Source organism: Streptomyces sp. NPDC088915 (assembly GCF_044749825.1).
In the GTDB taxonomy this organism is placed as follows: domain Bacteria; phylum Actinomycetota; class Actinomycetes; order Streptomycetales; family Streptomycetaceae; genus Streptomyces.
Window position 1 is genome coordinate 110,381 of record NZ_JBIVIR010000015.1, and the last position, 57,671, is coordinate 168,051.

The 57,671-nt window shown below is 75.8% G+C and carries 34 protein-coding genes (2 of these 34 running past the window's edge); 17 read left to right on the forward strand and 17 right to left on the reverse strand.

Annotated elements, in window-relative coordinates; genetic code table 11:
- Positions 1–90 carry the 3' end of a DUF5701 family protein gene (locus tag ACIP5O_RS25995; protein WP_401297158.1) on the forward strand. It extends 585 nt beyond the left edge of the window, so 90 of the gene's 675 nt are visible here — the last part of the coding sequence; its start codon lies off the left edge, out of view; its stop codon occupies positions 88–90.
- Between the two features lie 45 nt (positions 91–135).
- Here ACIP5O_RS25995 and ACIP5O_RS26000 read toward each other — a convergent pair whose 3' ends face one another.
- On the reverse strand, positions 136–717 hold the full coding sequence (locus ACIP5O_RS26000; protein WP_401297160.1) for a snapalysin family zinc-dependent metalloprotease: 582 nt from the start codon (positions 715–717) through the stop codon (positions 136–138).
- Between the two features lie 279 nt (positions 718–996).
- On the opposite strand from ACIP5O_RS26000, the gene ACIP5O_RS26005 reads away from it, so the two are divergent.
- Positions 997–1,914, forward strand: a complete 918-nt coding sequence (locus ACIP5O_RS26005) for an NADP-dependent oxidoreductase (RefSeq protein WP_401297372.1) — start codon at positions 997–999, stop codon at positions 1,912–1,914.
- A gap of 48 nt (positions 1,915–1,962) precedes the next feature.
- On the opposite strand, the gene ACIP5O_RS26010 is transcribed toward ACIP5O_RS26005, so the two are convergent.
- Genes ACIP5O_RS26010 through ACIP5O_RS26020 form a run of 3 tightly spaced genes read right to left on the reverse strand, consistent with a single transcriptional unit; the run spans position 1,963 to position 4,667 of the window.
- Positions 1,963–2,994 carry an NAD(P)/FAD-dependent oxidoreductase gene (locus tag ACIP5O_RS26010; protein ID WP_401297162.1) on the reverse strand — a complete coding sequence of 344 codons (1,032 nt, stop codon included), beginning with the start codon at positions 2,992–2,994 and terminating at the stop codon, positions 1,963–1,965.
- Positions 2,991–3,506, reverse strand: coding sequence for an isoprenylcysteine carboxyl methyltransferase family protein (locus tag ACIP5O_RS26015; protein ID WP_401297164.1), 516 nt, complete (start codon positions 3,504–3,506; stop codon positions 2,991–2,993). Before ACIP5O_RS26015 ends, ACIP5O_RS26010 begins: the two co-directional genes overlap by 4 nt.
- A 9-nt stretch (positions 3,507–3,515) precedes the next feature.
- The gene (locus tag ACIP5O_RS26020) at positions 3,516–4,667 is read right to left on the reverse strand and encodes a type III polyketide synthase (RefSeq protein ID WP_401297165.1); all 1,152 of its coding nucleotides are present in this window, start codon (positions 4,665–4,667) and stop codon (positions 3,516–3,518) included.
- A gap of 37 nt (positions 4,668–4,704) precedes the next feature.
- Between ACIP5O_RS26020 and ACIP5O_RS26025 the strand changes: the two genes are divergently transcribed.
- Positions 4,705–5,565 (forward strand): UbiA family prenyltransferase, encoded by an 861-nt coding sequence (locus ACIP5O_RS26025; protein WP_401297167.1) that lies wholly within the window; start codon positions 4,705–4,707, stop codon positions 5,563–5,565.
- A 68-nt stretch (positions 5,566–5,633) separates the two neighbouring features.
- Here the strand turns inward: ACIP5O_RS26025 and ACIP5O_RS26030 are convergent, their stop codons facing one another.
- The 3 genes from ACIP5O_RS26030 to ACIP5O_RS26040 all read right to left on the reverse strand — a co-directional run bounded on the left by ACIP5O_RS26030 (position 5,634) and on the right by ACIP5O_RS26040 (position 9,310).
- Positions 5,634–6,623 (reverse strand): SDR family NAD(P)-dependent oxidoreductase, encoded by a 990-nt coding sequence (locus ACIP5O_RS26030; RefSeq protein WP_401297169.1) that lies wholly within the window; start codon positions 6,621–6,623, stop codon positions 5,634–5,636.
- A gap of 59 nt (positions 6,624–6,682) precedes the next feature.
- Positions 6,683–7,279 carry a hypothetical protein gene (locus tag ACIP5O_RS26035; protein ID WP_401297171.1) on the reverse strand — a complete coding sequence of 199 codons (597 nt, stop codon included), beginning with the start codon at positions 7,277–7,279 and terminating at the stop codon, positions 6,683–6,685.
- Positions 7,280–7,615: 336 nt separating this feature from the next.
- The gene (locus ACIP5O_RS26040; protein ID WP_401297172.1) at positions 7,616–9,310 is read right to left on the reverse strand and encodes an alkaline phosphatase D family protein; all 1,695 of its coding nucleotides are present in this window, start codon (positions 9,308–9,310) and stop codon (positions 7,616–7,618) included.
- 680 nt (positions 9,311–9,990) lie between these two features.
- Here ACIP5O_RS26040 and ACIP5O_RS26045 point away from each other — a divergent pair.
- Positions 9,991–11,037, forward strand: coding sequence for a fatty acid desaturase family protein (locus ACIP5O_RS26045; RefSeq protein ID WP_401297174.1), 1,047 nt, complete (start codon positions 9,991–9,993; stop codon positions 11,035–11,037).
- Here the strand turns inward: ACIP5O_RS26045 and ACIP5O_RS26050 are convergent.
- The 3 genes from ACIP5O_RS26050 to ACIP5O_RS26060 form a co-directional block, all read right to left on the reverse strand.
- Positions 11,015–11,467: a hypothetical protein gene (locus ACIP5O_RS26050; RefSeq protein WP_401297175.1), complete on the reverse strand. Its 453-nt coding sequence runs from the start codon at positions 11,465–11,467 to the stop codon at positions 11,015–11,017. The genes ACIP5O_RS26045 and ACIP5O_RS26050 overlap by 23 nt on opposite strands.
- 150 nt (positions 11,468–11,617) lie before the next feature.
- Positions 11,618–12,511 carry a YihY/virulence factor BrkB family protein gene (locus tag ACIP5O_RS26055; RefSeq protein ID WP_401297177.1) on the reverse strand — a complete coding sequence of 298 codons (894 nt, stop codon included), beginning with the start codon at positions 12,509–12,511 and terminating at the stop codon, positions 11,618–11,620.
- Between the two features lie 122 nt (positions 12,512–12,633).
- Positions 12,634–13,032, reverse strand: a complete 399-nt coding sequence (locus ACIP5O_RS26060; RefSeq protein ID WP_401297374.1) for a MarR family winged helix-turn-helix transcriptional regulator — start codon at positions 13,030–13,032, stop codon at positions 12,634–12,636.
- 169 nt (positions 13,033–13,201) lie between these two features.
- Here ACIP5O_RS26060 and ACIP5O_RS26065 point away from each other — a divergent pair, with 169 nt between their 5' ends.
- The gene (locus tag ACIP5O_RS26065; RefSeq protein ID WP_401297179.1) at positions 13,202–14,329 is read left to right on the forward strand and encodes an NADH:flavin oxidoreductase; all 1,128 of its coding nucleotides are present in this window, start codon (positions 13,202–13,204) and stop codon (positions 14,327–14,329) included.
- Positions 14,330–14,536: 207 nt separating this feature from the next.
- Here ACIP5O_RS26065 and ACIP5O_RS26070 read toward each other — a convergent pair whose 3' ends face one another.
- On the reverse strand, positions 14,537–16,063 hold the full coding sequence (locus ACIP5O_RS26070; RefSeq protein WP_401297181.1) for a hypothetical protein: 1,527 nt from the start codon (positions 16,061–16,063) through the stop codon (positions 14,537–14,539).
- On the opposite strand from ACIP5O_RS26070, the gene ACIP5O_RS26075 reads away from it, so the two are divergent.
- The 10 genes from ACIP5O_RS26075 (at position 15,975) to ACIP5O_RS26120 (ending at position 40,463) form a co-directional block, all read left to right on the forward strand.
- Complete coding sequence (locus ACIP5O_RS26075) at positions 15,975–23,678, forward strand: amino acid adenylation domain-containing protein (RefSeq protein WP_401297183.1); 7,704 nt, start codon at positions 15,975–15,977, stop codon at positions 23,676–23,678. The two genes, ACIP5O_RS26070 and ACIP5O_RS26075, sit on opposite strands and share 89 nt — an antisense overlap.
- A gap of 70 nt (positions 23,679–23,748) precedes the next feature.
- Positions 23,749–25,296 (forward strand): argininosuccinate lyase, encoded by a 1,548-nt coding sequence (locus ACIP5O_RS26080; RefSeq protein ID WP_401297185.1) that lies wholly within the window; start codon positions 23,749–23,751, stop codon positions 25,294–25,296.
- Positions 25,296–26,345, forward strand: coding sequence for a kinase (locus tag ACIP5O_RS26085; protein ID WP_401297187.1), 1,050 nt, complete (start codon positions 25,296–25,298; stop codon positions 26,343–26,345). The genes ACIP5O_RS26080 and ACIP5O_RS26085 overlap by 1 nt, the downstream gene beginning before the upstream one ends.
- A gap of 2 nt (positions 26,346–26,347) precedes the next feature.
- A complete protein-coding gene (locus ACIP5O_RS26090; RefSeq protein ID WP_401297189.1) occupies positions 26,348–28,621 on the forward strand; it encodes a pyridoxal-phosphate dependent enzyme in 2,274 nt (757 codons plus the stop codon).
- 241 nt (positions 28,622–28,862) lie between these two features.
- Positions 28,863–29,087 carry an MbtH family protein gene (locus tag ACIP5O_RS26095; protein ID WP_401297190.1) on the forward strand — a complete coding sequence of 75 codons (225 nt, stop codon included), beginning with the start codon at positions 28,863–28,865 and terminating at the stop codon, positions 29,085–29,087.
- A complete protein-coding gene (locus ACIP5O_RS26100; RefSeq protein ID WP_401297192.1) occupies positions 29,080–30,936 on the forward strand; it encodes a condensation domain-containing protein in 1,857 nt (618 codons plus the stop codon). Before ACIP5O_RS26095 ends, ACIP5O_RS26100 begins: the two co-directional genes overlap by 8 nt.
- A complete protein-coding gene (locus ACIP5O_RS26105) occupies positions 30,933–34,124 on the forward strand; it encodes an amino acid adenylation domain-containing protein (protein WP_401297194.1) in 3,192 nt (1,063 codons plus the stop codon). Before ACIP5O_RS26100 ends, ACIP5O_RS26105 begins: the two co-directional genes overlap by 4 nt.
- Positions 34,125–34,169: 45 nt before the next feature.
- Positions 34,170–37,442, forward strand: a complete 3,273-nt coding sequence (locus tag ACIP5O_RS26110; RefSeq protein ID WP_401297196.1) for an amino acid adenylation domain-containing protein — start codon at positions 34,170–34,172, stop codon at positions 37,440–37,442.
- A gap of 37 nt (positions 37,443–37,479) precedes the next feature.
- Entirely contained in the window at positions 37,480–39,078 is a 1,599-nt protein-coding gene (locus tag ACIP5O_RS26115) for an amino acid adenylation domain-containing protein (protein ID WP_401297197.1), read from the forward strand.
- A 53-nt stretch (positions 39,079–39,131) separates the two neighbouring features.
- A complete protein-coding gene (locus ACIP5O_RS26120) occupies positions 39,132–40,463 on the forward strand; it encodes an MFS transporter (RefSeq protein ID WP_401297198.1) in 1,332 nt (443 codons plus the stop codon).
- Here ACIP5O_RS26120 and ACIP5O_RS26125 read toward each other — a convergent pair.
- Entirely contained in the window at positions 40,457–40,681 is a 225-nt protein-coding gene (locus ACIP5O_RS26125; RefSeq protein WP_356540039.1) for a helix-turn-helix transcriptional regulator, read from the reverse strand. The two genes, ACIP5O_RS26120 and ACIP5O_RS26125, sit on opposite strands and share 7 nt — an antisense overlap.
- A 275-nt stretch (positions 40,682–40,956) precedes the next feature.
- Between ACIP5O_RS26125 and ACIP5O_RS26130 the strand changes: the two genes are divergently transcribed.
- Both ACIP5O_RS26130 and ACIP5O_RS26135 read left to right on the forward strand, forming a co-directional pair.
- Positions 40,957–41,970, forward strand: coding sequence for a LuxR C-terminal-related transcriptional regulator (locus tag ACIP5O_RS26130; protein ID WP_401297200.1), 1,014 nt, complete (start codon positions 40,957–40,959; stop codon positions 41,968–41,970).
- Positions 41,971–42,189: 219 nt separating this feature from the next.
- The gene (locus ACIP5O_RS26135; RefSeq protein ID WP_401297202.1) at positions 42,190–42,726 is read left to right on the forward strand and encodes a hypothetical protein; all 537 of its coding nucleotides are present in this window, start codon (positions 42,190–42,192) and stop codon (positions 42,724–42,726) included.
- 133 nt (positions 42,727–42,859) lie between these two features.
- On the opposite strand, the gene ACIP5O_RS26140 is transcribed toward ACIP5O_RS26135, so the two are convergent.
- The 5 genes from ACIP5O_RS26140 to ACIP5O_RS26160 form a co-directional block, all read right to left on the reverse strand.
- Positions 42,860–43,096, reverse strand: coding sequence for a hypothetical protein (locus ACIP5O_RS26140; protein WP_401297203.1), 237 nt, complete (start codon positions 43,094–43,096; stop codon positions 42,860–42,862).
- Positions 43,097–43,234: 138 nt separating this feature from the next.
- The gene (locus tag ACIP5O_RS26145; protein ID WP_401297205.1) at positions 43,235–44,563 is read right to left on the reverse strand and encodes an MFS transporter; all 1,329 of its coding nucleotides are present in this window, start codon (positions 44,561–44,563) and stop codon (positions 43,235–43,237) included.
- Between the two features lie 97 nt (positions 44,564–44,660).
- Entirely contained in the window at positions 44,661–44,861 is a 201-nt protein-coding gene (locus tag ACIP5O_RS26150; protein ID WP_125662063.1) for an MbtH family NRPS accessory protein, read from the reverse strand.
- Between the two features lie 189 nt (positions 44,862–45,050).
- Entirely contained in the window at positions 45,051–55,583 is a 10,533-nt protein-coding gene (locus tag ACIP5O_RS26155) for an amino acid adenylation domain-containing protein (RefSeq protein ID WP_401297208.1), read from the reverse strand.
- Positions 55,580–57,671, reverse strand: the 3' portion of a protein-coding gene (locus tag ACIP5O_RS26160; protein ID WP_401297210.1) for an amino acid adenylation domain-containing protein. It continues 5,792 nt past the right edge of the window; the window shows 2,092 of its 7,884 coding nt (coding positions 5,793–7,884); its start codon lies beyond the right edge, outside the window — the gene reads right to left on this strand; the stop codon is at positions 55,580–55,582. Before ACIP5O_RS26160 ends, ACIP5O_RS26155 begins: the two co-directional genes overlap by 4 nt.

A 57,671-nucleotide genomic window follows, 5' to 3' on the forward strand; every position in this document is an offset into this window, starting at 1 on the left:
GACGCCCCCAAGGTCGGCTGGTGCTGGTGGAACAACCGCCACACCTGGCTGGGCTTCGCCTCCACCACCGGCCGCCGCCCCGCCGTGTGACCCCCACGGGTGACCCGGGGGTCCGGGTCACCCGTGGGGACGCGGTCAGGGCGCGTCGACGAGGGTCCGGCCGTCGGCGGGTACGAGTGCGGCGAGGCCGCCGGCGTAGGCGGACTGCACGCGGGACCGCTCGGTCGCGTTCGGGACGGCGTTGGTGCAGGCCGTCCCGGCGCTCGACCCCGACATGAGCTGTGAACACGGGCCGGGCTTGGTGTCCGGCAGGCCGAGGCTGTGGCCCAGTTCGTGAGCGGCGATCCGGGTCTTGTCGTAGCCCTGGCTCACGGCCTGGCTGCCGAGTTCGACGCGGACCTGACGGCCCGGACGGACGGGGCCGAGCGTGGCCTGGGGCCAGCCCGTGGTGGCGACGATCACGATCTCGGCCCCGGTGCCGGGGGCCGCCTCCACCAGTTTGACGTTGCTCACGTTCGCGTTCCACGAGGCGACCCCGGCCGCGATCGCCGCCTCCCAGCCTCCGGCGCGGCTGTCGTCGTAGCGGAGGGTCACCACCGCCGCCTGCGCGGCGGGGGATTCGGGTGCGGGGGCGGGCGCGGCGGCTGCGGCGCCCGCCACGGCGAGGACGAGCGCGGCGGCGGAGGTGCCCGCCCTGAGCCATGTGCCGAGGGGCATTGCTGCTCCTTCGTCTGTGGGGGGACCCGGCCCCGGTGGGGACGGGGTGTGAAGGGGTGGCACGGGCGTCCGGTGGGGCCGGACATGACCGTCGATCACCCCTCCGAGCCTTGCGATGGTACGCCCCGGGAGCACTCAATGTCATGCACCCGTCATCCCTGGTTCTGTCGTCGCCCGCTCCCCGGGCGAGTCTCCCGCCGTGTCCGGGTCGTGCCGTGCTCAGATGGAGGGAACGCAGCCGACGGCACAGGAAGGGTCGCAGGGATGTCCGAGGCCACCATGAGGGCGATGACGTACGAGACCTACGGCGGGACGGAGGTGCTCCGCGAGACCCGGCTGCCGCTGCCGAAGGTCGCTCCCGGCGAGGTCCTCGTCAAGGTCCGGTGCGCCTCGGTCAACCCGGTCGACTGGAAGATCATGGCGGGCGGGCTCGACGGCCTGATGGACGTCGTCCATCCGGTGGTCCCGGGGTGGGACGTCAGCGGCACCGTCGAGCGGGTCGGCATCGACGTGCCCGAGTTCGCGGTCGGTGACGAGGTGATGGCCTACGCCCGCAAGGACTACGTGCACGGCGGCACCTTCGCGGAGTACGTCAGCGTGCCCGTGCGCGTCCTCGCGGCCAAGCCCGCCTCGCTGAACTGGGCACAGGCCGCCGGACTGCCGCTGGCCGGCCTGACCGCCTATCAGCTCCTCACCCGGCTGGGAACGGGCGCCGACGACACCGTCCTCGTGCACGGCGCGTCCGGTGGCGTCGGGTCCTTCGGCGTCCAGCTCGCCCGGGCGCTCGGCGCGCGGGTCATCGGCACCGCCTCCCCGCGCAACCACGACCGGTTGCGCGGATTCGGCTGCGAGCCCGTTTCGTACGGCGACGGTCTGGCCGATCGCGTCCGCGCCCTGGCCCCGGACGGGGTCACCGTCGTCGCCGACTTCGTGGGCGGGGTGCTCGACACCACCCTGGCCGTCCTGGCCGAGGGCGGGCGGCACGCCTCCATCGCCGACGACGCCGTCCTCGGCGCGGGCGGCCAGTGGATGTGGGTCCGGCCGAGCGGCGAGGACCTCGGGGCCCTGGGGCAGCTCGTGGACGGGGGAAAGATCACGGTCGACGTCGCCGCGACCTTCCCGCTCTCCGAGCTCGGAGCGGCCTTCGACCTCAGCCGGGAAGGCCACACCTCCGGGAAGATCGTCGTCGAGATCTGAGGCGCCCCACCGACGCCGTCGGACCGCTCCCCGCGCGGCGGTGAAACCTCACGCCAGGGCGTTCACCGCCGCCGCGAAGACACGCGGCAGGCGCTCGGCCGCGGGCACGACGAGCGGCGCGAGCGCCCGCTGCTGCCGCACCCGCACCAGGAGTTCCGTCAGGAGCCGGTGGCCGCGGGTCGCGCGGTTCCAGTCGCCCTCGTAGCGCTCCGGAGTGCCGCGGCGCACGTTGCCGACCAGGGCCCCGGCACCCGCGAGGGCCAGGGAGACGCCCTCGCCGGTCAGCGCGTCGACGTATCCGGCGGCGTCGCCCACGAGGAGCACCCGCCCGTGGAGCCGGGTGCGCGCCTTCTGGCGCAGGGGTCCCGCGCCCCGCACCGCGGTGACGGCCCTCCCCGCGGGGAGACGGGCGGCCAGTTCGGGGAACCGTTCCAGTTGGGCGCCGAAAGGGGCCCGCCGGTCCGTCAGCAGGGCGACGCCGACGAGCCGGGGTCCGAGCGGGGTCACGTACGCCTCGCCGTCCCGTCCGCAGTGCACCTCGACGTACGGGGACCACGGGGGCACGGCGTAATGACGCCGCAACCCGTACCGGGGTCTTCGGCGGGAACCGGCGCAGAGTCCGAGGGAGCGGCGCACCGGTGAGTGCAGGCCGTCGGCGGCGACCAGCCACTTGGCGCGCAGACCGGCACCGGGCAGGGACACGCCGGTGGCGTCCTGCCGCACTTCTCCGATCCGCAGGGGCAGTACGGGAACGCCCGCGGCGAGGACGGCCCCGTGGAGGACGTCGTGCAGGGCGGTACGCCGTACGCCCAGGCCGGGGCCGTTCCGGAACGCGGCCTGGACCCGGCGGGGCCCCTGCACGTAGCGGATGCCCGTGATCGGATGGCCCGGGACCTCCAGACCGAGCGAGGCGAGGGCCCGGACGGCACCGGGCATCAGGCCCTCGCCGCACGCCTTGTCGACCGGTGCGCGGCGCGGCTCGGCCACGACGGCGTCGAAACCGGCGCGCGCGGCGTACAGGGCCGTCGCCAGGCCGGCGGGACCGCCTCCGACGATGACCAGGTCGTGTTCGCGGCTCACGCGGGCACCGCCCGGGCGAGGGCCGCGTTCTCGCACCGGAGGCGGACCGTGAGCAGTGCCGCGTTGGCCGTGCTGAACACCGCCGCGGTCAGCCACGAGGAGTGCACCAGGGGCAGGGCGGCGACCTCCACCACGACGGCGGCGTAGTTGGGGTGACGTGCGAAGCGGTAGGGGCCGGTGCGGATCGGGCGCGTCCCGGGGACGACGATGACGCGCGTGTTCCAGTACGGCCCGAGTGCGGTGACGCACCACCAGCGCAGCACCTGGGCCAGGAGGACCAGCGACAGCATTGGCCAGGCCAGGGCGGGCAGGAACGGCCGGCGGGCCAGGACGGGTTCGAGGAGACAGCAGACCAGCAGGGCCGTGTGCAGGACGACCATGACCGGGTAGTGGCCGCGACCGTGCTCGACACCGGTCCGGGCGAGGACCCGGGCCGTGTTGCGCCGGGCCACGACCAGCTCGACGACGCGTTCGGCGGCCACGCCGAGGACGAGGAGCGCGTACCAGAACATGAAGACCCCTCACCAGCGCAGCAGGACGAACTCGGAGCAGAAGCCGGGACCCATCGCCATCAGCAGCCCCCACGTACCGGGCTCGGGCCGCTCGGGGCCGCGGTGGCTCTGCAGGACGTGCAGCACGGAGACCGAGGACATGTTCCCCAGGGCCGCCAGCGACCGCCGCGCGCCGTCCAGGGCGTCATCGGGCAGGCCGAGGGCGTCGGTCACGGCGGACATCACCTTGGGGCCGCCCGGATGGCACACCCAGGTTCCGATGTCGTCGGTGGTGAGGCCGTGGTCCGCCAGGAAGGCCCGCAGGGGCTGTCCGAGGTGGTCCCGTACGACACGGGGGATGCCCGCGTCGATCACGACGCGGAACCCTCCGGCCCCGATGTCCCAGCCCATGAGGTGCTCGGTCCCCGGGTAGAGATGGCTGCGCGTGGCGACCACCGTCGGTCCGCCTCCGTCTCCGTCCCGTTCCGCGGCCGCGCCGCCGCGCGCGACGACCGCCGCCGCGCCGTCGCCGAACAGGGCGCCGGCGACGAGGTTGGCGCGGGAGTCGTCGCGCCGCTGCAGCGTCAGCGAGCACAGTTCGACGGTGAGCAGCACGGCGGTGTCGTCCGGATGCCCGCGCAGGTAGTCGTGCACCCGGGCGAGACCGGCGGCGCCCGCCACGCATCCCAGGCCGAAGACCGGAAGCCGCTTGACGTCGGGCCGCAACCCCAGGCGGCCGACCAGCCGGGCGTCGAGCGAAGGGGTGGCCACGCCGGTGACGGAGTTGCACACCAGCAGGTCGACGTCGGCCGGTTCGAGCCCCGCTTCCCGCAGCGCGCCGGTGACGGCTTCCTCACCCAGGTCGAGTCCGGACGCGATCCAGGCGTCGTTGGACCGTCCGAAGTCGTCGAGGCCGGCGTACTGGTCGATCGGCAGGGCCAGATGACGCGTACGCACGCCGGTGGACCCGTGCAGGCGGCGCAGCAGGGCCCGGTCGGCTCCCGGAGCCAGGCACAGGTCGCCGATCGGCTCGGTCAGGTCGTCCTGGGCGTAACGGTGCGGCGGCAGCGCGGTGTGGACGGCGGCGATCGTGGTCGCCGCGGCGTGTGCGGTCGGCCGGCGCGGGGCGCCGGAGGGGGAGGTGACGTCATCGGTGAGCACGGAGACACGCATGGCGGTCATGCCTACCTCGTTCCGGACACCTGATTAGCTTGCGCACGTGTCTTTGCACCCGTCCGGCGTTTCTCCGCGCCCGCCGCTCCGCGTCCCGGCGCTGCTGCGCTCCTGCCATCTGGAGCCGGCGCTCGCCGTGACCGTGTTCGTGACCGCGCTGGCCGTGGCGGGGGGCCGGGGCGCGGCGGGGGCGGCGCTGGTGGCCGGGGCGGTACTGGCCGGTCAGCTCTCGGTCGGCTGGTGCAACGACGCGGCCGACGCGCGGCGTGACACGGCCTGCGGGCGCCGCGACAAGCCGGTGGTCACGGGCGAGCTTCCCCCCGGGGCCGTGGCCGTGGCGGCCGGGGCGGCCCTGGGGCTGTGCGTGCCGCTGTCGCTGCTGAGCGGGACGGCCGCGGGAGCGGTGCACCTGGGAGGCGTGGCGGCGGGCTGGGCCTACAACCTGGGACTCAAACGCACGGTGCTCTCACCGCTGCCCTACGCCGTGGGGTTCGGCTCGCTGCCCGCCTTCGTCACCCTCGGTCCGCCGTCGCAGTCCTGGCCCGCCTGGTGGGCCGTGACGGCGGGGACGTTGCTGGGCGTGGGGGCGCACGTGGTCAACGTCCTGCCGGACATCGAGGACGACCTCGCGACCGGCGTGAGCGGGCTGCCGCAACGGCTCGGCCGCGCGGCCTGCCGGTGGACGGCACCGTTCGTGATGCTGGCGGCCGTGGCGGTGGTCGTCGTGGGACCCCCCGGAGCGGTGGGCGCCTCGGGCTGGATCCTGGCGGTGACGGCCGGGGCGGTCGCGGTCGCGGGCACGGCGCTGCCGTCGGCGGCCGGTGGCCGATGGCCGTTCCGGGCGGCAATCGTGGTGGCGGGCACGGCCGTGACGCAGCTCCTGCTGAGGGGCTCCGACATGGCCTGACCTCCGGGGGCCCCGGTCCTGCTCGGGAAGCGGGCCCGCGTGTCCGCAGGGGGAGGGCGGGCCGTTCGTCACCGTCGCCGGCCGAGGGCCCTCACCGCGATCGCGAGTGCCGCCAGGCCCGCGGTCGCCGTCAGGGTCCCGCCGGCGAGGCGGTGGTCGTGCCGGCGCCATCCGTCGTCGACGGTGCCCGGCAGGGGATCGGGGACGAACACGGTGCCGTCGTGCGGGGGTGCGGGGGCGCCCCGTACGGCGAACGTGTTCACCACGGGGCCGATGAGTCGGTCGTACAGGCCGGGCGCGAGACGGTCCACCCAGACGCCGACGCGCTGTGTTCGTCCGACGACGATCTCGCGCCGGGGACGGTCGACGGCGCGCACCACCGCGGCCACCACCCGTTCCGGGGACGTCACGGGGGGCAGCGGCCGGATCCGACGGCCGGTGTAGTTCGCGGCGTGACGGTAGATCGGCGTGTCGACCGCGCCCGGCAGAACGGTGCACACGGCGATGCCGGGGGCGTCGCGCAGTTCCTGGCGCAGCACCTCGGAGAAGCCGAGCAGGCCCCATTTCGCGGTGGCGTACGGTGCGACGTAGGGGGACGAGAGCCGTCCGTACAGGGAACCGACGTTGATGAGCACCCCACGGCCCTGGGACCTGAACTGCGGCAGCACAGCCCGGGCCGCGTGGACCTGGCCGAACAGCGTGGTGTCCACGATCCGCCGGAACACGGGGCCGGGAGTGTCCTCGAACAGGCCGTAGCTCCACACGGCCGCGGCGTTCACCCAGGCGTCGATGCGCCCGAACCTTCCGACGGCGCGTCGGACCAGGGCCTGGACGGCCGCTTCGTCGCCGACGTCGGTCGGGACGACCAGCGCCCTTCCCCCTCGCCGCTCGCACTCCCGGGCGACCGCGGTGAGGGTCCGCTCGGTGCGGGCCGCCAGCACGACGTCGGCCCCGCGGGCGGCGAGGGCACACGCCACCCCGCGGCCGATGCCGCTGGACGCCCCGGTGACGACCACCACCGGCCGGGCCGGCCGGTTCGATACGGTCAGGTGCTCCACGTGCGTGATCGCTTTCCGTCCGACCCCTACGGGTGTGGTGGTCCGGATGCCGACCGGAGTCAGTGCGACAGGTGGCGGCCGACGCCGGAGGGCAGGTGCTGGGAGAGGGACGCGGCGCGCTGCCACATGCCGTACGCCTGTTCGGAGGGTCGCTGCTGCTCGCCGTGCAGCGCGTTGAGCACCACCAGGCACCCCGTGAGCGCCGGCACCGCCCACTGGGCACAGGCCAACTGACGCCGGGCCTTGTCCAGGTCGACGGGGTGCTTCCTCGCCTTCTCGGCGTCCTCCGGGTCGGAGGAGGAGGCCAGCTCGACCTTCTTGCCCAGTACGCGGGCGTAGGCGGTGGCGGCCAGGGCCGCCGCGGTGACGACGGTCTTCGCCGCGGTGGAGGCGGCGACGCCCTGCTGGGTGGCGACGCGGTGGGCGTTCACGACCAGCAGCCCTCCGCTGCCGAACAGGTGCGCCCCGATGGCGGCGGCACTGACCGGCGTCCACTTCGCCCAGCCGGCGGAGGCGATCCGGTCCGTGGCCACCTGTGTGCCGCCCTCGTCCACGGCCGCGCCGTTGAGGCCGACCGCACCCATCAGCGAGCCGCCGAACCAGGCGGCCAGACCCACGTCGTGCAGGCTGCGAATCAGCGTGTGGCGTTCGGACATGATGGTGCTCCTTCTGAGCGGTGGGGAGGCAGGACCGACGCGGACGTCGCACTCCACCCTCACCCGGTCCCGATCACCCCGCCATCACAGTGGGCCGGACGGGTGCGCACGGCGGGGCGGCCGTCGGGCAGGTCCGGGTCGCGCCGGACGCGCGGGGCGGCCTTGCTTCCCGGCGACCCTTCCGGACCGCTGCCGCTCCGTCCCCGGACCGCCCCCACCCGATTTCGCGAACCGGACCGCCCGCGAGCCCACAGACGTCCCGTCCGGAAGTCCGCCGTGCCCTTCTCGGCCCGGGCGTCGATGGCGCGGCCAGGGGCGGACCGCCCGACGCGGGCCTCAACTCCCGTCCGTCAGAATCCGGTCGAGGACGCCCGTGAGCCGCGCCCCCGCGCGGTCCGTCCCCCGGCGTCCCCGTTCCGCGTCCGCCGAGGCCTTCTCCAGCCGCAGCCGCGCCGTACGTCCGCGCAGGGTCAGCGTCATCAACTGGTTGCCGAACCACGGTCCGTCGGTGTGCTCCCAGCTGACCGTCGGTCTCGCGATCCGTCCGTGGCGGGCCAGGAGGTGCCCGATTCCCCTGGCGAACCGGCTCCAGCCGAAACGGAACCCGACCCGCATGGCCACGGGGACCGAGTTGTGCAGCGGTGAGCAGGTGAACTGGAAGACGCGGGAACGCGGCTGCCGCCCGGTGGCCCAGACGGGCTCCGCCACGTACCCGTGGTGCACGTCTCCCGAGAGCACGCACACCGTCGCCGGGGCGGCGTCGCCCCTCCCCACCTCGGCGACCGTCTCCGTCAGCTCCTCGAACGACGAGGCGAACGCCGCCCAGTGCTCCAGGTCCGCCCGCCGGCGCAGCCACTCGCCGAAGCGCGCCCAGCGCGGGCCGCGTTCGCCCCGGCAGAGCGCCGCGTGCCAGCCCTCCGCGAAGTGGACCATCGGGGGCAGCAGCCACGGGAGCGAGGTCCCGATCAGCAGGTGGTCGACGCCGCCCGGGTCGTCGAACGCCTGCTTCCGCAGCCAGGCCTCCTCCTCGGCGTCCAGCATCGCCCGCCGCTGCTCCTCGAGCACCCGCGCGGCACGGGTGTCGACCATCAGCAGCCGGGTGCGGCCGAAGTCCCTGCGGTAGCTCCAGCGCACCGCCGTCGGGTCGGCGTCGGCGCGTTCGGCGAACGCGCGCAGCACCTCCGTGCCGTCGTCGGCCGCCAGCACCGCCGCGTACAGCTCGTCCTCGGCGAGCTCGGCGGGGGAGAGGTTCCCGAGGTGCTGGTAGACCCAGTACGTCATCAGACCGCCGGTGATCCGCTCGTGCCACCAGGGCGTCGCCCGCATGTCGGCCACCCAGGCGGCGCTGGTGTTCCAGTCGTCGATGACGTCGTGGTCGTCGAAGATCATGCAGCTGGGCACGGTCGACAGCAGCCAGCGCAGTTCGGGGTCGCCCCAGGATTCGTCGTAGAGGTGGGTGTACTCCTCGTAGTCGGCGACCTGGTCCGGCGGGGCGGCGGAACCGGTGCCGGCGGCCCGCCGGTGCCGGGCGATCCAGTCGCGGGTGTCGGCGGACGTCTCGTCCGCGTACACCTGGTCGCCGAGGAGGAGGAGGACGTCCGGGCGTTCGGCCTCCGGGTCGGCGGCGAGCCGGGCGGAGAGGGTGTCGAGGACGTCGGGGCCCACCGGATCGTGCTCGTCCACGGCGGGCGCCGCCCACCGGCACGAACCGAAGGCGACCACCGCGCCCGTCGCCGGGACCGGGGGCGTGCGGATGGTGCTGGGCGGCCGGGACGAGTCCGCGAGGGGCCACACCCGCTCGCCGTCGAGCAGCACCTCGTACGCCGTGGTGGAGCCGGGGGCGAGCCCGGTCACCACCACGAGGGCGTAGTGGTGGCCGGCGACGCGGAACGTCGGGGCCGAACCCCCGGCGCCGCCCTCGCACCGGACCTCCGCCGTGCACGCCCGGTCGGTCTCGACCCATACCGTCGCGCTCGTGCCCGTCTCCCAGTCCACGTGCCGCAGGAGCGGTCCCAGTCTCAGGTCGGCCATCGCGAGTCCCCCTTCCGGCGCTCCGCACGGTACGGAGACGGTCGCTCCGTACGGTACTGAACGACGGGGAGACGGCGTCGTCGTACCCCTCCGGCAGCCCCGGGCGCGACGCCCGCTCGCCTCCGGCGTCACGCGTCGAAGCGCACCCGGACCGTCGGGCCGCCCTCCGCGTTCGCCGTCGCGCCGTGGGCGCGCGACGGAGCCGACGATCGACAGGACCGGGCCGACGCCCTCTTCCGGGGCGTGGGTGCGCTCGGTCGGGCGCCGGGAGGGCGCGCGGAGGCCGCTCGGCTTCGACGGGCATCCGACGGCGGTGTACGAGCGGTCCACGGACGCGTCCGTACACACCGTGCGGAAGCTGTTCGCCTCGACGATCGGCCCGCGGAACGTACCGGTCGGGAGCCTGTCCTCGGCCCCGGGGGCGTCTTCGGCCGCGTTCCGACCGCCGGCCCGACCCGCCCCCGGCCCTCCGGCATCCCGGCAGGAGGAGCCGCGGCGAATGCCTTCGTGGGTGCGCCGCCCCGGCGGAACGCCTTCGATGCGAAAGGGCCGGGCCGTGGGGCACGTGAAGTCCGGCATCCCGGGTACACGCAATACGGGAACTCCACCCGCATCGGGTGGAGCGCGAATCCGGTTCGGCGCGCCCACCGTTCCGCGATCACGGAAAGTAACTTCTGGTCATGAACCCCTCACAGACGGTCCGCCCCCCTCCTGTACGGAAGGACGCGGGAAGCGATTTCGCCCGGCTCTCCCGCAGGATCCAGGAGGCCGGGCTCATGGCCCGGCGCCCCGGGTACTACGCACTGCGCATCACGGTCGTGACAACCCTGTACGCCGCCGGGTGGACGGCCTTCGTCCTGGTCGGCGACAGTTGGTGGACGCTCCTGACGGCCGGCTTCCTCGCCTTCGTGTTCGGCCAGGTGGCGCTGCTCGCGCACGACCTCGCCCATCGGCAGGTCTTCCGGCTGCGCAAGGCCAGCGAGGCGTCCGGGCGCATCGCCGGGAACCTCGCCATCGGCATGGGGTACGGCTGGTGGCAGGACAAACACACCCGGCACCACGCCAACCCCAACCACGAGGACCTCGACCCCGATCTCGACCCGGACGTCTTCGTCTGGACGCAGGATCAGGCCCGTGCGGCCAGGGGACTGCCCCGGCTGCTCGGCCGCTCGCAGGCGTTGCTGTTCTTCCCCCTGCTCACGCTGGAGGGGTTCAACCTGCACGTGTCCGGAGTGAGGTCGCTGTTCGACCGTTCGCTCAAGCACCGCGTGTGGGAAGGCGCCCTGATCGCCGCGCACTTCGCCGTCTACCTCGGCGCGCTGTTCCTGGTGCTCCCGCCCGGCAAGGCGGTCGTGTTCCTGCTCGTGCACCAGTGTCTCTTCGGCGTCTACCTCGGCTCGATCTTCGCCCCGAACCACAAGGGCATGCCGATCCTGAGCGGCGCCGACCGGCCCGACTTCCTGAGGCGCCAGGTCCTGACCTCCCGCAACGTGCGCGGAGGCCGCCTCACCGACGTCGTTCTGGGCGGTCTCAACTACCAGATCGAGCACCACCTCTTCCCGAGCATGCCCAGCCCGCACCTGTCCAGGGCCCAGACCATCGTCCGCGGGTACTGCCAGGAGGTCGGGGTCGGCTACCTGGAGACCAGCCTGGTCGAGTCCTACCGGCAGACCCTCGCCAGCCTCCACGCGGCGGGAGCTCCCCTCAGGAAGCCGCGCCCCGCCTGACGCCGCGGCCGGCACGGGAGCGGCCTCGCGTTCGTACGGCCGCCGCGCCCCCCTCCGGTTCCGGCTCCTGAACGAGGAGACGGTCCTCCTGGCGGGCCGCGTTCAGCAGGGGCCCGTGGACCGGGCAGGACGGGCGCAGGGCCGGGGCCGGAATCCGGTAGTGGGCGCGGTCGCGCAGCCGGCCCGTCCACCGTTCCGCCGGGGAGGCGCGCCTGATGAGCAGGTGACGGCTGCTGCCGTGCGCGAGGTGGGCGCGGTACTCGTGCACCAGCGGGTCCTCCGGGCCGAGGAAGTCCCTCACCTGCTCCTCCACCAGGCAGAACGGGCAGTGGGCACCCGGCGGCAGGTGGAACTGGCGGCCTTCCGGCCGCGTGTCGTCACCGAAGGCGGTGAGCACCAGGGCGCCCCGGGGCGACACGCAGACGCCCATGACCTGCGCACGACGCGGTACGAGAACGCCAGGAAGGCGCCTACGAGGACCGGCATGATCCAGTCGGGCGCCGTCATCCGCGCAATCCGTCGTGTCGCATCCCAACTCACCCTCGGTCATTCGGTGTTGGGTGTCCGGGGGTAGCGTCTCTCATGGTGTGTCGCGGTGTCGACCCTCCGTGCGTGCGAGCACCGCGTTGAACTGGGCGCCGGTGAGCAGGGCGAGGTTGGTGAACCACAGCCAGACGAGGAAGACGACGATCCCCGCCAGCGATCCGTAGAGGCGGTTGTAGGTTCCGAACTGCGTGTAGAGGGTGAAGGCGACCGAGGCGCCGAGCCAGAGGACCGCGGCCAGGACACCGCCCGAGAACCCCCGGCGCCTTCCGCGGACCCAGGCGGGGCCGGTGCGGTAGAGGATGAGGATGAGGGCCGTGACGATCGTCAGGAGCACCGGCCACCGCAGGACGGCCACGACGTCCGTGTCCGGATGGCCGGCGGCCGCCGCGAGCCGGCGGGCCACGGGTCCGGTCGCGACGAGGCTCGCGGCACCCGCGACGAGCAGGGCCAACAACGCACAAGCGGTGAGGACGAGGATGTGCGCCGCGCGCAGGGGCGGCCGGGTGTCGGGCATCCGGTACATCGTGTGCAGGGCGCGCCGGAAGACCGCCAGGTAGCTGGAGGCCGACCACAGGGCGCTCAGGATCCCGCTGACGAGCAGTGCCCACAGGGAGGAGGGCGTCGAGGTGAGGCCCTCCAGCGCCTCGCGGAGCACCTGGGCCGATTGGGGAGGGGCGTAGGAGGTCAGGTCGAGGATCAGGCGCTCACGGGTGTCGCCCCCGGCCAGCCCCACCAGGGAGACCGAGACGAGCAGGGCGGGCACGAGGGCCAGCACCGCGTAGTACGTGAGAGCCGCCGCGTAGTCGGCGATGTTGTCGTGCCAGAGGCGCACGGCGGTGCCGCGCAGCGCCGAGCCCACCGTCCTCAGCGACTCGGCGGCACGATGGCCCGGGGTGCTCCGGCGCGTCCGGAGGGTGTTCGCTACCACGGTGTCCTCTTGCCCTGCGTCACCGTTCTCATCCTGCTCGGGGACGCACGCGCAAGGCTCTCGGTCTCCCCGCGGGACCGGTCTCCGCACGCCGTGCGGTGCGCCGCCGCGGGCCGCCCCGGTCAGCCGGCGGGCTCGGACACGAAGACTCGCTCCAGCAGGGCGCACAGGCGGTCCCGGTCCTGGTCTCCGAGCCTGTCCAGGCCGTCCCGCGTGGTGCGCATCCTCGCGCGGATCGCGTCGGTGACCCGCTCGCCCTCGGCCGTGAGGACGACGTTCTTGACGCGCCGGTCGGACGCGTCGGGCTCGCGGCGCACCAGGCCGCGCTTCTCCAGGCGGTCGATGATCCCGGTGATGTTGGAGGCGTCGCAGGTCATGGTCTCGGCCAGGGCGCGCATCGCGGCCGGTCCCCGGCGCAGCACGGCCAGCGTCCTGCCCTGGCTCGCGGTGAGGTTCTCGCTCGCCGCCGCGAGGGTGAAGTCGCCGTAGTAGACGCCGAGCGACACCGAGAGCAGCTCCATGAGCCGGTCGGTGCCGACGCCGGGTGCCTCCGTGCGGGGAGCTTCTGCCATGGGGCCACCCTATCCGGAGAAACTTGACGATCTCAAATATCGGGTTCTACCGTCCTCCTGTTGCATGAGGTTCTCAAACATCAAGCTTGTCAAGCAGTAGTCATTGAGGAGCGTTCCCGTGACCGTCACCGCGTCCCCCGCCTCCCGCGCGGCCGAGATCCTGTCCCGGCCCGTCGCGCTGAACGGCCTGACCGTCCCGAACCGCATCGTGATGGCGCCGATGACCCGCATGTTCTCCCCCGGCGGCGTTCCCGGTGAGGACGTGCGCTCGTACTACGCCCGCCGCGCCGCCGCCGGCGTGGGCCTGATCGTCACCGAGGGGACCTACGTCGGCCACGAGTCGGCGGGGCAGAGCGACCGCGTGCCGCGGTTCCACGGCGAGGAGCAGCTGGCCGGGTGGGCGAAGGCAGCCGAGGACGTGCACGCGGCGGGCGGGACGATCGTGCCGCAGCTCTGGCACATCGGCATGGTGCGCGAGCAGGGGCAGGCGCCCTACCCCGACGCCCCCGCCGTGGGTCCTTCCGGCATCCGCGTCGACGGCACCGAGGGCACGGGCAGGGTGATGACCCGGAGCGACCTGGACGACGTCGTCGGCGCCTTCGCTGAGGCCGCCGCGGCCGCCGAGCGCATCGGATTCGACGGCGTCGAACTGCACGGCGCCCACGGCTACCTCGTCGACCAGTTCCTGTGGGAGCGGACGAACCGCCGTACCGACGCCTACGGCGGCGACCCCGTGTCCCGTACGAGGTTCGCGGCCGAGATCGTGGCCGCGGTCCGCGCCGCCGTCTCACCCGGCTTCCCGGTGATCTTCCGCTACTCGCAGTGGAAGCAGGAGGCCTACGACGCGCGCCTCGCCGAGACCCCGCAGGAGCTGGAGGCGATCCTGGCCCCGCTCGCCTCGGCCGGTGTCGACGCCTTCCACGCCTCCACCCGCCGCTACTGGCTCCCGGAGTTCGAGGGCTCGGACCTGAACCTGGCCGGGTGGACCAAGAAGCTCACCGGCCGGCCCACGATCACCGTCGGCTCGGTCGGCCTCGACGGCGACTTCCTCCACGCCTTCGCGGGCAAGGGCGCCGGACTCGGCAACCTCGACAACCTCCTCGACCGCCTGGAGCGCGACGAGTTCGACCTCGTCGCCGTCGGCCGCGCCCTGCTCCAGGACCCGCAGTGGGCCGCCAAGGTCCTGGCGGGGAGGACCGACGAACTGAAGCCGTACGACGCGGCCGCGCTGAAGACGCTGAGCTGAAGCCGGGACGCCGAGCCGAAGCGTGTCGGCTCGGGTCGGTGCCTCTCCTGCCGGGGCGGGGCGGGGCGGGGCGCCGGAGCCGGCCGGTCGGCGGCCGGTGTCCTCTCCCCCGCTCGGCGGGCGACGGCGGGGGAGCCGGAAGCGGTCCGGCGGCGGGTGGGCCCGGGGGAAGACGCCGAACCACCGGCGCCGACGGGCCGAGTGCCGTCAGGACGGTCCCGGCCGACGCAGCAGGTCCGCCATCACGGCGGTCGGCAGCGACGGGTTGGCGGCCGCGGCCTCTCCCACCTGCCGGTCGGCGTCGGTGAGCAGGTCCGCGACGACGTGCGGGGGAAGGGCCGGATGGCCGGCGGCCAGGGGCCGTGCCCGCGGGTCCGTCAGGCAGCCGAGCAGCGCCGTGCCCGTCGCGTTGCGGTGACGGGCGATCGCGCGCAACGCCTTCCGTGCGGGGGGTTCGTGCCGGGACAGGTCTTCCAGCAGCGCCGGAGGCGCGTCCGGGTTGGCCGCCACCTCGGCGGCGACACGGACTCCGTGCCGGTCGACCAGGGAACGCAACCGGGCTTCGGAGAGGCCCGGGTGCGAGGCGACGGACGCCAGCACCTTCGCGTCGGGGTCGGCGGCGAGCGCGTCGCGGACGCCCGCCGGCAGATCGCGCCGCCGGGCCACGAGCACCCGTACGGCCGGGTCCTTCGACCGGGCCAGCTCCGCCGCTTCGGCCGGACCGGCGGTGGCGACACGCGGCGGCAGGGCGGCGCCGAGCTTGGTCGTGGCCGCCAGGCGGACGAGCAGGTCGAGCGGGACGCGCGGGTTGTGGGCGAGCCCGCGCCGCACGCCGTGGTCGCGGTCGTCCGCCAGCGCGCGCATCAGGACCGTGTCGATCGCGGGATTCCCGGCGAGGTCGGCGCGGATGCCGGGAACGGGGTCCGCGGCGAGCCGCCCGTACACCTCCGCGGGCAGACCGGGACGGGCGGCGAGTGACCGGCGCAGCAGGACGGAGGGGTGGTCGGCGAAGCGGACGACGGCGTCGGCGGGAGTGGCCGGGTTCTCCAGGGCCGTCCGCCGGATCTCGTGCACGGTGGACTCGTGGGAGCCGTCGCACGAGGCGCCGGGCAGGAGATCGCAGTCGGGCCGCGGACACTGCGGCTCGTGGACGAACGGTGTCTCCTCGCGCTCGCAGACCGGGCACCACCGCGCGGGAGGCAGGCCCTCACCGGTGAGCAGCGCCGCCAGCACGGCGGGTGGCGTCCTCTCGTTGGCCGCCACCGCTCGACGGACCTCGGCGTGCGGATGCGCCGCGAGTGCGGCGGCGACCGACGGCGCGGCCCGCGAAGCGAGTTCGGCCACGACCCGCACGTCCCCGTCGGCGGCGAGCGTCTCCACCACCTCCGGGGGGAGGCCGGGACAGGCGGCGAGCTTCTCCCGCCGCTCGACCAGGGGATCCGTCACGAGGAGGAACGCCCACTCCGGGGCGCCGGCGCCCTCGTCGAGCAGGGCCAGGGCGGCGTCCGGCCGTACGCGGGGATCGACGTCGGCCGCGGTCAGGCGGCCCGCGTACGCGAGCCGTACGGCGCTCTCCTCGACGCGCGAGGCCAGCGCGTTCGCCCGGGCACGCCCGAGATCCGTACGACCGGCGAGACCCGCGGCGATGTCGTCGTCCGCGACCGCGACCAGCCGGTCGAGGAGTTCGGGCGGTAGAGCGGCGTTCGTGGCCAGCCCGTACAGGAGGTGGTTCATACGGGGCATCCTGCCGGGGCCGGGGCCGGAAGGCCCGTGGTTTTCGACGCCGCGGGAGGCGTTCGGCGCGGGGCGCGAAACCGTGTCACGGCTCGGGGGGACCGGCAGGTCGGGACTGTTTACGGAATACGGCGCGCACCTAGCGTGGCATTCGCCCAGTCGGGAAAAGGTGCCGCGCGTCAGAAAAGGCGTGACGGTCGAGGGAGTTGTCTTGACCACCCACGTTCCGGTCGCCCCGGTCGTTCCGGGAGAACCGTCCGCCGCGTCGTCCGCGGAGCCGTCCACCGTATTGTCCGCGGAGCCGTCCGTCGCCGTTTTCCGGGCCTCCCGGGCGCAACAGCGCATGTATTTCCTCCAGGAGTTGGAGGGGAACAGGCCCACCTATCACATGCCGGTCTTCTGCGCGTTCGACGCCGGCGCGGACGTGGATCCCGACCTCCTGCGGGCCTGTGTCCACCGGCTGGTCGACCGGCACGAGGCACTGCGCACCCGGTTCGTACTGGCGGACGGCGAGCTGACGCAGCGCGTCGACGCCTCCGCGCGGCTCGACTGGGCGGTGGAGACGGCCGACGGCGACGGCGACGGGGCCGTGCGGCACTGGATGGAGGACCAGTACCGGAGGCCCTTCGACCTGGCCGCGGGACCGCTGTTCCGGGCCGCCCTGCTGCGCCGCCCGGAAGGCGCCGTACTGGCACTCGGAATGCACCACATCGTCGGTGACGGATGGTCCGCGGGAATTCTGCTGCGGGAAATCCTGGAGGACTACGCCGCCGCCACGGACGGACGCGAGACGCCCGTCCGGATCGGCGAGCCGGAATTCCAGTACGCCGACTTCTCCGAATGGCAGGAGGAATGGCTGCGCGGTCCCGCCGCCGAGCGCCAGCTCGCCTACTGGGCGGAACGGCTGGGCGGCGAGCTGCCCTCCTGCGCGATCCCCGCCGACCACCGGCCGACGGCCGTGCCCGGCCCCGGGGCTCCCGCGCCCCGCGCCGCCGCCGCGCACGAGGTCCCGCTCCCCGACGCCGTGCTCGAACGGGTCGACCGGGTCTGCCGGGACACCGGAAGCACCCGCTTCATGACGCTGCTCGCCGCCCTCCAGGTCGTCCTCGGCCGTTGGTCCGGCAGCGAGGACGTCCTCGTCGGCACCCCCGTCGCCAACCGCAACCGCAAGGAGTTCGCGGACACGGCCGGCCTGTTCGTCAACACCCTCGTGATCCGCTCGGACCTCTCCGCCGACCCCCGCTTCCTCGACCACGTGACCGCCGTGCGGGACACCGTCGCGGACGCCCAGGACCACCAGGACCTGCCCTTCGAGCGGATCGTCGAACACCTCAACCCCGGACGCGCCACGGAGCGCGCCCCGTTCTTCGACGTGCTCTTCGGCCTCCACGACGAGGACGACACCACGGCCGGGCTGCCCGGCCCCCGCGTCCGCCTGCTCGAAGGACCCTCCGACACCGCCAAGTTCGACCTGACCTTCGACGTCGTGCGGTCGGGCGGCGGCCTGCGCCTGCGCCTCGAATACCGGGCCGACCTCTACGAGGCCGCCACGATCGAACGGTTCGCCGGACACTACCTGCGGCTCCTGGACGCCGCCGTCGGCGAGCCGCACCGGCCGCTGTCCGCGCTCCCGATGCTCGCCGACGACGAACACCTGCCCCTGACGTCCCCGCTGCCCGCCGCGGCCGCGCGGACTCCGGAGCGCTGCGCCCACGAGCTCTTCGCCGAGCACGCCGCCCGCACGCCCGGGGCCGTGGCGGTGACCGACGGCGCGCGCCGCCTGCGCTACGCCGACCTCGACCGCCGCGCCAACCGGGTGGCCCACCGCCTGCGCGCCCTCGGCGTCGGCCCCGGCACCCTCGTCGGCCTGTGCGTCCCCCGGTCCGCCGAACTCGTCGTCGGCCTCCTCGGCATCCTCAAGGCCGGCGGCGCCTACCTGCCCCTCGACCCCGACAACCCGCCGGAGCGGCTGCGCCACATCGTCGGCGACGCCGGCCTCGGGCACGTCGTCGGCACCACCGGCACCCGCCCGCTGTGGGACGCCCCCGGCCTGCGCGCCGTCGACCTGGAGGCCGACGCGGCCGAGCTGGACCGACTGCCCGCGACCGCCCCCGACAGCGGGGTCACCCCCGACGACCTCGCCTACGCCATCTACACCTCCGGCTCCACCGGGCACCCCAAGGGCACCCTGGTGCCGCACCGCAACATCACCCGGCTGTTCTCCGCCACGGACCACTGGTTCGGCTTCGGCGCCGACGACGTGTGGACCCTCTTCCACTCCATCGCCTTCGACTTCTCCGTCTGGGAGCTGTGGGGCGCCCTGGCGCACGGCGGCCGGCTCGTCGTCGTGCCGTACGCCACCAGCCGCTCCCCGGAGGAGTTCCGCCGACTGCTCCGCGACGAGCGGGTGACCGTCCTCAACCAGACGCCGTCCGCCTTCCACCAGCTCGACCGCGTCGACGCGGACGCCCCCCGGGAGGACCGGCTCGCGCTGCGGCAGGTGGTGTTCGGCGGCGAGGCGCTGGACGTCGGCGCGCTGCGCGGCTGGTTCCGGCGGCACGGCGACACCGCGCCCCGCCTGGTGAACATGTACGGCATCACCGAGACCACCGTGCACGTCACCTACCGCCCCCTGACCGCCCGGGACGCCGAGGAGGGACGCGGCAGCGTCATCGGCGTGCCCATCCCCGACCTGCGCCTGCACCTCCTGGACGGCCGGGGCGGGGCGGTGCCGCGCGGCGCCGTGGGCGAGCTGTACGTCGCCGGGGCGGGCCTCGCCCTGGGCTACCTCAACCGCCCCCGGCTGACCGCCGAACGCTTCCCCACCGCCGCCTCGGGGGAGCGGCTGTACCGCACCGGAGACCTCGCCCGGCTCCGCGCGGACGGCGAACTGGAGTACCTGGGACGGATCGACGACCAGGTCAAGCTGCGCGGCTTCCGCATCGAGCTGGGCGAGGTCGAGGCGGCCCTCACCGCCCACGCCGGGGTCGCCGCCGCCGTCGCCCGCGTCGCCCCGGACGCCACCGGCAGCCCGGTCCTGACCGCGTACGTCGTACCGGCCCCCCACGCCGGGCCCGACGGCACCGACCCGCTCGGCGTCGACGCGCTGCGCGCCCACCTCGCCGAACGGCTGCCCGGCTACATGGTCCCCGGCGCCTTCCTCACCCTCCCCGCCCTCCCGCTCACCGCCAACGGCAAGGCCGACCGGCGCGCCCTGCCGGCACCGGGCAGCGAGGAGGCGGTCGTCCTCGGGCCCGCCGGAGCGCACGAACCGGTGAGCGGACCGGTCGAGACGGCCCTCGCCGAGATCTGGCGGGAGGTCCTCGGACACGAACGGATCGGCGCGCTCGACAACTACTTCGCCCTCGGCGGCGACTCCATCCGCTCGCTCCGGGTGCTGGCACTGGCCCGCGACCGCGGACTGCGCTTCGCCGTGGCCGACCTGATGCGGCACCAGACCGTCCGCGGGCTCGCCGGAGCCGTCACCGCGGCCCCGGACGCACCGGCCGACGCGGCGCCCCACCGGCCCTTCTCGCTGCTGAGCGACGCGGACCGGGCCGCCCTGCCCCCGGGGCTCGAGGACGCCTACCCGATGACCCGGCTCCAGGCCGGGATGCTCTTCCACAGTGACCTGCCCGCCGGAACCGGCCGCGTCTACCACAACGTCGGCTCCTACCACGTCGAGGCGCCCTGGTCCGAGGACGCCTGGCGGCGCACGGTCGCCGAGGCGGGCGCCCGCCACGAGATGCTGCGCACCTCCTTCGACCCCCACGGCTTCGGCGAACCCCTCCAGCTCGTCCACCCCGGCGCCCGCCCCCGCATCACCTTCGAGGACCTGCGCGGCCTGGACGCGCCCGCGCGGGAGGCGGCCGTCGCCGCCCGCTACGAGGCCGAACGCGCCCGCCCGTTCGCCTGGGACGAGGCTCCGCTCGTCCGCTTCCACGTGCAGCGCCGCACCGACACGACCTTCCAGCTCTTCGTCGCCGAGCACCACGCCGTCATGGACGGCTGGAGCGAGCGCTCCCTGCTCACCGAACTCGCCTCCCGTTACGTACGGCTCTGCGCGGCCGGGGAGGCCGGGGACGTCGTCGAGCCGCCGGCCCCCGCACCGCGCTCCCGTTTCGCGTCCTTCGTCGCCCTGGAGCGCGACGCGCTCGCCGACCCGGCCCAGCGCGCCTTCTGGGACGAGGTCACCGAGGACGCCCCCCTGACCCGTCTGCCGCGCGGCGCCACCGCCGGCGGAGCCCCCCGGACGACCTGGTACCGCGCACCGCTGCCCGACGGGCTCCACGAGCGCCTTTCCGCGCTCGCCGCCGGACTCGGCGTGCCGCTGCGCACCGTCCTGCTCGCCGCCCACGTGCGGGTCATGGCCCTGATGGGCGGCGCCGACGAGATCACCACCGGCGTCGTGGTCAACGGCCGTACGGAGGAGACCGACGGCGACAAGGTCGTCGGCGCCTTCCTCAACACCCTGCCCTTCCGCCTCGCCCTCGCCCGGGAGAGCTGGCGCGACCTCGTGCGCCGCGTCGCCGACCAGGACCTGCGCGTGCACGAGCACCGGCGCTACCCGCTCGCGGAGATCGTGCGCCGCAACGGCGGGACGACGCCCTTCGAGACCTTCTTCAACTACACCCACTTCCACGTCGAGCGGGACGGGCCCCCGGCCGGGACGTTCACCGTCCTGGAGGAGACCGGGGAGGCCGCCACGGACGTCGCGTTCGGCGCGGAGTTCTCCCGCACTCCCGACGGGCGCCTCCTCGAACTGGGCCTGCGCTACGACGAGGCGCGCTTCACCGCCGAGCGGACGGCCGCGCTGCACGCCACCTACGCGGCGGCCCTGCGGGCGCTGGCCGACGCCCCCGAGGAGGACTGCCACGCGGCCGACCTGGTCCCGCCGCGGGACCGCCGCCGGCACGCCGAGTGGAACGCCACCGAGCGGCACTACGACGCCCCGCACACGCTGACCGGGCTGATCGACCGGCAGGTCCGGCGGACGCCCGACGCACCGGCCCTCCGCTTCGAGGGCGCCGCGCTCGGCTACCGGCAGCTCGACGAGGCCGCCGAGCGCCTCGCCGCGCGACTGCGGGCCCTCGGCGCCCGGCCCGGCACCTTCGTCGGCCTGCTGATGGACCGCTCCCTCACGCTGCCGGTCGCGCTGCTCGCGGTGCTCAAGTCCGGTGCCGCGTACGTGCCGCTGGACCCCGAGCACCCCGAGGCGCGCGTCCGGGCGCTGCTCGCGCAGGCCGGCGTCGGCCTGGTCGTCGCGGACGGCCACCGCGCGGAAGCACTGCGGACGGGCGGCTCCGCCGACGCCCCGGCGGTGACCGTCGTCGTCCCGGACGAGCCGTGGAACGACCCGGAACCCGGTTCCGTCCCCACGACCGCCGCCGGTCCGTCCCCCGCCGGTCCGGACGACCCCGCCTACATGATCTTCACCTCGGGTTCGACGGGCACGCCGAAGGGCGTGGTGGTCTCCCACCGGGCCATCGCCAACCGCCTGCTGTGGATGCAGGAGGCCTACGGGCTCACCCCCGGCGAGCGCGTCCTGCAGAAGACGCCCCACACCTTCGACGTGTCGGTGTGGGAGTTCTTCTGGCCCCTGTTCACCGGTGCCGTGCTCGTCCTCGCCCGCCCCGGCGGCCAGCGCGATCCCGCCTATCTGGCCGACCTCGTCGCGGACGAGGGCGTCAGCACCGTGCACTTCGTGCCGTCGATGCTCGACGTCTTCCTCGACGACCCGCTCGCGGTCCGCCGCGCCGCCGGTCTCACCCGCGTCCTGTGCAGCGGCGAGGCGCTGCCCCCCGAGCTGCGGACCCGTTTCCTCGACCTGCTCCCGCACGTCGAGCTGCACAACCTGTACGGCCCCACGGAGGCCGCCGTCGACGTCACCGCGTGGCGCTGCCTGCCCGACGCCGGGACCACCGTGCCGATCGGCCGGCCCATCGCCAACATGCGCACCCACGTGCTGGACGCGCACCTCCGCGAGGTGCCCACGGGCGTCACCGGCGAGCTGTTCCTCGAAGGCGTCGGCCTGGCCCTCGGCTACCACGGGCGCCCGGACCTGACCGCCGAACGGTTCCCGGAGCACACCGGACCCGACGGCGTCACCCGGCGCCTGTACCGCACCGGCGACCTCGCCCGGTACCGGGCGGACGGCGCCCTGGAGTACGCCGGGCGCACCGACCACCAGATGAAGATCCGCGGCTTCCGCGTCGAACCCGGCGAGATCGAGGCCGTCCTCGCCGAGCACCCCTCGGTCCGCGCCTGCGCCGTCCTCCTCCACGGCGAACGCCTGACCGGCTACGTCGTCGCCGGCGGCGGCACCGCGGCGGACGGGGCCGCGACCGGAGCGGAACTAGACGCGTACGCCCGCACCCGGCTCCCCGCCCACATGGTGCCCTCGGCGTGGGTGCTGCTCGACGCGCTGCCCCTGACCCGCAACGGCAAGCTCGACCGGGCGGCGCTGCCCGCCCCGGACCCGGCGCACGCGGTCCGCCGCGCCCCGTCCCGCCCGCCCCGCGGCGCCGTCGAGACCCGGCTCGCCCGGCTGTGGGAACAGGTCCTCGGCACCGGACCGATCGGCGCCGACGACGACTTCTTCGCCGCCGGCGGCCACTCGATCGACGCCCTGCGCCTCATCGGCCGGATCAACGCGGCCTTCGGCGAACGCCTGTCGGTGGCCGCCGTGATGGAGCACCCCACCGTGGCCGCGCAGGCGCGGGCCCTGCGCGCCCGCCGCCCGGACGGCCGTACCGACACCGTCGTGCGCATCCGGCCGGACGGCGACCTGCCCCCGCTCTTCCTCGTCCACCCCGTCGGCGGCAACGTCCTGTGCTACCGCCCCCTCGCGGCGGCACTGCGACCGGGCCGGCCGGTGTACGGCCTGACGGCGCCCGGTCTGACGGCCGCGACCCCGGGCGACACCGGGGACGACGGCGTACCGGAACTCGCCGCCGCCCACGTCGCCGCCCTGCGCACCGTCCGGCCCCACGGCCCGTACCACCTGGCCGGCTGGTCCCTCGGCGGACTGCTCGCCTACGAGATGGCCCACCAGCTCCGCGCCGACGGCGAGGAGGTGGCGACCCTCACCCTGCTCGACACCGCGTACCCCGGGACCACGGACGTGCCCGCCGACGGGACCGCGCTCCTCGAATGGTTCCACGACGACCTCGCCCGGTCCGCGGGCTCCGACCCCGACGCCGCCGCGCGGGCCGCCCTGCGCGCCGCCCTGGAGGCGGCCGCCGACGCCCCCGCCCGGCTGCGGGCCGTCGCCGAGGCCCTCGCGGCCGACGGCCGCGCACCGGCCCTCGACGCGGACCAGCTGGCGCGCCACCACGCCGTCTTCCGCACCGGACTGCTGGCCGCCGCCCGCTACCGGCCGCCCGTGGCGACCGGCCCCGTCCACTTCCACGGGAGCACGACCGGCGCCGCGCCGCACTCCGCCGACCGGTGGGCCGAACGGGCGCCGGACGGTCTCGTACGGCACGACAGCGACGCCGACCACTACGCCCTGGTCCGGCCTCCGCACGTGCGGGCCGTCGCCGCGGCCCTCGACACCGCTTTCGACGCCGCCCTCGACCCGGCCGCCCGGTCGGCCGGGCACCGCGTCCGCTGACCCCGGACGCCGCACCGGCCGCCCCGCACCGCGCACCACCATCCCACCGCACAGAACGGACACCGTCACCGTGACGAGTCAGCCCCCGGCGCCCGCCGCCGAACTCAGCGGCCGCATCCGCGGCGGGCCGAGCGACCTGCTGCACGACGAGGTGCTCGCCCCCCAGTTCCGGTTCGAGGCCCGCCACCTCCTCGACCACTACGTCGCCGTCGAGAAGGTCCTGGCGGCCGAGTACGCCCGCATGGACCTGCTCACCGCCGCCGAGGCCCGCGCCGTCGCCGCCCTCCTCGACGAGGCCGGGCCCGACACCCTCGCCGCACGGCCCGACGCCAACATGTCGGACATCGCCTTCGCCCTCGAACGCCACGTCACGGCCGGACTGCCGGCCCCCGTGCCCCGCTGGCACGTCGACCGCAGCCGCAACGACCTCCAGGCCTGCGCGCAGACGATGTTCGGCCGCGAGCAGGTCGCGCGGTTCGCCACCGCCCTGCTCGACCTGTGCGCCGTCGTCCTCGCCCGCGCCGAGGAGACCCGCGAACTCCCCATGCCCGGTTACACGCACTTCCAGGCCGCGCAGATCATCACCCCCGGCTTCCACCTCTCCGCCCTCGCCGAACACCTGCTGCACACCCAGCGACGGCTGCTGCACACCTACGACGGCATGAACGCCTGCCCGCTCGGCGCCGGGGCGATGGCCGGACAGGAACTGCCCTGGGACCGCGCGCGGATGGCCCGCCTCCTCGGCTTCGACCGCCCGCAGCCCAACGCCCTCACCGCGGTGGCGTCCCGCCGCTGGAGCGCCGAGGCCACCGCCGAACTCGGCCTGCTCGGCGCCGCCCTGAGCCGCTTCACCACCGACCTGCTCACCTGGGGCGGCAGCGAGTACGGCTTCCTCGAACTGCCCGACGAACTGTCCGGCATCTCCTCGGCCATGCCGCAGAAGAAGAACTACCCCGTCCTGGAACGCATCCGGGGCCGCACCGCCCACCTGGCCGCCTTCCACACCGACGTCCTCCTCGGCCAGCGCAACACCCCCTTCTGCAACCTGGTGGAGGTCTCCAAGGAGGCCGGCACCCACGTCCTGGCCGCGTTCGACTCGGCCCACGGCACGGTCCGGCTGCTCACCGAGGTGGTCCGCCGCCTCGACTTCCGGGCCGACCGCATGCGCGCGGTGTGCGCACGCGAGTACCTGGGCGGCTTCAGCCTCGCCAACGCCCTCGCCCTCACCGAAGGCGTGCCGTGGCGGACCGCGCAGGTCGTCGCCGGGAAGTACATCGTGAGCGCGGCCACCGCCGGGATCCCGCCCCACCCCGGCGCGCCCGACCTGCTGACCCGGGCCGCCGCCGAGCACGCGCTGACCCTCGCCGACCCGGCCGGGCTGCTCGCCGACGCCTTCGACGTCGACCGCGGCCTCGCCCGCCTGGCTTCCGAGGGCTCCGCCCACCCCGAGGCCGTCGCGAAGACCCTGCACGCCCAGCGGGACGCCCACGACGCACTGCGCGCCGCCTGGGACCTGCGGGCCGGGGCCGTACGCGCCGGCGCCGCCGAGACGGCCCGCGCGCTCGGCCCGGCCGACGGCACGGAGCCCGGCCACCGGCCGGGGACGGGAGCGCACTGATGCCCCCGGCCCCGCCGGGCGGCCCGGCGCCCGCCTCCGCCCCCACCGTCTTGGCCTCCGCCCCCACCGTCTTGGCCCCCGCCCCCACCGTCTTGGCCCCCGCCACCGCCGTGGCACCCGTCCCCGGCACCGGACACGCCTTCGGCACCTTCGGGGAGCTCCTCCAGGGCGCCCTGCCCGGCCCCGACGGCGACTTCCTCGTCACCTTCCCGCTGGCCCGCTGGGCCACCGCCGTCTTCCACCCGGCCCCCGCCGGCCGGAACGTCCACGTCGTGCCCGCCCACAAGGGCAAGTCCCGGCGGGTGGCCGAGGCCGTCCTGGCCGCGCTCGGCGAGAGCGGCGGCGGACTCCTGGAGCTGGGCGGCGACCTGCCCGAGGGCAAGGGCATGGCCAGCTCCTCGGCCGACCTGGTCGCCACCGTGCGGGCCGTCGGCGCCGCGTACGGGCGGACGTTCGGCCCCGCGCGGACCGAGGCCTTCCTGCGCGGCGTCGAACCGGCCGACGGCGTGATGTACGACGAGGTCGTCTGCTTCCACCACCGGACCGTGCGGCTCGGCCGCCGGCTCGGCACGCTGCCCCCGCTCGCGGTCGTCGCCCACGACGAGGGCGGACAGGTCGACACCGTCGCCCACAACCGGACCGCCGGGACCATCGGCACGGCCGAACGCCACGAGTACGCCCGGCTCCTGGACCGGCTCGCCGGCGCCGTCGCCACCGGCGACCTGCCCGCCGTCGGCGAGGTCGCCACCCGCAGCGCCGAACTCAACGGCCGCCGCCGCGCCCGCGCGGGACTCGCCGAACTGCGCGCCCTGTGCCGGGAGGTCGACGGCCACGGCCTGGTCCTCGCCCACAGCGGCACCCTCCTCGGCGTCCTCCTCGACGCCCACGACCCCGAACTCGACGCCAAGACGCGGCACGTCCGCGCCGGCTGTGCCCCGCTGGGCGGCGAGGTCTCCGTCCACCGCGCCCTGGGCGCCGGGGACGACTGGGCCCCCGGCCCGCGACCGGCCGTCCCGGCCGGCACCACCCTCCACCGACGGGAGACCTGACCATGCTGTTCGACACGCTGACGGACGCGATCGGCCGCACGCCGCTCGTCCGGCTGCGCCTCGGCGAGGAACGCGGGGTGGAGGTCTACGCCAAGCTGGAGCTCCAGAACCTCTTCGCGATGAAGGACCGGGTCGCCCGCAACATCGTCCTGGAGGCCAGGGCGCTCGGCACGCTGCGCCCCGGCGCCCCCGTGGTCGAGAGCTCCTCCGGCACCATGGCGCTCGGCGTCGCCCTCGTCGGCCGCTCCCTCGGCCACGAGGTGCACATCGTCACCGACCCCCGCATCGACCCCGTCACGCTGGCGAAACTGCGCGCCCTCGGATGCCGCGTGCACGTCGTCGAGGCGATGACCAGCCACGGCTGGCAGTCCGCGCGCCTGGAGCGGCTCGCGGAGCTGATGGCCGACCTGCCCGGCGCCTTCTGGCCCCAGCAGTACACCAACCCCGACAACCCCGGCGCCTACCGCGACCTGGCGCGCGAACTCCTCGACGACCTCGGCCACGTCGACGCCCTGGTCGGCGCGGTGGGCAGCGGCGGCTCGCTGTGCGGGACGGGCCGCGCGCTCCGCGCGACCCTGCCCGACGTCCGGATCATCGGCGTCGACTGCGTCGGCAGCGCCCTCTTCGGACAGCCCGACGTCCCGCAGCGGCTGCAGAGCGGCCTCGGCAACAGCCTGCTGCCGAAGAACCTCGACCGCTCCCTCGTCGACGAGGTCCACTGGCTCAACGACCACGAGGCGTTCGCCGCCACCCGCGACCTCGCCCGCGAGCAGCAGATCTTCGGCGGCAACACCTCCGGCTCCGTCTACCGCGTCCTCGGCGACCTCGCCCGGCGCGCCGCACCCGGCTCCCGCGTCGTCGGCATCCTGCCCGACCGCGGCGACCGCTACGCCGACACCGTCTACAGCGACGAGCACTGGGACGCGCACGCCCTGCGCACCCTGCCGGCGCCGGACCGGCCCGCCGTCGTCGCCCCCGGGACCGCCGTCACCAGCTGGTCCCGGCAGACCCACCGCGCCCCCGAGGACCTGCGCCGCCACCTCGTCTTCGTCGAGTCCAACACCACCGGCACCGGCATGCTCGCCCTCGGCCTCGCCCGGGACCGGCTCGGAACCGCGCCCGTGCTGCTGACCGGCGACCCCGACCGCTACCGGGGGCTCGACGCCACCGGCGCCGAGGTGATCCGCTGCGACACCCACTCCGACGCCGCGCTGCGGGCCGCGCTCCAGGAGCGCTTCCGCCGCGAGGAGATCGCCGGCGTCACCACCACCAGCGACTTCTACGTCCCCGCCGCCGCGCGCCTGGCCCGCTGGCTGGGCCTGCCCGGCAACCCGCCCGAGGCGGTGGCCGCCTGCCGCGACAAGTCCGCCCTGCGCGCCCTCCTCGACCGGGCCGGAGTGCGCCAGCCCCGGTACGCGGTGGTGCGCGAGCCCGGCGAGGTCGCCGCGGCCGTCGTCCGGACCGGGCTGCCGTGCGTGGTCAAGCCCGCCGACGACTCCGGCTCGGTCAACGTCCTGCTCTGTACGGACGAGGCGCAGGCCCTCGCCCAGACCCGGCGGATCCTCGCCGTCACCACCAACGCCCGGGGCATGCCGACCGCACGGACCGTCCTCGTCGAGGAGTACCTGGACGGCCCCGAGTACAGCGTGGAGATGTTCGGCGAGGACGGTGGGACGGAGTGCGTCGGCATCACCGCCAAGTCCGTGACCGGGAGCCCCCACTTCGTTGAGCACCGGCACCTCTTCCCCGCCCCGCTGCCGGCCGGCACCGCCCAGCGGATCACCGAGACGGTGGCGGCCGCCCTGGACGCGGCCGGCATCCGCCTCGGCGCCACCCACACCGAGGTCAAGCTGACCGGGGACGGCCCGGCCGTGATCGAGATCAACCCGCGTCCCGCGGGCGGCATGATCCCCGAACTCGTCCGGCTGGCCGGCGGCGTCGACCTGCTCGAACAGCAGCTCAGGGCCGCGATCGGGCTGGCCCCCGACCTCAAGCCCGTCCACGACGTCCACGCGGGCATCCAGTTCCTGCTCGCCGACGCCGACGGGGTCCTCGACGCCGTCGACGGCGTGGCGCGGGCGCGGGCCGTGGACGGCGTCGAGGCGGTGGCCGTCACCGCCGCGCCCGGCGCCACGGTCCGCCGCGCACGCAGCGCGGGCGACCGCCTCGGGCACGTCATCGCGTGCCGCCCGGACCCCGAGCGGGTGACGGCGGCGCTGGACGAGGCGCGGTCCCTGATCCGGCTCACGGTCGACGCCCGTGCCGGTACGCGCTGACCGAGCCGGTACGCGCTGACGGGGCCCGCACCGACCGCCGCGACCACTCGATCCGACTGACCCACCGGCCCGACCACCCGGCCCGACCCCCCAACCCAGCCGGCCGGTCCGACCAACTGGCCAGCCCGACCAGCCCGACCAGCCCGACCAGCCCGACCGGCCCGGCCGACCCCGGGCCCCTTCCTCCGTGCGCCGTACGGACCCGTCCGGCGCCCCCTTCCACCCCACCGGGAGAATCCTCATGAGCAACCCCTTCGAGAACGACGACGCCGCCTACCTGGTCGTCCGCAACGACGAGCTCCAGCACTCGCTGTGGCCCGCCGACCTGACCGTCCCCGCCGGCTGGACCACAGTCCACGGTCCGGAGGGCCGCCAGGACTGCCTCGACTTCGTCGAGCGGAACTGGACCGACATGCGGCCCGCGTCCCTGGTCGCGGCCCTCGCCGAGGACCCGGCCCGTGCCTGAGCCCGTACGCCTGCTGCCCGGCCCCGGCGCGTCACCCGCGCCGGCGGCCGGGGCGGCCCTCGCGGACCGTGCTCCGGCCGGGGGAGGGGCCCCGGACGCCACCGTGGACACCCTCCGGCACCTGATCGCCCAGGTCCTGGGCCTGCCCGTCGACGCCGTCGGGGCGGGGCACGGCTTCACCGAACTCGGCGGCGACAGCATCCAGGCCATCCAGGTCGTCAGCCGGGCCCGGACCGCCGGGCTGCTGCTCACCACCCGCGACGTCCTGCGCGGCGAGAGCATCGCCGGACTCGCCACCACCGCCCGCCCCGCGGACGGCCCCGGCACCGACGAGGGCCCGGCGGAACCTCCCCGCCGCACCGGCCCGCTGACCGCGACCCCGATCATGGCCTGGCTCGGCGAGCTCGACGGGCCCGTCGACACCTACCACCAGTCGCTCGTCGTCCGCACCCCCGCCGGGTTCCGCGCCGAGCACGCCGTCCGCGTCGTACGGGCCCTCCTCGACACGCACGACATGCTGCGGCTCACGGTGCCCGGCGGGGCGGGCGCGGCCGCCGCCGGATGCCTCGTCCCGCCGCCGGGCGGCACCGACGCGCACGACCTCGTCGAGCACGTCCACGCGCCCGGCGCCACCGACGCCGACCTGCCGGCCCTCACCACCGGCCGGATCGCGGCCGCCCGCCGGTCGCTGTCCCCGGCGGACGGCGTCATGCTGCGCGCCGTGCACGTCGACCGCGGCCCGGACCGGCAGGGCCGGCTGGCCCTCGTCGTGCACCACCTCGTGGTCGACGGCGTGTCCTGGCGCATCCTCCAGGACGACCTGCGCGCGTGCTGGGCACGGCTCGCCGCGGGGGAGGACCCCGTCCTCGAACCCGCGCCGACGCCGTTCGCGCACTGGGCCGACCTGCTCGCCGCCGACGCCGCCTCCGGCCGCCGGATGGCGGAGGCGGCCGGGTGGGCCGAGGCCCTGCGCCCCGCCCCCGAACCCCTCGGCGGGGTCTGCCCGCAGGACCGGCTCGACCCCGAGAGCGCGGACCGCCGCCTCACCCTCACCCTGCCCCCGGAGGTCGCCGGGCCCCTGCTCACCGTCGTACCGGGCGTCGTCAACGGCACGGTCAACGACGTCCTGCTCACCGGGCTCGCCCTCGCGGTCCTCGCCTGGCGGCGCCCGCTGACCGGCCCGGCGGACGGCGGCACCGTCCTGGTCGACGTCGAGGGCCACGGCCGCGAGGACGTCGCGGGCGCCCCCGACCTGTCCCGGACCGTCGGCTGGTTCACCACCGTCCACCCCGTCCGCCTCGACCTCGGCCGGCCCGACCTCGACGACGCCCGGTCGGGCGGCCCCGCCGCCGGGGAGGTGCTGCGCACGGTCAAGGAGACCCTGCGGGCGGTCCCGGACCACGGCATCGGCCACGGACTGCTGCGCCACGGCAACAGCCGCACCCGCCCCGCCCTCGCGGCCCTCGGCGTCCCCGAGATCGGCTTCAACTACCTCGGCCGCTTCCCGACGGGCGACGGCGCCGACTGGGCCGCCGCGCCCGGACACGACCTCGCCCTGGACGAGTCCGACGACGGCCTGGCCATGGCCCACGCGATCGAGGTCAACGCCGCCGCCCACGACGGCCCCGACGGCCCCGCCCTCAGCGCCACCTGGACCTGGGCGGGCAACGCCTGCCCCGACGACCGCGCCCACGCCCTGGCCCACGAGTGGTTCGCCGCGCTGCGCGCCCTCGTGCGGTACGCGGCGCTGCCCGGCGCCGCCGGACTCACCCCGTCCGACGTGTCCCTGCCCGGTCTCGGCCAGGCCGACCTCGACGCCTTCGAAGCACAGTTCGGAGAACTGCCGTGATCCCCCTGTCCCACGCCCAGCGCCGCCTGTGGTTCCTCTGCCGCGACGGCGACCCCGGCGGCCTGCACAACATCCCGGTCGGCCTGCGCCTGCGCGGCGACCTCGACCGCGCGGCCCTCACCGCCGCCCTCGCGGACGTGACCGACCGGCACGAGGCCCTGCGCACCGTCTTCCCCCACGAGGACGGCGTCCCCCGCCAACACGTCCTCGGCCCCGGCGCCGCCCCGGGCCCGGCCGTCACCACCGCCCCCGCCGGCGAGCACCCGCACCGCGCCCGGGAGGCCGCGGCGCGGCCCTTCGACCCGGCGACCGAACCGCCGCTGCGCGCCCACCTGTTCACCGACGGCGACCAGGACCACCACCTGCTGCTCGTCCTGCACCACATCGCGGGCGACGGCGCCTCCCTGGACGTCCTCCTGCGCGACCTGTCCGCCGCCTACACCGCCCGGCTCACCGGCCGCGAACCGGTCTGGCCCGAACTGCCCGTCCAGTACCCCGACTACGCCCTGTGGCGGCACGACGTCCTCGGCGACCCCGACGACCCGGACTCCGCGCACGCCCGGCAGCTCGACCACCGGGCCCGCGCCCTGGCCGGCCTGCCCGAGGAACACACCCTCCCCACCGACCGGCCCCGGCCCGCCACGGCCACCCACCGCGGCGCGGTCGTCACCGCCGAGGCCGGCGCCCTCGCGCACACCCGCCTCGCCGGCCTCGCCCGCGACCGGCGCGCCACCGTCTTCATGACCGTCCAGGCCGCGTTCGCCGCCCTGCTCACCCGCCTGGGCGCGGGCACGGACCTCGCCCTCGGCTGCCCGGTCGACGGCCGCGACGACGAGGCCCTCGAACACCTCGTGGGCCTCTTCGTCGACACCGTCGTGGTACGGGCCGACACCTCGGGCGACCCCGCGTTCACCGGCCTGCTCGACCGGGTCCGCGACGCCGCCCTGGACGCCCACGCCCACCGGGACGTGCCCTTCGATGCCCTGGTGGAACGGCTCAACCCGCCCCGCGCGCCCGGCCGCCATCCCCTCTTCCAGATCGCGGTCGCCGGCCGCCGGGACACGGGCGGCGAGCCCGTCCTGCCGGGTCTGCGGACGCGGACGGACGCCGTGCGCACCCCCACGGCCAAGTTCGACCTCACCCTCGAAGTCGACGAACGCTCCGACGCCACCGGCCGGCCGGCCGGCATCGGGCTCACCCTCGAATACGCCACCGACCTGTTCGACGACGACACCGCCCGACGGCTCCTGGACCGCCTCGTCCTCCTCCTCGACGCGGTCGCCGCCGACCCCGTCGCCCCGGTCGCCGCGCACGACCTGCTGACGCCCGACGAGCGCGCCGCCGTCACCGAGGACTGGCAGGGCGCGCCGGCCGCGCCCCACGACACCACCGTGCACGCCCTGTTCGCGCGGCGGGCCGCCGCCCACCCCGAGCGCACCGCGGCCGTCTGCGGCGACCGGGAGGCGCGCTACGGCGAACTCGACGCTCTCGCCGACCGGACGGCCGCCCGCCTCGCCGCCGCGGGGGTGCGGCCCGGCGACACGGTCGCCCTCCTCATGGACCGCTCCGTCGAACTGATCGCCGCCTGCCTCGGCGTACTGAAGGCCGGGGCGGCCTACCTGCCGCTCGACGCCCGCGCACCGCGCGCCCGCTCGGCGGCGGTCGTGTCCGGCGCGGGGGCGGCGGTCCTCGTCACCGACCCGGGCACGGACACCGACGGCCTCGGCGTCCGCCACGTCCTCCACGTCGATGCGGAGGGAACCGCCGGCACCCCCGCCCAGGACGGGACCGCGCCCGTCGCCCCCGGACACCCCGACGACCTCGCCTACGTGATGTACACCTCCGGCTCCACCGGCACGCCCAAGGGCGTCGCCGTGGCCCACCGCGAGGTCGTCGCCCTCGCCCTGGACGGGCACTGGCGCGGCGGGGCCCACGACCGCGTCCTGTTCCGCTCCCCGCACGCCTTCGACGCCTCCACCTACGAGCTGTGGGTACCCCTGCTCACCGGCGGCCTCGTGGTCGTGGCCCCGCCCGGCGACCTGGACGTCCCCGGCCTCGCCCGGCTCATCGGCGACCAGCGGGTCACCGGCACCTTCCTCACGGCCACGCTCTTCAACGAACTGGCCGACCGCTGCCCGGAACGGCTCGGCACCCTGCGCGAGGTGATGACCGGCGGCGAGGCCGCCTCCCCGGCCGCCGTCCGCCGGGTCCGCGCGCACTGCCCCGACACCACCGTGACCAACGCGTACGGCCCGACGGAGACCACCACCTTCGCCGCCCTCTTCCCGCTGGCACCCGGGGACGACGACCCGGCCGGACAGGTGCCGGTCGGACGCCCCCTGGACGGCACCCGGCTGCACGTCCTCGACGACCGCCTCGCCCCCGTCCCGCCCGGCGTCACCGGCGAGCTGTACGTCGCCGGTGCCGGACTGGCCCGGGGCTACCTGGGGCGGCCCGGACTCACCGCCGAACGCTTCACCGCCTGCCCGTACGGACCGCCGGGCACCCGGATGTACCGCACCGGCGACCTCGCCCGCTGGACGCGGGACGGCCGCGTCGCGTACCTGGGGCGCGCCGACCGGCAGATCAAGATCCGCGGGATGCGCATCGAACCGGGCGAGATCGAGAACGTCCTGGCGGGCCACCCGGACGTCGGCCGGGCCGCGGTCACCGTCGTGCCGACCCCCGCGGGACCCGTGCTCGCCGGCTACGCGGTGCCCGCCGAGGGCGGGCGCCCCGACCCCGTCGCCCTGCGCGCCCACCTGCGGGCCGAACTGCCCGACTGGACGGTCCCCCTGACGGTCACCGTGCTCGACCGCTTCCCGGTCACCCCCAACGGCAAGATCGACACGGCCGCCCTGCCCGCCCCCGGCCCCGCCGCCGGAGAACGGTCCCACCAGGCGCCGCGCGACGACACCGAACGCGCGCTCGCCGCCCTGTGGGAGCGACTGCTCGGCGTGGAACGCGTCGGCGTCCACGACGACTTCTTCGCCCTCGGCGGGCACTCCCTGCTCGCCACCCGCCTCCTCGCGGAGGTGCGGTCCCTGCTCGGCGCCGCCGTCACCGTCCGGGCGTTCTTCGCGGGACCCACGGTGGCCGGACTCGCCGAGGCCGTGGCGGCCGCCGGGACCGCTCCCGCCGACGAGCCCCCGGTCGTACGCCGGGCCCGCCGCGCCGCCCGCGCCTGACCGGACCGCCACCACCACCCGCCCCACCGACCCCAGGGAAACACCGTGAGCCGTACCCCGTCCGCCCCGTCGCCCGTCCACCCCGCCCCGGCCGTTCCTCCGTCCTCCGGACCCGCGACCGCCTCCAAGGTCGAGGACGTCCTGCCGCTCTCGCCCCTCCAGGAGGGCATCCTCTTCCACGCCCTGTTCGACGAGCGCGAGCGCGACGTCTACGTGGCGCAGCTCCTGCTCGACCTGTCCGGCCCGCTGGACGCCGAACGGCTGCGCGCGGCCGCCGACGCCGTACTGGCGCGCCACGCCGTCCTGCGCGCCGGGTTCCTGCGCCGTGCCTCCGGCGAGCCCGCCCAGGTCGTCCGGCGCGACGCGCGGGTGCCGTGGGAGGAGCGGGACCTGTCCGCACTGGACGAGGAAGGACGGGCCGACGCCGTACGGGCGCTCCTCGCCGAGGACCGGGCCCGGCGCTTCGACCTGGCGCGACCGCCGCTGCTCCGCCTCACCCTGCTGCGCACCGGACCGCTCAGCCACCGGCTGCTCCTGACGTACCACCACATCGTGTTCGACGGCTGGTCCTGGCCCGTGCTCGTACGGGAGCTGCTCGCCCTGCACGACGCCGGACCCGAGGGCGCCGCGCTGCCCCCGGTCACCCCGTACACCTCGTTCCTCGACTGGCTCGGCGCCCGTGACGCGGACGCGGCCCGCGACGCCTGGGGACAGGCCCTGGCGGGGCTGGCCGGCGGCAGCCGCACCGCACCAGTCTCCGGCCCCTCCGCGCTGCTGCCCCACCGCGTGGAGACCGTCCTCACCTCCGACCTCACCGACCGGCTGACCGCCCTCGCCCGCGCCCACCGGATCACCCCGGGCACCCTCCTCCAGGGCTCGTGGGCGCTGCTGCTCGCCCACCGGCTCCGCTCCGACGACGTGGTCTTCGGCGCCGTCGTCAGCGGACGCCCCGCCGAACTGCCGGGCGTCGCCGACATCGTGGGCCTGTGCATCAACACCGTGCCGGTACGCGTCCGCATCGACCGCACCGAGCCCCTGGCCGAGCTGTTCACCCGGCTCCAGGACGAGCAGGCCCGGCTGATCGAGCACCACCACCTCGGACTGACCGAGATCCAGCGCACCGCCGGCGCCGGTGAACTGTTCGACTCCTGCGTGGCCTTCCAGAACTACCCCGTGGACGCCGCCGGCCTCGCCGCCCTGTCGGCCGGCGACCTGCGCGTCACCGCCGTCGACCCGCACGACGCCGCCCACTACCCCCTCACCCTGACGGCGATCCCCGGCGACCGGTTGCGCCTGCAGATCGACCACCGCCCGGACGCCTTCGACACCGCCGACGCCCGGGCCCTGCTCGACCGCCTCGTCCGCCTCCTCGAAGCCGTCGCCGACGACCCGTCCCGCCCGGCCGGGGCCGTGGACCTGCTGTCACCGGCCGAACGGCGCCGCGTCCTGGTGGAGTTCAACGACACCGCCCGCGACGAGGAGTACGCCGAGGTCGTGGACCGCGTGCGGCACCGGGCCGCACTGCGGCCGGACGCCGTCGCGGTGACCGACGAGGAGGGACGTGAACTCACCTACGCCGCCCTCGTCGCCCGCGCCGACGCCCTGGCCGGACGGCTGCGGACGGAGGGCGTGACGGACGGCGACCTCGTCGCGGTCCTCGGCGAGCCGACGGCCCGCACCCCGGTCGCGTTCCTCGCCGCCCTCGGCGCCGGAGCCGCCTACGTACCGCTCGACCCCGACGGACCGGTCCCGCGCACCGCCGCGCTGCTCACCGCCGGGGGAGTGCCGTGGCTCCTGACCGCACCCGAACAGCGCGAGCGCGCCGAGGAGATCGCCGAGGCCACCGGGCACCCCGTGCGCGTCCTGGTGCTCGACGACGACGGCGCGGACCGCCTGTCCGGGCCACAGTCCCGTAATGGCGGCGGACGCGACGCCCTGGCCTACGTGTGCTTCACCTCCGGCTCCACCGGCCGCCCCAAGGGCGCCATGGTCCACCGGCGCGGCATGAACAACCACCTGCTCGCCAAGATCGAGGACCTGAGGCTCACCGCCGACGACCGCGTGGTGATGAACGCACCGCTCACCTTCGACATCTCCGTGTGGCAGATGCTCGCCCCGCTGATCACCGGCGGCCGCGTCCACCTGGTCTCCCGCGACACCTCCCGCGACCCCGACGCCCTCTTCGCCGCCGTCGCCCGGCACGGCACCACCGTCATGGAGACCGTCCCCTCCTTCGTGCGCGCCGCCCTCGACCTGTGGGACTCCGGCGCGCGGCAGCCCGCGCTCCCGGCGCTGCGCCGGTTCGTCGTCAACGGCGAGGTCCTGCCGCCGGACCTGTGCGTCCGCTGGTACGACCGCCACCCGGAGGCGGCGATCGTCAACGCCTACGGACTCACCGAGTGCTCGGACGACAGCACCCACGCCGCCATCGGCCGGGACGTGCACGGCCTCCTGGAACAGGGCCGCCTGCCGGTCGGCCGGCCGCTGCGCAACAACCGGCTCTACGTCCTCGACCCCTCCCTGGCGCCCGTACCGCCCGGCGTGCCCGGTGAACTCTTCATCGCCGGCACCGGCGTGGGGCCCGGCTACCTCAACGAGCCCCGCCGCAGCAGCGAGCGCTACGTCCCCGACCCGTTCGCGGGCGAGCCCGGCGCCCGGATGTACCGCACCGGCGACCTGGCCCGGCTGCGGGCGGACGGCCAGCTGGACTTCCTCGGACGCCAGGACCACCAGGTCAAGGTCCGCGGCAACCGCATCGAACTCGGCGAGGTCGAGACCGCGCTGAGGGCCGTGCCGGGCGTCGGGGACGCGGTGGTCACCGTGGACCGCGACGGCGCCGGACAGCAGCGGCTCGTCGGCTGGTTCACCGGCGGGACCGGCGCCGACGCCGTCCGCGCCGCGCTCGCCCGGGCCCTGCCGAACCACATGGTGCCCTCGCTGCTGTTCGCACTGCCCGCCCTGCCGCTGACCACCAACGGCAAGATCGACCGCAAGGCGCTGCCCGACCCCGCCGACCTCGCGCGCCCCGCCGGGCGCCCCGCGGCGAACGCCACCGAGGAGGCGGTCTGCGCCGTCTTCGCCGCGGTCCTCGGCATCGCCGCCGCCGGACCCGACGACGACTTCTTCGCCCACGGCGGCCACTCCCTCCTCGCCACCCGGCTGACCGGACGGCTGCGCGCCGAACTCGGCGCCCACCTGACCATCCGCGACCTCTTCGAGACCCCCACCCCGGCCGGCGTCGCCGCCCGCCTCGCGGCGGCGACCGCCCCCGCCCCGGCCCGCCCGGCACTGCGCCCGCGCGCCCGCGACCGTGCCTGACCCCCGCCCGACCGCACCGACCCGGAGGCAGAACCCCGTGACCCCCGACGACACCCCGGTTCCCCTGCGCATCGCCCGGCAGGCCGCCCAGACACCCGACGCCACCGCCGTCAGCGCCCCCGAGGGCGAGCTGACCTACCGCACGTTCGACCGCCGGGCCCGGGCCGTGGCCGGGGAACTGCGCGCGGCCGGCGCGGGCCCGGAGGACACCGTGCTCGTCGGCACGGGCCGGGGCGCCGACTGGGCGGTCGCCGTCCTGGGCGCCTGGTACGCCGGCGCCGCCCCGCTGCTCGTCGACCCGGCGGCCCCCGAGGAGCGGCTGCGGACGCTCCTCGACGCCGCCGGCACCCGGTACGCGGTCGTCACCGGGCACGCGGCCGCGGCCGCGCTGCGCCGCCGGTCCGGCGGGGAACTCTTCTGGGCCGGCACCCGGGGCGACCTCCCGGAGACCGCCCCGGAACCGGCCGCCGTCGCACCGGGCTCGCTCGCCTACGTCCTGTTCACCTCCGGCTCGACCGGCAGGCCCAAACCGGTCGCCGTCGGCCACGCCGGCCTGGCCCGGCAGACCGGCGCGCTCGCCGCGCGCTACGGCCTGACCGCCGCCGACCGCGTGCTGCAGTTCGCAGCGCCCGCCTTCGACGTGTCGCTGGAGGAGGCCCTGCCGACCTGGTGCACGGGCGGCACGGCCGTGTTCCTCGACGACAACCTGGCCCCGCCCGCCGAACTGGAGCCCTTCCTCGCCCGACGGCACGTCACCCTCGTCAACCTGCCCACCCCCTACTGGGCCCAGTGGGCCAAGGACCTCGCGCGCCGCCCCCGGCCGCTGCCACCCGCCCTGCGCCACGTGGTGATCGGCAGCGACGCGGGCCGCACCGCGGACCTGGACCGCTGGTACGCGGCCGGCGGGCCGCCCGTGACCAGCGCCTACGGCCTCACCGAGTCGACGATCACGGCCACCTGCCACGAGACCCGCCCGGGACCGCCCACCGGCCCCGCCGACTCCACCGGCTCCGCCGACTCCACCGACCCCACCGGCTCCGCCGACGAGGTCATCCCGCTCGGACTGCCCCTCGACGGCGTACGGGCCTACGTCCTGGACGGGGTGATGGAACCGGCGGCGGACGACGAGGCGGGCGAGCTGTACCTCGCCGGGCCCTGCCTGGCCCGCGGCTACCACGGCCGGCCCGCCCTGACCGCCGAACGGTTCGTCGCCGACCCGTTCGCCGCCCCGGGCGAACGCATGTACCGCACGGGGGACCGGGTCCGGCGGGCGCCCGACGGCACCCTGCGCTTCCTCGGCCGCACCGACGACCAGGTCAAGATCCGCGGGCACCGGGTGGAGCTCAAGGAGGTCGAGACGGCCGTCGCCGCCCACCCGGACGTGGTGGACGTCGTCGCCCGCGCCGTGCCGCACCGGGGCGAGCCGCGGGTGGTGGCCTACGTCGCCGCCGCCCCCGGGCGGGCCCTGGACGGAGAGACGCTGCGGCGGCACGTGGCCGCGCGGGTGCCGGGCCACCTCGTCCCGGCCCGGACGTGCGTCCTGCCCGCACTGCCCCGCACCCCGGGCGGCAAGCTCGACGTGCGCGCCCTGCCCGACCCGTTCCCGCCCGAACCCGCCCTGCCTCCCGCCCCCTGAGCGGATCCGGCCCGCCGGACCCGCCGCCGCCCGCCCAGCAGACAAGGAACCCCGTGTCCCAGCCCACCGCCGCCCCCGATCCCGCCGCCGACGCGGTCGCCCCCTCCCCGCCGGACGGCGCCGCGCCCACCCCGCGGCAGCGGCGCGACTTCCGCCGCTTCATGGCCTCGCACGTGTGCGACGAATTGGGCGGCAGCATCACGTACGTGGCCCTGCCGCTGACGGCCGTGCTCACCCTGAACGCCTCGGCGTGGCAGGCCGGCGCGCTCGCCGCCGCCGAGAGCGCGGCGTTCCTGCTGCTCGGACTGCCCGCCGGCGCCTGGGTCGACCGGATGCGCCGTCGCGACGTCATGATCGCCGCCGACCTGGCGCGGGCCGTGCTGCTCACCGCCGTGCCCGTGGCCTGGCTGCTGGACGCCGGCTCCATGACGCTGCTGTACGCCGTCGCCCTGCTCCTCGGCTGCGCGCGCCTGTTCGGCGACGTGGCCGACCAGAGCTACCTGCCCTCCCTGGTCGGCCGGTCGAGCCTGATCGAGGGCAACTCGCGCCTGGAGACCGTACGGTCGGGAACGGAACTGGCCGGCCCGGGCGCGGCGGGCTTCCTCGTACAGCTCCTGGGCCCGGTCGGCACCCTGGCCGGGCAGGCCGTCACCTCCCTCGCCTCCGCGACCCTGCTGGGCCGCATCGAGGCGCGGGAGGAACGGCCCGCCCCGCGACCCTCCGGGCACGGCGGCCTCCTGCCGGAGATCAAGGAGGGGCTGCACCACGTCCTGCGCCACCGCGTGCTGCGGGTGATCGCGCTCGGTACGGCCTCGGTCAACCTCTTCCTCAGCGGGATCTTCGCCCTGGAGACGCTGTTCCTGACCCGCACGGTGGGCCTGCCGCCCGCGGCGGTCGGCTGGCTCCTCGCCACGGCCGCGCTCGGCTCCGTCCTCGCCGCGCTCGTCACCCAGCGGCTCTCCCGGTGGCTGGGCGCGGCCCGCCTGACCTGGCTGTCCCTGCTCGCCGCCATGCCCTTCGGCCTGCTGCTGCCGCTGGCCGGACCGGGCTGGCGGACGGGCCTGTTCGTCCTGGGCGCGCTCGTGCAGTCGGCGGGCGTGACCACGTACAACATCTGCCAGGTCGCCTACCGGCAGACCGTCTGTCCGCCGCACCTGCTCGGCCGGATGACCGCCACCATGCGGTTCCTGGTGTGGGGCGTGCTGCCGGTGAGCGGCCTGCTGGCCGGTGCCCTCGGCGAACTGGTGGGCGTGCGCGACGCGTTGTGGGTCCTGACGGCCGGACTGACGGCCACCCCGCTGATCCTGCTGTGCTCGCCCCTGCGGCGCATGCGGACCTTCGAAGGCGCCGGTACCGAGGACGGGGCCGTGGTCCCGGTTCAGTAGCCGGGACCGTACCCCAGCCGGAACGCCAGGTGCGCCAGTTGGATGCGGTTGACCAGGCCGGTCTTGCCACGCAGCCGGCGCACGTAGGTGTCGACCGTGTGCGGGCTGAGCCCCATGCGGCGGGCGATGATCCGGTACGTGCACCCCTGCGCGAGGTGGGCGAGGACCTCCTGCTCGCGGGGCGAGAGCGCGAGGCCCGACAGGGTGTCCCCGGACATGACGGACTCCGGCGGAACGGGCGCGGACTCCCGGACGGCGACGGGAACCGTTACGGCTGAAAACGCTCTCGACAGGGTTTCCTTCGAGGAAAGTCCGGTATCCACTCTGCTCCTTCACGTGTTCATGGCGGCGTTCCGCGAGCCGACTCGCCGCCGAAGCTGCTCATGAGCAGCCTTTCGGCTTGCTTATGCTGACGCCAGGGGGTGGGCGCCTCACCAAGGTGCCTGGCAGCAAAGCGACCCGGGGTGAAGGCATGCAAAATGGGGCAAACGCGTTGTCCGATCTCGACGACGTAGATCTCGACGTCTACGGCTGGGTGCTCCAGCACCGCACGATCGAGGCGGACGCCGTCGCCGAAGGGACCGGGCGCACCGCGCGGGAGGTCCGGCTCAGCGTGGAGCGCCTGCTCGGCGCCCAGTTGCTGCACCGCAGCCCGGAGGACGACTCCGTGGCCTTCGCGGTGGCGCCGGACACCGCCGCGTCCCGGCTCGCCGCGCCGCTGGAGGAGGAGATCCGCACGCGCCAGCGGGAGATCAGCGGCATCCGCGAGGAGCTGGGGCGCTTCATGCCCCGCTACCTCCAGCGCCGCTCCGTGGGCGAGGCGCTGGAGGTGCTGGAGAACGTCGAGGACGTGCGCGGCGCGCTCAACCGGGCCTCGGACCGGTGCCGCCTGGAGGTCCTCACCAGTCAGCCCGGCGGCGGCAGCCGGGTGCCCGAGGCGATGCAGGAGGCGCTGCGCCGGGACGAGGCCATGCTGAGGCGGGGCATCTCCATCCGCAGCCTCTACCACCACACCGCCCGCTTCAACGGTCCCAGCCAGGCGTACGTCGCCGCCGCCTCCGCGCTCGGCGCGCAGTACCGCACCGCGCACGAACTCTTCGGCCGGCTCATCGCGTTCGACCGCGAACTCGCCTTCATCCCGGTGCCCGACGGCAGTTGGGGCGCCGTGGTGATCCGCGAGCCCGCCACCGTCGCCTACCTGTGCGACATCTTCGAGCAGGCCTGGGACCACGCCACCCCCTTCTCCAGCGCCGTCGGCCAGGGCCTGGAGGAGGTCGCCCGCGAGATCCACGAGACGATCATCCGGCTCCTCGCGGCCGGGCTGAAGGACGAGGCCATCGCGCGGCGGCTCGGCATGTCCCTGCGCACCGCGCGCCGGCACATCGCCGACATCATGGAGGAACTCGGCGCCGGAAGTCGCTTCCAGGCAGGGGTCGCCGCGGCGACGCGAGGACTCCTCGACGACCCCGGGGCCGCGGGACCGGCCGGGGAGGCCGCCGCGGACTGATCCGCCGCGCCCCGCGCCGCCGCGATCCGCCAGTGTCCCGTCGCTCCCGTCGCCCGGGGCGGCCGTGTGTGTCACGGGTTTCGGGGAACGCGTTTCCGTGGCTGGTATGCATCGGGTGCGATGAACGATGCTTCCCCGACGGGATCGCGGCACGCGCGATCCGGCACGCACGGCGGACGCGGTGCGTCGGCGAGCCGTGCACGGATTGAGGGGCGCAGGATGAACATGCCGGTCGACGGGCCAGCGGCGGGACTTCCACAAGGGGATCCCGAGGTCCGGCCGACCGGCGGACCCGCCGGCCCGGCCGAGGACCACCTACGGGAGGTGGCCCTCTTCGTCGCCCTCCACCTCGGGCGCGCTCCCGGGGTCCTGTGGCCGGAACACGACCATCCGCTCGTCGGTGACGAGGCGGAGGACACGGAGGACACGGCGGACGACGCGGTGGGGCCGGACGTGGAGCTGCTCGCCGCCCAGATCGCCGCGGCGACGGGACTAGTCGCCCGCCCGGCCCCGGTCGGCGTCCCGCACGGGCACCTGCTGGTCCATCAGATGGCGGGCGCGACCACCTGGAGCGTCGTCGGATCCGGCGAGGACGGCCGGGACGCCTCGCTCCGCTACCGGCTGCGCGCGGGCGAGGTGCTGTACGTCCCCGAAGGCTGGGCGCGCACCGCCGAGCCCACCCCCGTCGCCCGCTGGACGGTCGTCGTGCTCCACTCCGGCGGGCCGGAGCAGCCGGAGCGGCCGGCGACGAACTGAGGGGAGGTCTTCCTGCCCCGCCCCCGTCTTCCTGCCCCGCCCCCCACACCCCTCACGCACGGAACGAGGCGTCCACCAGGGCGCCTCGTTCCGTGCGTTTCACCGGTCCGTTCGTCTCACCGGGCCGTTCGTCCTACTGGACCTCTCGCTGCCCCGGGCCGCCGCCCCAGGAGGTGTCCGTCGGGGGCTTCGGGCGACCCGAGCCGCTCGTCGTCGTGTCGGTCGTCACCGGGACGACCACCACGGGGCGGTCGCCCGCCGTGACCCGGGTGTCGGCCCCGTCGGACAGGGCGTTCGCCGCGGTCCCCGTCAGGGCGGCGGCGAAGGCGGCGGTTACGGTGGCCACGGTCAGTGCGAGACGCTTCGTCATGCTGTTCCCCCAGCAAGTCGGTGGTGTGCGGGCCCGGTTGTGTCGTACCGGGCCTTCGGTCGTTGTCGTGCAGGACCAACCCTGCCGCCACGGCCACCCCACGGCGATCCGTTCGGCCGCTCATCAAGTTGCCTGTCCCTAAGGTGAGGGGTGGCAAACCTCCATATCTCGCGCATAACGGTCGCCCTTCGGCGCCCGGGGAGAGGGTGGCGCGTCCAACTCCCGCCACACGGGGAACACCAGAGGCGCCACCGTGACCCCGAGGTAGACCACGCCGGTCGCCACCAGCGCCCGGGTCACGCCCCAGCCGTCCAGCACCGGGCCCGCCGCCAGCATGCCCAGCGGAGTGGCCGCCAGGGCGCAGGCCGTGAGCATGCCGAAGACCCGCCCGCGCACCGCCTCCGGCACCCGCTCGTAGGCGACGGACATCATCAGCGGAGCGAGCACCCCCGACCCCAGACCCGTCAGGGCGAGCAGCGGCAGCAGCACCCAGGGCGGCGGTCCGACGGCCAGCGCAGTGCAGCGCACCGCACCGACCAGCAGGAACCCGCCGACGAACAGCGCCCGGCGCGGAAGCCGGCGCCCGATCCGGCCGTACACGGCCGCCCCGAGGAGGGCGCCCGCCCCGATCGCGGTGACCATCGCCCCGAACAGCCCGCTGCTGCGCAGTACATGGGTCCCGTACGCCGGGTAGAGCACCCCGTTGAGCGCGCCGTCCAGCGCGTTGGTCACCAGTAGCACGGTCGCCACCGCCCGCACCGGCCGGTCGCCGCCCAGGTACGCCCAGCCCGCCCGCAGGTCCGCCAGGTACGACGCGACGGCCCCGCCCGGACCGTCCTGACCGCCCCGGCCGTCCTGCCCGGCCGGTCGCGGCCCGGACGGCAGCAGGACCACCACCAGCGCGCAGCACAGCAGGGCCGCGCCCACGTCGGTGCACAGGGTGCGCACCGGGCCCATGACGGCGATGAGCAGGCCCGCCAGGGGCGCTCCGGTCATCAGGCCGATCCTGCGGGCCGCCTCGACCGCGCCGGTGCCCGCCTCCACCGTGACCGAGGCCCGCTCCACGGCGGCGGGCAGCAGCACCTGGCGCGCGGTCTCCGCGGGGCCGCGGGCGGCCCCCACGACGAAGGCCAGGACGACGAGCACCGGCAGCGCCAGCGCGTCCAGAGCGTGCAGCAGCGGGATCAGGGCGAGCGCCGCCGCGGTCAGCAGGTCCGCCCCCGCGCTGACGGCCCTGGCCGGCAACCGGTCGACCACCGGGCCCGCCAGCACGGCCGAGCAGAGCAGGCCCGCGGTCTCGGCCGCCGCGACCAGGCCGGTCCAGGTACCGCTGCCGGTGCGGTGCAGGACGAACCAGGGCACGGCGACCAGGGTCGCCGCCATCCCCAGCGCGGACACGCCGGCGACGGCGACGAGGGCCGCCAGCGGTGCCCTGTGCCAGGAGGGCGAGAACGTTCGTGGGTTCATTGCGGTCCCTTCCTCGGGTCCTCGGGGGGGAGACGCGCGCCGCCCGGCGCTCCACGGCAGCGGAGCGCCGGGCGGCGCGCGTCCGTCGGTCGTCGGGTCAGCCGGCCGTGCTCAGCCGCAGGCTGAGCGGGCGCATGTCGGTCCACACCCGCTCGATGTGGGCCAGGCACTCCTCGCGGGAGCCCCGCACGCCCCGCGGGTGCCAGCCGGCCGGAACGGGCCGGCCCGCCTCCCAGAGGGAGTACTGCTCCTCGTCGTTGGCCACGACCAGGTACTGGCGCTTCGTCTCGTCGTTCACGGTGTCTCTCCTCGTCGTCCACCGGTTCGGTTCACCGGTCGGGTCGGGTCGGGTCGGGTCGGGTCGGGTTGGTCGGGTCGGGTCGGTCGGGTCGGGTGAGTCGGGTTCTGGGATCACCGGCCGGTGCCGGTGGGTGGTGGGCGGTGGACGGTCCCGTACGGTCCGCCCACCGCCCGGCCGGTCAGCGGGTCATCCGCCGGAGCCGGCAGGATCCGCCGCGTCGGCGAGCGCCCGCGCGAGCCGGTCCGCGAGGACCGCGCTGTGCGGGGGGTCCACCAGCGTGTGGTGGTTGCCGGGGATCCGGATCCGGTGCACGGCGCTCGTACGCGCCCGCCAGGGGGCCGGGTCCACCAGCGCGGTGGCGAGGTCGGCGTGCACCTCGTCCACCGTGAACAGGTGGACCGGCGCGTCCAGGACCGCCCCGGTGCGGTACGCGGCGGCCGCGACGCCGTTGGCCGAGGCGACCCGCAGCATCCGGCGCAGCGCCTGCGGGGCGCCGTGCCTCGGGAGGCTGCCGTTCTCGCGGCCCTTGCGGACCAGGGCGTCGAGCAGCGCCTCCTCGTCGAGCGCGCGGGCCCGGTCGGCATCGAGACCGGCCGCGAGCCCGTGGCGCAGCAGGTCGTCGTCCGCGGCGTCCGGCACGGCCCCGGCACGCGGGCCGGGAGCGGCCGAGTCGATCAGGCCGAGGAAGGCGACCCGCTCGCCGGCGGCCTCCAGCCGGGCCGCGACCTCGAAGGCCACGGTCCCGCCGAACGACCAGCCCGCCAGCAGGTACGGGCCGGAGGGCACCTCCGCGCGGATCTCCGCGAGGTACCGCTCCGCCATGGCGGACACCTCGTCGAGCGGCGTCTCGTCGGTGTCGCAGCCCACCGCCGTCACGCCGAGCACCCGCCGGGGGCCGTCGGAGGTCGCCGCCAGCTCCCGGACCAGGTTCAGGTAGCAGACGACGTCGCCACCGCGCGGGTGGAACAGGATCAGCGGGGGACGGTCGTCGCCGCCGTCGGAGAGCGGCACCACGAGCCTGCCGGACGCGGCGGCCGCCTCCGGCAGCGCCTCGCACAGCAGCTCCACCGTCGGCCTGCGGAAGACCAGGCTCAGCGGGAGGTCCACCCCGAACTCGGCGCGCACGGACGACATCAGTTCGAGCGCCTTCAGCGAGTGGCCGCCCAGGGCGAAGAAGTCGTCCCGGACGCCCACCGGTCCGGTGCCGAGCACCCCTTCCCAGAGGCGGGCCATCCGCAGTTCGGCCGCGTCGCGCGGGGCCACCGGCGGCTCGTCGCCCGGGCGGCCGGCGCCCGGTGCCACCGCGGGCAGGGCCCGGCGGTCGAGCTTGCCGTTCGGGGTGAGCGGCAGCCGCTCCAGCGGGACCAGGACGCCGGGCACCATCGGGGCCGGCAGCTCCTCGCGCAGGACGTCGCGCAGGGCCGCGGGATCGCCCTCCCCGTCGCGCCAGACCACGTAGCCGACGAGAAACGCGTCCACCCCCTGCCCCCGCACGGCGACGGCGGCCGCCGCGACCTCGGGGCGGCGGACGAGCGCCGCCTCGATCTCGCCCGGCTCGATGCGGTGGCCGCGCACCTTCACCTGGCTGTCCGCCCGGCCCCGGTACTCCAGGCCGCCGTCGGGCAGCCTGCGCACCAGGTCACCGGTCCGGTACAGCCGGCCGCCCGCGTCGAACGGGTCGGCGACGAACCGCTCGGCGGTCAGGGCGGGCCGGTCGTGATAGCCGTGGGCCACCCCGTCGCCGCCGATGTACAGCTCGCCGAACACGCCCACCGGCAGCGGCCGCAGCCGCCCGTCGAGCACGTGCAGCCGGGTGTTGGCGAGCGCCCCGCCGATCGGCACCGGCCCGTCGGGGTCCTCGGGGCGCAGGCGGTGCGCGGTCGACCAGACGGTCGTCTCGGTCGGCCCGTACACGTTCCAGACGGTGCCCAGGGCGGACCGCATCCGGGCGGCCAGCGCCGTCTGCAGCGCCTCGCCGCCGCACAGGGCGCGCACCCCGGGGCTCTCCCAGCCGGCTTCCATGAGCAGGTGCCAGGTGGCGGGCGTGGCCTGGACGACGGTGGCCCCGGCCGAGTCCAGCTCCTTGGCGAGGAGCCTGCCGTCCCTGGCCGTCTCGCGGTCGACGACCCGCACGCCCGCCCCGCAGGTCAGCGGTACCAGCAGCTCCAGTACGGCGATGTCGAAGGAGGCGGTGGTGACGGCGGCGACGACGTCGCCGGGGCCCGTCCCCAGCCTGGCCGTCATGTCGTGGGAGAAGTTGGCGAGGGCCCGGTGCGGCACCATGACGCCCTTGGGGCGTCCGGTCGAGCCGGACGTGTACAGGACGTACGCCAGGTCCTCCGGATGGACCGCGACCGGCTCCGGAGCTCCGGCCGGCGAGGGGTCGTCGACCAGCGCGGCGACGTCCAGGACCCGCACCGGGCCGCCGGCCCCGGGTGCGTCCTCCGCGCCGCCGGAGGCGATGAGCAGCCGCGCGCCGCTGTCCGCCAGCATGTGGCCGATCCGCTCGGCCGGGTAGGCGGGGTCGACCGGCACGTACCGGGCGCCGCTGCGCAGGACGCCGAGCAGGGCGACCGGCAGCAGCACCGACCGGTCCACGCCCACGGCGACCGCCGTGCCGGGGCCCGCGCCGAGCGCGGCCAGCCGGCCGGCCACCCGGCCCGAAAGCTCCCACAGACCGGCGTAGTCGAGCCTGCGGCGCCCGTCGTCGACGGCCGTCGCGCCCGGGGTGCGCGCCGCCTGCTCCCCGATCCGTACGTGCAGCGGCGCGTCGGGCACCGGCTCGGCGGTGTCGTTCCAGTGGGCGGCGGCCTCCGCCTCCCGTCCGGCCGGCAGCAGCGGCAGCGCGCCGACGCGGGTGCCGGGCGCCGTGACGGCCGCCGACAGCAGTTCGAGCAGGGCCGCCGCAAGGCGGGCGACGCTCGGCCGTTCGAAGAGGTCGGTGGCGAACACGGCCTCGCCACGCAGCTCGCCCGCCTCCTCCGTGAAGTACAGCGACAGGTCGAACTTCGAGGCCGAGCTGTCCAGTGCGAGGGCCTCGGCCGCGAGCCCCGCCGGCAGGCGCGGCGCCACCGGCTCCTCGTTGAGGACCAGCATCACCTGGAACAGCGGGTTGCGGCTGAGGTCGCGCTCCGGGCGCAGCTCCTCCACCAGCCGCTCGAACGGCACCTCCTGGTGGGCGTAGGCCTCCAGCGCCGTGTCCCGGGCCCGGGACACCAGATCGGCGAAGGCGGGGTCGTCGGAGAGGTCGGCGCGCAGGACGAGGTTGTTGACGAAGAAGCCCACCAGCGGCTCCAGTTCACCCCGGTCCCGGCCCGCGACGGGCGAGCCGACGGCCACGTCCTCCGTACCGGCCCAGCGGCCGAGGAGCGCCTGGACACCGGCCAGCAGCACCATGAACAGGGTCGCCTCGCGGTCCCGGCCGAGCGCGCGCAGCCGCTCGACGAGCGGCGCGGGCACCGTGAACGAGTGCCGGTCACCGCGCCCGGAAGGGGTGGCGGGACGCGGACGGTCCGTGGGCAGGTCGAGCGGAACGAGCCCCGCCAGGCGCTCGCGCCAGTGGCCGAGCTGCCGCTCCAACGCGTCCCCGGTCAGCCGCTCGCGCTGCCAGGCGGCGAAGTCGCGGTAGGACACGGCGAGTTCGGCGAGCGGCTCGGCGCCGTCCTCGGTCCGCGCCCGGTAGGAGGCGAAGAAGTCCCGCCAGAACACCCCGGCCGACCACCCGTCGAAGGCGGCGTGGTGGGCGACCACCACGAGCAGGTGCTCGCGCGGCGCGGTCCGGATCAGCCGGGCGCGCACCAGGGGGGCGCGGGACAGGTCGAAGGGCAGGGCGGCGTCCGCCTCCGCCAGCTCCCGCGCCCGCCCGTCGGCCGTCACCGGGTCGCCGGACAGGTCCGTGAGGACCGGCTCGAACACGTCGGCCGGCTCGGTCACCAGGACCGCGGCCCCCTCGGGCCCGTCCTCCTCGACGCGGGAGCGCAGCACCCCGTGCCGGACGACCACGTCCCGCAGGGCGTCCAGGACGGCCCGCGCGTCGAGCGCCCCGGACAGGCGCAGCGCGCCGGGCATGTTGTAGTCGGGGCGCCCCGGCTGGAGCCGGTCGAGGAGCCACAGCCGCTGCTGGCCGAAGGAGAGCGGCGAAGGACCCGGGGGCAGGACGGGGACGGCGGGCTGCTCGTCCGCGCCGAGCGAGGCCAGGGCCCGCGCGAAGTCCTCGGCGACCGGATGGCGGAACAGCGACCGCATCGGGACGTCCAGGCCCAGGAGCCCGCGCAGCCGGGACACCACCCGGGTGGCCTTCAGGGAGTGGCCGCCCCGCTCGAAGAAGTGGTCCCGGACGCCGACCGGGCCGTCCCCGAGGACCTCCTCCCAGACCTCCGTGACCGTCCGCTCCAGCGCCGTGCGCGGTGCGAGGTACGCGCGTCCGGTGCCGTCCGCGCCCGGTGCGGGCGCGGGCAGCGCCTTGCGGTCCGTCTTGCCGTTGGGCGTCAGCGGCAGCGCGTCGAGCACCACGACCGACGACGGCACCAGCGCGGCCGGCAGCGTCGCGCGCACCGTGTCCGACACCTCCGCCGTACCACCGGACGGGGCGCCGTCCGCGTGCCACTCCACGTAGGCGACCAGGGCGCGGTCGGCGCCCTCGCCGTGCGCGGCCACCGCCGTACGGGCCACGGCCGGGTGCCGCAGCACGGCGGCCTCCACCTCGCCCAGCTCCACGCGGTGCCCGCGCACCTTCACCTGGTTGTCGCGCCGGCCGTGGAACTCCAGCACCCCGTCCGCCCGCAGCCGGGCCAGGTCGCCCGTCCGGTACATGCGGCCGCCGGGCGGACCGTACGGGTCGGGGACGTAGGCGGTGGCGGTGCGGCCGGGGTCGCCGAGATAGCCGCGGGCCACACCGCGCCCGGCGATGAACAGCTCGCCGATCGCACCGGCCGGGAGCAGCTCCAGGCGCGGACCGAGGACGCGCACCCGGGCGCCGGGCAGCGGCCTGCCGATCGGGACCCGGCCGCGCGCCACGTCCTCGTCCGTGACGACGTGGTACGTCGTGGTGTTGGTGCACTCGGTGGGCCCGTACTGGTTGACGAGCCGCAGCCGTCCCGGGGTGCCGAGCGCCCGGGCCGCGTCGGCGAGCGGCGCGGTGAGCGCCTCGCCGGTGGTCAGCACCAGCCGCAGGTCGGCGGACGGACCGGGGGACGCGGCCACGACCAGGGCGAGCATCGACGGGACGACGGACAGCACCGCGGTGACCCGCTCGGCGTGCAGCAGACGGGCCAACGCGTCCGGGTCGTCCGCCTCGTCACCGGTGGCCAGCACGACGCGGCCGCCCGTCGACAGCGGGGCGAACAGGTCGCGCACCGACGGGTCGAAGGTGAGCGCGGTCCGCGCGAGGACGGTGTCCTCCTCGCCCAGGCCGAACGTGCCGGTCAGCGCGGCCAGGTAGCCGGTGATCGCGGCGTGCGGCACCGCGACTCCCTTCGGGCGCCCGGTGGAGCCCGAGGTGTACAGCAGATAGGCGAGGTCCCCGGGACCGGCCGCGGCGGGCAGGGGCGTGTCCGGCAGCGCGTCGATCTGCGCCCGGTCCCGCTCCAGGTCCAGTACCGCCACGCCGTCCGGTATCCCGGCGGCCGGAACGGAACCGGACGGGTCGTCCGCGACGGCGCCGGGCAGGCCGTCCGTCACCACCACCCGCGCCGCGCTGTCGGCGAGCACCGTACGGACGCGTTCGGCCGGCTGGTCGGGATTCACCGGTACGTACGCCGCGCCCGCCTTCAAGGCGGCCAGGACGGCGACGACCGTACGGGTGCCGCGCCCGGTCGCCACGGCGACCGTCGCACCCGGGGCGGCGCCCAGCTCCCGCAGCCGCCGGGCGAGCCGGTTGGCGGCGGCGTCCAGCTCCGCGTACGTGGTGGCACGCCCCCCGCAGGTCACGGCGACCGCGTCGGGCCGGCGCCGGGCCTGCTCCTCGACCAGGGCGTGCAGGGTCGTCGCCCGGGCGGGGAACTCCCGCTCGCCGGGCGCGTCCGTGCCGAGCAGCGCGGCGCGCTCCTCCGGCGCCAGCACCTCCAGCCGGGACAGGGGAGCGTCCGGGTCGGCCGCCGCGGAGCGCAGCAGCCGCGCGTAGTGCCCGGCGAAGCGCTCCATCGTGGCGTGGTCGAACAGGTCGGACGCGTAGCTCAGGGTGCCGGTGAGACCGCCCGGGTGCTCGGTGAGGGCGAGGCTCAGGTCGAACTTGGCCGTGCCGTTCGCCGTGTCGAGGGAGGTGGTGCGGATCCCGTCCAGGGGCAGCGTGTCCAACTGGTCGGGGTGGAGCTGGAAGAGGACGTCGAAGAGCGGGTTGCGGCTCAGGTCGCGCTCCGGACGCAGCTCCTCCACCAGCCGGTCGAAGGGCACGTCCTGGTGCTCGAAGGCGGCCAGCGCCGCCTCCCGCACGCGCCGCACGGCCTCGCCGAACGCCGGGTCGCCGGACAGGTCGGTGCGCAGCACCAGCGTGTTGACGAAGAAGCCGACGAGCGGCTCCAGCTCGGTGCGGTCCCGGCCCGCGACGGGGGAGCCGACGGCGAGGTCGTACTGCCCGGTCCACCGGGCCAGCAGGGACTGGAAGCCGGCGAGCAGCACCATGAACAGCGTCGCCCCGCGCTCGCGGGCGAGGGCGCCGAGCCGCTCGGCGAGTCCGGCCGGCAGCTCGAAGGCGAGCGACCCGCCCGCACCGGTCCGGACGTGCGGCCGGGGCCGGTCCGTGGGCAGCTCGAGGGAGGGCAGGTCGGCGAGCCGCTCGCGCCAGTGGGCGATGCCGCGGTCGGCCGCCCCCTCGGCCAGCCGGCGCTGCTGCCAGTGGGCGTAGTCGCCGTACTGGACGGGCAGCGCGGGCGGTACGGGCCGCTCGCCGCGCCGCAGGGCGGCGTAGGCGTCCGACAGCTCCCGCCACAGCACCGGCATCGACCAGCCGTCGCCCACGGTATGGTGCAGGACCAGGACGAGCAGGTGCTCCTCGGCGTCCACGCGGACCAGGCGGGCCCGCAGCAGGGGCGCCCGGGTCAGGTCGAACGGGGCGGCGGCCTCGGCGTGGGCCAGGCCGAGGGCCCGGGAGCGGGCCTCCTCCCGCGGCAGCCCGTCGAGAGCGGTCACGACCGGCACGAACACCTCGGCCGGCTCCACGTGCTGGACGGGCCCGTCCGGGCCCTCGGTCAGCCGCGAGCGCAGGACCTCGTGCCGGACGACCACGCCGCGCAGGGCGTCGAGCAGCGCGTCGGCGTCGAGCGCGCCCTCCAGGCGGACGGCGACGGGGATGTTGTAGTCGGGGCGGCCCGGCTGGAGCTGGTCGAGGAACCACAGGCGCTGCTGGGCGAAGGACAGCGGCGCCGTGGAGCCGGCGGGACGCGGGACGACCCGGTCCGTGGCGCTGTCCGGCGCGTCGGCGCGCAGCGCGTCCAGGGCGGTCGCGAACCGTTCGAGCACCGGGTGTTCGAACAGCAGCCGCAGCGGCACCTCGGTGCCGAGCCGCACGCCGAGGCGGGACACCGCCCGGGTGGCGCGCAGGGAGTGGCCGCCCAGCGCGAAGAAGTCGTCGTGGCGGCCGACCCGTTCGGCGCCGAGCACCTCGCCCCACACCTCGGAGACGAGCCGCTCGGTGGCGCCGTCCGGCTCCTCGAACCGCGCCCGGCTCACCGCCGGCCCGTCGGGGGCGGGCAGGGCGCGCCGGTCGAGCTTGCCGTTCGGCGTCGTCGGCAGGCCGGGCACCGGCACGATCGCGGCGGGCAGCATGTAGGCCGGCAGCCGCTCCGCGAGGGCGCGGTGCAGCGCGTCCGGGGCGGCTTCGGCGCCGGGGGCGGCCACCACGTACGCGACCAGGCGCGGTTCGCCCGGGGTGTCCTCGCGGACGACGACGGCGGCGCGGCCCACGCCCGGGCACCGGATCAGCTCCGCCTCGACCTCGCCCGGCTCGATGCGGAAGCCGCGGATCTTCACCTGCTGGTCGGCGCGGCCCAGGTAGTCGACGGTGCCGTCGGGGCGCCGCCGCGCCAGGTCCCCGGTGCGGTACATGCGCGCCCCGGGCGGCCCGTAGGGGTCGACGGCGAACCGCTCCGCGGTCAGCCCCGGCCGGCCCAGGTAGCCGCGGGCGACGCCGGTGCCGCCGACGCACAGCTCGCCGACCGCGCCCTCCGGCACCGGACGCCCGCGCTCGTCGAGCACGTACAGCCGGGTGTCGTCCAGGGCCGAGCCGATCGGCACCCGGCCCCCCACCGTGCCGCCGTCCCGGGGGTCCACCCGGTGGGCGGTGGCGAACGTCGTCGTCTCGGTGGGGCCGTAGGCGTTGACGAGCACGGTGCCGGGAGCCGCCGCCAGGGCCCGGCGGAAGGACGCGGCGCTCGCGGCCTCGCCGCCGGTCCACACCTCCCGCACCTCGGTGAGCAGCTCCACCCGCTCCTCGACGACCAGGTCGAACAGGGCCGCCGTCAGGAACAGCGCGGTGATCCGGTGCTCGCGCACCAGCCGGGTGAGGGCGTCGGTGCCGATCCGGCCGGGCGGCGCCATCACCACCGTGCCGCCGGTCAGGAGCGGCGTCCACACCTCGTAGGTGGAGGCGTCGAAGGCGAGCGGGGAGTGGGCGAGGACCCGGCGGTGGGCCGTGCCGAACGCGGAGTCGCGGGCGAGGGCCGCGACGTTGGCCCCGGTGACGCCGATGCCCTTGGGCTCGCCCGTCGACCCGGAGGTGTACATGACGTAGGCGAGCCGGTCGGGCGCGCACGGCACCGCGCCGCCCGGGGCGACCGCCTCGTCCCGCCGGTCCTCGGTCGCGTCGAGCACCGGTACGGGGGAGTCCGCGGCGGCCTCGTGCCCGGCCAGGGCCGGATCGGTGAGCAGCAGGCGGGCGCCGGTGTGCTCCAGCATCCAGCGCAGGCGCCGCACGGGGAAGGCCGGGTTGAGCGGCACGTAGGCCCCGCCCGCCTTCAGCACTGCCAGCATCGCGACCGGGACGTGCACGGAGCGCTCCATGAGCAGCGCCACCGGCGTCTCCGGGCCCACCCCGTCGGCCCGCAGCCGCGCCGCCAGCGCGTCCGAGCGGGCGTCGAGCTCGGCATAGGTGAGCAGGTCGGCGCCGCAGACCACGGCCGTCGCGCCGGGGGAGCGGCGGGCCCGGTCGGCGAACAGGCCGACGGGCGTGGCCGGAGCCAGGTCGGTCCGTACGGGGCCGTGGCCGTCGGCGACGATCCGGGCGGCGGCCCCGGCGTCCGGCAGCAGCTCCGCGAGCGGCCGGTCGGGGTCCTCCACCGCCGCGGCCAGCAGCTCCAGGTAGTGCCCGAGCAGCAGTTCGGCGGTGGCCGGGTCGAACAGGTCGGTGTCGGCCACGAGCGAGCCGGTGCAGCGGTCGACCCCCTCGGAGACGAACACGCTCAGGTCGAACAGGGACGCGCCGAAGTCGCACGGCACCCGCTCGACCGACACCCCCGGCAGCCGCAGCGCCGCCGTCTCCTCGTCCGCGGCGGCGAACATCACCTGCACCAGCGGGTTCATGTCGCCGGACCGCTCGGGGTTCAGGTGCTCCACCAACCGGTCGAACGGCACCTCCTGGCGGTCGTAGGCGTCCAGCGACACCCGGCGGACCCGGCCCAGCAGCTCGCGGAAGCCGATGTCGCCCGACAGGTCGGTGCGCAGCACCAGCGTGTTCACGAAGAAGCCGATCAGCGGCTCCAGTTCGACGCGGTCCCGGCCCGCGACCGGCGTGCCGACCGCGATGTCCGTACGGCCCGAGACCCGGGCCAGGACCGCCTGGAAGGCGGCGAGCAGCGTCATGAAGAGGGTGACCCCGCGCGCCTCGGCCAGGCGCCGCAGCCGGTCGGTGAGCTCCTGGTCGAGGGCGAACTCCACGGTGTGGCCGGCGCCGCTCCGCCGGGTCGGCCGCGGCCGGTCGGCGGGCAGCTCCAGCGGCTCCAGGCCGGCCAGCCGCTCCTCCCAGTGCCGGAGGCCGGCGTCCAGGGCGCCGCTCGCCAGGCGCTCCCGCTGCTCGCGGGCGTGGTCCTGGTAGGTGACCGGCAGGGCGGGGCGGTGCGCCGGCACGCCCCGCAGCAGGGCCGCGTAGCCCTCGGACAGCTCCTTCCACAGCAGCGACATGGACCAGCCGTCGGTCGCGACGTGGTGGACCACGAGCACCAGCACGTGGTCCTCCGCCCCGAGGCGGATCAGCAGGGCGCGCAGCAGCGGCCCAGCGGCCAGGTCGAACGGGCGGCGCGCCTCCTCCCGCGCCAGGTCCAGGGCCCGCGCCACGACGTCCGGCGCCCCGGGGCCGTCACCGGTCGCGCCCAGGTCGAGCAGGGCCAGCGGCACCTCGTCCGGGGCCGGGAGCACCACCGGCACCGGCTGCCCGTCCCGCTCCTCGAACACCGTCCGCAGCGGCGCGTGCCGCTCCACGACCCCGGTCAGGCTCCGCCGCAGCAGATCCCGGCGCAGCGGGCCGCGCAGCCGTACGACCTCCGGTATCGCGTAGCCGGGCGCGCCGCCCCGCATCCGGTCCACCAGCCACATGCGCTCCTGTGCGAACGAGGCGACGGGCTCGGCGGCCGGACCGGCCCCCGCCGTCCGCGGCGCGTCCGCGGCGGGCGCGGGCGTCCCGTCCGCGTCGGCCGTCGTCCGCGCCAGGGCGGACCGCACCCGGCGGCGCATCATCTCGCGGGCGGCGGCCGACCGGTCGGCGGCGCCCGGTGTGCTCTCCTGGATGGTCACGAGGTCTCTCCCTGCGGTGCGTGGGCCACGAAGGACGTGGGGGACGTGCTTGCGGTGGTGGACGAGGGGGGCAGTGCGTCGTCCGCCGTCGAGGCGGCGATGTCGGCGAGGAGGGCGGTCTCCACCGCCGCGGCCAGCGCGGCGACGGTCCGCTGTTCGAACAGCGTGTGCAGCGGCAGTTCCAGCGCCAGCGCCTGGCGCAGCCGCGCCGCGACCCGGGTGGCGCTCAGCGAGTGGCCGCCGAGGGCGAAGAAGTCGTCGTGGCGTCCGACGCCTCCGACCCCGAGGACCGCGCACCACACGGCCGCGACCAGCTCCTCGATCTCGCCGTCCGGCGGTTCGTGTCCGGCGGGCGCGGCGGCCGGCGCCGGCAGGGCCCCGCGGTCGAGCTTGCCGTTCGGCGTGACGGGCAGGCCGTCCACGACGACGACCAGCGGCACCATGTACTCGGGCAGGGCCCGCGCCAGGCCGTCGCGCAGCGCCGCCGGGTCGGGGGCTGCCCCCGGCTCCGGCACGGCGTAGCCGACGAGCCTGCGCTCGCCCGGGGCGTCCTCGCGGACGACGACCGCCGCCCGCTCCACCCCGGGCTGCCGGGTCAGCGCGGTCTCGATCTCGCCGAGTTCGATCCGGAAGCCGTGGACCTTCACCTGGTCGTCGGTGCGGCCGAGGTATTCCACCGCGCCGTCCGCCCGCAGCCGCGCGATGTCGCCGGTGCGGTACATCCGCGACCCCGGCGGCCCGAACGGGTCGAGCGGGAAGCGCTCCGCGGTCAGGGCGGGCCGCCGCAGATAGCCGCGGGCCAGACCGGCCCCGGCCAGGAACAGCTCGCCCGGGAACCCGACCGGCACGGGCCGGCCCTCCGGATCGAGCACGTACAGCGCGGTGTTCCAGATCGGCCGCCCGATGGGCACCGGGCCCCCGTCCTCGCGGCGGCACTCCCAGTGGGTGACGTCGACGGCCGCCTCGGTGGGCCCGTACAGGTTGTGCAACGGTACGTCGAGCACGTCGAGGAAGCGGTTCTTCAGCTCCTCGGGCAGCGCCTCGCCGCTGCACACCACCCGGCGCAGCGAACGGCAGTCGGCGGCGGCGGGCTCGGCCGTGAACACGGCGAGCATGGACGGCACGAAGTGCGCGGTGGTGACCGACTCCTCCTGGATCAGCCGCGCGAGGTAGGCCGGGTCCTTGTGGCCGCCGGGCGCGGCGACGACGAGCGCGGCACCGGTCAGGAGCGGCCAGAAGAACTCCCACACCGACACGTCGAACCCGAACGGCGTCTTCTGCAGCACCCGGTCGTCGGGCCCGAGGCCGTACCGGTCCTGCATCCACAGCAGCCGGTTGACGATCGCACTGTGCTCGACGACGACGGCCTTGGGCCGCCCGGTGGAACCGGAGGTGTAGATGACGTAGGCGGGATGCGAGGGCAGCGGACCGGAACCGGCGCACGCCGCCGGGGCGGCCGCCTCGTCGCGTTCCGCGTCCAGGAGCAGCCGGGGCACCGGGACGCCGGCCGGGAGGTCCGCGTCGACGTCGGAGGCGGTGAGCAGCAGCACCGGCGCCGCGTCGGACAGCATGAAGGCGATCCGCTCCGCCGGCAGGGACGGGTCGACCGGCAGATAGGCCGCGCCCGACTTCAGGACGGCGAGCAGCGCCACGACCAGCTCGGTCGACCGGTGCAGCGCGACCGCGACGATCTCCTCCGGACGCGCGCCCCGGCCCCGCAGCGCGGCGGCCAGCGCCTCCGCCCGGGCGTCGAGTTCGGCGTAGGTCAGGCGCTCGTCCGCGAACACGGTCGCGAGGGCGTCCGGGGTGCGGGCGGCCTGCCGCGCGAACAGCTCCGCGAGCGTGGTGCGCGGCACCGGCACGGCGGTGTCGTTCCCTCCGGCGATCAGCTCGTGCTGCGCGGCGGAGACGACGTCGACCGCGCCGACCGGCGTGTCCGGCTCCTCGGCCACCGCCGTCAGGAGCCGTTCGAGGCCCTCCGCGACGCTCCGCGCGGCCCGCGCGTCGAGGACGTCCGGCCGGTGGTCGAGGTGCAGCCGCAGCCGCTCGCCCGGCAGGACGAGGAGGTTGAGGGTGTAGTGCGTCGCG

Coding starts and splice junctions, on each gene's coding strand:
- ACIP5O_RS26035 (WP_401297171.1), bottom strand. CDS start 7,279: ATGTCCGAACGCCACACGCTGATTCGCAGCCTGCACGACGTGGGTCTG.
- ACIP5O_RS26070 (WP_401297181.1), bottom strand. CDS start 16,063: ATGAACCACCTCCTGTACGGGCTGGCCACGAACGCCGCTCTACCGCCC.
- ACIP5O_RS26140 (WP_401297203.1), bottom strand. CDS start 43,096: ATGACGAAGCGTCTCGCACTGACCGTGGCCACCGTAACCGCCGCCTTC.
- ACIP5O_RS26000 (WP_401297160.1), bottom strand. CDS start 717: ATGCCCCTCGGCACATGGCTCAGGGCGGGCACCTCCGCCGCCGCGCTC.
- ACIP5O_RS26085 (WP_401297187.1), top strand. CDS start 25,296: ATGCCCCCGGCCCCGCCGGGCGGCCCGGCGCCCGCCTCCGCCCCCACC.
- ACIP5O_RS26045 (WP_401297174.1), top strand. CDS start 9,991: ATGAACCCCTCACAGACGGTCCGCCCCCCTCCTGTACGGAAGGACGCG.
- ACIP5O_RS26090 (WP_401297189.1), top strand. CDS start 26,348: ATGCTGTTCGACACGCTGACGGACGCGATCGGCCGCACGCCGCTCGTC.
- ACIP5O_RS26040 (WP_401297172.1), bottom strand. CDS start 9,310: ATGGCCGACCTGAGACTGGGACCGCTCCTGCGGCACGTGGACTGGGAG.
- ACIP5O_RS26005 (WP_401297372.1), top strand. CDS start 997: ATGAGGGCGATGACGTACGAGACCTACGGCGGGACGGAGGTGCTCCGC.
- ACIP5O_RS26095 (WP_401297190.1), top strand. CDS start 28,863: ATGAGCAACCCCTTCGAGAACGACGACGCCGCCTACCTGGTCGTCCGC.
- ACIP5O_RS26015 (WP_401297164.1), bottom strand. CDS start 3,506: ATGTTCTGGTACGCGCTCCTCGTCCTCGGCGTGGCCGCCGAACGCGTC.
- ACIP5O_RS26135 (WP_401297202.1), top strand. CDS start 42,190: ATGAACATGCCGGTCGACGGGCCAGCGGCGGGACTTCCACAAGGGGAT.
- ACIP5O_RS26060 (WP_401297374.1), bottom strand. CDS start 13,032: ATGGAGCTGCTCTCGGTGTCGCTCGGCGTCTACTACGGCGACTTCACC.
- ACIP5O_RS26020 (WP_401297165.1), bottom strand. CDS start 4,667: ATGACCGCCATGCGTGTCTCCGTGCTCACCGATGACGTCACCTCCCCC.
- ACIP5O_RS26050 (WP_401297175.1), bottom strand. CDS start 11,467: ATGGGCGTCTGCGTGTCGCCCCGGGGCGCCCTGGTGCTCACCGCCTTC.
- ACIP5O_RS26125 (WP_356540039.1), bottom strand. CDS start 40,681: ATGTCCGGGGACACCCTGTCGGGCCTCGCGCTCTCGCCCCGCGAGCAG.
- ACIP5O_RS26145 (WP_401297205.1), bottom strand. CDS start 44,563: ATGAACCCACGAACGTTCTCGCCCTCCTGGCACAGGGCACCGCTGGCG.
- ACIP5O_RS26075 (WP_401297183.1), top strand. CDS start 15,975: ATGTCGTCGTCCGCGACCGCGACCAGCCGGTCGAGGAGTTCGGGCGGT.